This window comes from Loigolactobacillus rennini DSM 20253 (assembly GCF_001436505.1).
Lineage (GTDB): Bacteria > Bacillota > Bacilli > Lactobacillales > Lactobacillaceae > Loigolactobacillus > Loigolactobacillus rennini.
This window is the reverse complement of sequence record NZ_AYYI01000032.1, coordinates 1-57,671: the sequence shown is the minus strand read 5'-3', so window position 1 is coordinate 57,671 and position 57,671 is coordinate 1. Positions and strand designations below refer to the sequence as shown.

Annotated in this window: 67 protein-coding genes (1 of these 67 running past the window's edge); 61 read left to right on the top strand and 6 right to left on the bottom strand. The window is 41.0% G+C overall.

All coding sequences use genetic code 11. From position 1 onward, the window contains the following. The 5 genes from FC24_RS05310 to rpoC all read left to right on the top strand — a co-directional run. Positions 1 to 1,391 carry the 3' portion of an ATP-dependent Clp protease ATP-binding subunit gene (locus FC24_RS05310; RefSeq protein WP_057873846.1) on the top strand. It extends 1,093 nt beyond the left edge of the window, so the window shows 1,391 of its 2,484 coding nt (coding positions 1,094-2,484); its start codon lies off the left edge, out of view; it ends in the stop codon at positions 1,389 to 1,391. A gap of 161 nt (positions 1,392 to 1,552) precedes the next feature. Continuing rightward, positions 1,553 to 2,476, top strand: a complete 924-nt coding sequence (locus tag FC24_RS05305) for a peptidase U32 family protein (RefSeq protein ID WP_057873845.1) — start codon at positions 1,553 to 1,555, stop codon at positions 2,474 to 2,476. Continuing rightward, positions 2,476 to 3,705, top strand: a complete 1,230-nt coding sequence (locus FC24_RS05300) for a peptidase U32 family protein (RefSeq protein ID WP_057873844.1) — start codon at positions 2,476 to 2,478, stop codon at positions 3,703 to 3,705. The genes FC24_RS05305 and FC24_RS05300 overlap by 1 nt, the downstream gene beginning before the upstream one ends. A gap of 300 nt (positions 3,706 to 4,005) precedes the next feature. Next, positions 4,006 to 7,602: a DNA-directed RNA polymerase subunit beta gene (rpoB, locus tag FC24_RS05295; protein WP_338037830.1), complete on the top strand. Its 3,597-nt coding sequence runs from the start codon at positions 4,006 to 4,008 to the stop codon at positions 7,600 to 7,602. Positions 7,603 to 7,614: 12 nt separating this feature from the next. Then, a complete protein-coding gene (gene rpoC, locus FC24_RS05290) occupies positions 7,615 to 11,262 on the top strand; it encodes a DNA-directed RNA polymerase subunit beta' (RefSeq protein WP_057873842.1) in 3,648 nt (1,215 codons plus the stop codon). A 127-nt stretch (positions 11,263 to 11,389) separates the two neighbouring features. Here rpoC and FC24_RS05285 read toward each other — a convergent pair whose 3' ends face one another. Next, a complete protein-coding gene (locus tag FC24_RS05285; RefSeq protein ID WP_057873841.1) occupies positions 11,390 to 12,349 on the bottom strand; it encodes a 2-hydroxyacid dehydrogenase family protein in 960 nt (319 codons plus the stop codon). Positions 12,350 to 12,479: 130 nt separating this feature from the next. Here FC24_RS05285 and FC24_RS05280 point away from each other — a divergent pair, with 130 nt between their 5' ends. Continuing rightward, a complete protein-coding gene (locus FC24_RS05280) occupies positions 12,480 to 13,289 on the top strand; it encodes a Cof-type HAD-IIB family hydrolase (RefSeq protein ID WP_057873840.1) in 810 nt (269 codons plus the stop codon). Between the two features lie 32 nt (positions 13,290 to 13,321). On the opposite strand, the gene FC24_RS05275 is transcribed toward FC24_RS05280, so the two are convergent. Continuing rightward, positions 13,322 to 14,029: a GntR family transcriptional regulator gene (locus FC24_RS05275; RefSeq protein WP_057873839.1), complete on the bottom strand. Its 708-nt coding sequence runs from the start codon at positions 14,027 to 14,029 to the stop codon at positions 13,322 to 13,324. Positions 14,030 to 14,157: 128 nt separating this feature from the next. Here FC24_RS05275 and FC24_RS05270 point away from each other — a divergent pair, with 128 nt between their 5' ends. The 7 genes from FC24_RS05270 to FC24_RS05240 all read left to right on the top strand — a co-directional run bounded on the left by FC24_RS05270 (position 14,158) and on the right by FC24_RS05240 (position 20,445). Next, entirely contained in the window at positions 14,158 to 14,481 is a 324-nt protein-coding gene (locus FC24_RS05270; protein ID WP_057873838.1) for a PTS sugar transporter subunit IIB, read from the top strand. A gap of 20 nt (positions 14,482 to 14,501) precedes the next feature. Continuing rightward, complete coding sequence (locus FC24_RS05265; RefSeq protein WP_057873837.1) at positions 14,502 to 14,837, top strand: PTS lactose/cellobiose transporter subunit IIA; 336 nt, start codon at positions 14,502 to 14,504, stop codon at positions 14,835 to 14,837. Between the two features lie 12 nt (positions 14,838 to 14,849). Next, positions 14,850 to 16,298, top strand: a complete 1,449-nt coding sequence (locus FC24_RS05260; RefSeq protein ID WP_057873836.1) for a 6-phospho-beta-glucosidase — start codon at positions 14,850 to 14,852, stop codon at positions 16,296 to 16,298. Positions 16,299 to 16,475: 177 nt separating this feature from the next. Further along, positions 16,476 to 17,222: a MurR/RpiR family transcriptional regulator gene (locus FC24_RS05255; RefSeq protein ID WP_057873835.1), complete on the top strand. Its 747-nt coding sequence runs from the start codon at positions 16,476 to 16,478 to the stop codon at positions 17,220 to 17,222. Positions 17,223 to 17,442: 220 nt separating this feature from the next. Next, complete coding sequence (gene celB / locus FC24_RS05250; protein ID WP_057873834.1) at positions 17,443 to 18,768, top strand: PTS cellobiose transporter subunit IIC; 1,326 nt, start codon at positions 17,443 to 17,445, stop codon at positions 18,766 to 18,768. Positions 18,769 to 18,857: 89 nt separating this feature from the next. Next, positions 18,858 to 19,325 carry a hypothetical protein gene (locus FC24_RS05245; protein WP_057873833.1) on the top strand — a complete coding sequence of 156 codons (468 nt, stop codon included), beginning with the start codon at positions 18,858 to 18,860 and terminating at the stop codon, positions 19,323 to 19,325. 28 nt (positions 19,326 to 19,353) lie between these two features. Next, entirely contained in the window at positions 19,354 to 20,445 is a 1,092-nt protein-coding gene (locus FC24_RS05240; RefSeq protein ID WP_057873832.1) for a DUF871 domain-containing protein, read from the top strand. 111 nt (positions 20,446 to 20,556) lie between these two features. Here the strand turns inward: FC24_RS05240 and FC24_RS05235 are convergent, their stop codons facing one another. Next, entirely contained in the window at positions 20,557 to 21,738 is a 1,182-nt protein-coding gene (locus tag FC24_RS05235; RefSeq protein ID WP_057873831.1) for a GNAT family N-acetyltransferase, read from the bottom strand. 79 nt (positions 21,739 to 21,817) lie between these two features. Next, entirely contained in the window at positions 21,818 to 22,504 is a 687-nt protein-coding gene (locus FC24_RS05230; RefSeq protein WP_057873830.1) for a prepilin peptidase, read from the bottom strand. A gap of 295 nt (positions 22,505 to 22,799) precedes the next feature. Between FC24_RS05230 and rpsL the strand changes: the two genes are divergently transcribed. The 38 genes from rpsL to rpsI all read left to right on the top strand — a co-directional run bounded on the left by rpsL (position 22,800) and on the right by rpsI (position 45,260). Next, positions 22,800 to 23,213, top strand: coding sequence for a 30S ribosomal protein S12 (rpsL, locus tag FC24_RS05225; RefSeq protein WP_057873829.1), 414 nt, complete (start codon positions 22,800 to 22,802; stop codon positions 23,211 to 23,213). 65 nt (positions 23,214 to 23,278) lie between these two features. Beyond that, entirely contained in the window at positions 23,279 to 23,749 is a 471-nt protein-coding gene (gene rpsG, locus FC24_RS05220; RefSeq protein ID WP_057873828.1) for a 30S ribosomal protein S7, read from the top strand. Between the two features lie 143 nt (positions 23,750 to 23,892). Beyond that, positions 23,893 to 25,989 (top strand): elongation factor G, encoded by a 2,097-nt coding sequence (fusA, locus tag FC24_RS05215; protein ID WP_057873827.1) that lies wholly within the window; start codon positions 23,893 to 23,895, stop codon positions 25,987 to 25,989. A 456-nt stretch (positions 25,990 to 26,445) separates the two neighbouring features. Then, positions 26,446 to 26,754: a 30S ribosomal protein S10 gene (gene rpsJ, locus FC24_RS05210; protein ID WP_057873826.1), complete on the top strand. Its 309-nt coding sequence runs from the start codon at positions 26,446 to 26,448 to the stop codon at positions 26,752 to 26,754. A 30-nt stretch (positions 26,755 to 26,784) separates the two neighbouring features. Continuing rightward, positions 26,785 to 27,417, top strand: coding sequence for a 50S ribosomal protein L3 (rplC, locus tag FC24_RS05205; RefSeq protein ID WP_057873825.1), 633 nt, complete (start codon positions 26,785 to 26,787; stop codon positions 27,415 to 27,417). Positions 27,418 to 27,437: 20 nt separating this feature from the next. Next, complete coding sequence (gene rplD / locus FC24_RS05200) at positions 27,438 to 28,061, top strand: 50S ribosomal protein L4 (RefSeq protein ID WP_057873824.1); 624 nt, start codon at positions 27,438 to 27,440, stop codon at positions 28,059 to 28,061. Continuing rightward, positions 28,061 to 28,345 (top strand): 50S ribosomal protein L23, encoded by a 285-nt coding sequence (rplW, locus tag FC24_RS05195; protein WP_057873823.1) that lies wholly within the window; start codon positions 28,061 to 28,063, stop codon positions 28,343 to 28,345. Before rplD ends, rplW begins: the two co-directional genes overlap by 1 nt. 34 nt (positions 28,346 to 28,379) lie before the next feature. Continuing rightward, entirely contained in the window at positions 28,380 to 29,219 is an 840-nt protein-coding gene (gene rplB, locus FC24_RS05190) for a 50S ribosomal protein L2 (RefSeq protein WP_057873822.1), read from the top strand. A 102-nt stretch (positions 29,220 to 29,321) separates the two neighbouring features. Beyond that, complete coding sequence (gene rpsS / locus FC24_RS05185; protein WP_057873821.1) at positions 29,322 to 29,603, top strand: 30S ribosomal protein S19; 282 nt, start codon at positions 29,322 to 29,324, stop codon at positions 29,601 to 29,603. Between the two features lie 20 nt (positions 29,604 to 29,623). Beyond that, a complete protein-coding gene (gene rplV, locus FC24_RS05180) occupies positions 29,624 to 29,980 on the top strand; it encodes a 50S ribosomal protein L22 (RefSeq protein WP_057873820.1) in 357 nt (118 codons plus the stop codon). A 3-nt stretch (positions 29,981 to 29,983) separates the two neighbouring features. Continuing rightward, positions 29,984 to 30,745: a 30S ribosomal protein S3 gene (gene rpsC, locus FC24_RS05175; RefSeq protein WP_057873819.1), complete on the top strand. Its 762-nt coding sequence runs from the start codon at positions 29,984 to 29,986 to the stop codon at positions 30,743 to 30,745. A gap of 2 nt (positions 30,746 to 30,747) precedes the next feature. Then, a complete protein-coding gene (rplP, locus tag FC24_RS05170) occupies positions 30,748 to 31,182 on the top strand; it encodes a 50S ribosomal protein L16 (protein WP_057873818.1) in 435 nt (144 codons plus the stop codon). Continuing rightward, entirely contained in the window at positions 31,172 to 31,369 is a 198-nt protein-coding gene (gene rpmC / locus FC24_RS05165; RefSeq protein ID WP_057873817.1) for a 50S ribosomal protein L29, read from the top strand. The genes rplP and rpmC overlap by 11 nt, the downstream gene beginning before the upstream one ends. A gap of 34 nt (positions 31,370 to 31,403) precedes the next feature. Continuing rightward, complete coding sequence (rpsQ, locus tag FC24_RS05160; RefSeq protein ID WP_083485638.1) at positions 31,404 to 31,676, top strand: 30S ribosomal protein S17; 273 nt, start codon at positions 31,404 to 31,406, stop codon at positions 31,674 to 31,676. Positions 31,677 to 31,707: 31 nt separating this feature from the next. After that, positions 31,708 to 32,076, top strand: a complete 369-nt coding sequence (gene rplN, locus FC24_RS05155) for a 50S ribosomal protein L14 (protein ID WP_057873816.1) — start codon at positions 31,708 to 31,710, stop codon at positions 32,074 to 32,076. Positions 32,077 to 32,105: 29 nt separating this feature from the next. After that, entirely contained in the window at positions 32,106 to 32,417 is a 312-nt protein-coding gene (gene rplX, locus FC24_RS05150; protein WP_057873815.1) for a 50S ribosomal protein L24, read from the top strand. A gap of 27 nt (positions 32,418 to 32,444) precedes the next feature. Beyond that, complete coding sequence (gene rplE, locus FC24_RS05145; RefSeq protein WP_057873814.1) at positions 32,445 to 32,987, top strand: 50S ribosomal protein L5; 543 nt, start codon at positions 32,445 to 32,447, stop codon at positions 32,985 to 32,987. Positions 32,988 to 33,005: 18 nt separating this feature from the next. Beyond that, a complete protein-coding gene (locus FC24_RS05140; RefSeq protein WP_057873813.1) occupies positions 33,006 to 33,191 on the top strand; it encodes a type Z 30S ribosomal protein S14 in 186 nt (61 codons plus the stop codon). Between the two features lie 27 nt (positions 33,192 to 33,218). Further along, positions 33,219 to 33,617 (top strand): 30S ribosomal protein S8, encoded by a 399-nt coding sequence (gene rpsH, locus FC24_RS05135; protein WP_057873812.1) that lies wholly within the window; start codon positions 33,219 to 33,221, stop codon positions 33,615 to 33,617. A 28-nt stretch (positions 33,618 to 33,645) separates the two neighbouring features. Next, positions 33,646 to 34,182, top strand: a complete 537-nt coding sequence (rplF, locus tag FC24_RS05130) for a 50S ribosomal protein L6 (protein WP_057873811.1) — start codon at positions 33,646 to 33,648, stop codon at positions 34,180 to 34,182. An 84-nt stretch (positions 34,183 to 34,266) separates the two neighbouring features. Continuing rightward, on the top strand, positions 34,267 to 34,632 hold the full coding sequence (gene rplR, locus FC24_RS05125; protein ID WP_057873810.1) for a 50S ribosomal protein L18: 366 nt from the start codon (positions 34,267 to 34,269) through the stop codon (positions 34,630 to 34,632). Positions 34,633 to 34,653: 21 nt separating this feature from the next. Beyond that, positions 34,654 to 35,160, top strand: a complete 507-nt coding sequence (gene rpsE / locus FC24_RS05120) for a 30S ribosomal protein S5 (RefSeq protein ID WP_057873809.1) — start codon at positions 34,654 to 34,656, stop codon at positions 35,158 to 35,160. 13 nt (positions 35,161 to 35,173) lie between these two features. After that, entirely contained in the window at positions 35,174 to 35,356 is a 183-nt protein-coding gene (rpmD, locus tag FC24_RS05115; protein ID WP_057873808.1) for a 50S ribosomal protein L30, read from the top strand. 30 nt (positions 35,357 to 35,386) lie between these two features. Next, the gene (rplO, locus tag FC24_RS05110; RefSeq protein ID WP_057873807.1) at positions 35,387 to 35,821 is read left to right on the top strand and encodes a 50S ribosomal protein L15; all 435 of its coding nucleotides are present in this window, start codon (positions 35,387 to 35,389) and stop codon (positions 35,819 to 35,821) included. After that, complete coding sequence (gene secY, locus FC24_RS05105) at positions 35,821 to 37,119, top strand: preprotein translocase subunit SecY (protein ID WP_057873806.1); 1,299 nt, start codon at positions 35,821 to 35,823, stop codon at positions 37,117 to 37,119. Before rplO ends, secY begins: the two co-directional genes overlap by 1 nt. Before the next feature lie 80 nt (positions 37,120 to 37,199). Then, positions 37,200 to 37,859 carry an adenylate kinase gene (locus FC24_RS05100; RefSeq protein WP_057873805.1) on the top strand — a complete coding sequence of 220 codons (660 nt, stop codon included), beginning with the start codon at positions 37,200 to 37,202 and terminating at the stop codon, positions 37,857 to 37,859. Positions 37,860 to 38,092: 233 nt separating this feature from the next. Continuing rightward, positions 38,093 to 38,311 carry a translation initiation factor IF-1 gene (infA, locus tag FC24_RS05095; RefSeq protein WP_057873804.1) on the top strand — a complete coding sequence of 73 codons (219 nt, stop codon included), beginning with the start codon at positions 38,093 to 38,095 and terminating at the stop codon, positions 38,309 to 38,311. Positions 38,312 to 38,359: 48 nt separating this feature from the next. Then, positions 38,360 to 38,476 (top strand): 50S ribosomal protein L36, encoded by a 117-nt coding sequence (gene rpmJ / locus FC24_RS05090; RefSeq protein WP_057873803.1) that lies wholly within the window; start codon positions 38,360 to 38,362, stop codon positions 38,474 to 38,476. A 28-nt stretch (positions 38,477 to 38,504) separates the two neighbouring features. Continuing rightward, the gene (gene rpsM / locus FC24_RS05085) at positions 38,505 to 38,870 is read left to right on the top strand and encodes a 30S ribosomal protein S13 (protein ID WP_057873802.1); all 366 of its coding nucleotides are present in this window, start codon (positions 38,505 to 38,507) and stop codon (positions 38,868 to 38,870) included. Between the two features lie 24 nt (positions 38,871 to 38,894). Beyond that, positions 38,895 to 39,284 carry a 30S ribosomal protein S11 gene (rpsK, locus tag FC24_RS05080; protein ID WP_057873801.1) on the top strand — a complete coding sequence of 130 codons (390 nt, stop codon included), beginning with the start codon at positions 38,895 to 38,897 and terminating at the stop codon, positions 39,282 to 39,284. Between the two features lie 81 nt (positions 39,285 to 39,365). Next, on the top strand, positions 39,366 to 40,304 hold the full coding sequence (locus tag FC24_RS05075; RefSeq protein ID WP_057873800.1) for a DNA-directed RNA polymerase subunit alpha: 939 nt from the start codon (positions 39,366 to 39,368) through the stop codon (positions 40,302 to 40,304). A 33-nt stretch (positions 40,305 to 40,337) separates the two neighbouring features. Further along, positions 40,338 to 40,721: a 50S ribosomal protein L17 gene (gene rplQ, locus FC24_RS05070; RefSeq protein ID WP_057873799.1), complete on the top strand. Its 384-nt coding sequence runs from the start codon at positions 40,338 to 40,340 to the stop codon at positions 40,719 to 40,721. Positions 40,722 to 40,991: 270 nt separating this feature from the next. Further along, positions 40,992 to 41,837, top strand: coding sequence for an energy-coupling factor ABC transporter ATP-binding protein (locus FC24_RS05065; RefSeq protein WP_057873850.1), 846 nt, complete (start codon positions 40,992 to 40,994; stop codon positions 41,835 to 41,837). Then, complete coding sequence (locus FC24_RS05060) at positions 41,813 to 42,694, top strand: energy-coupling factor ABC transporter ATP-binding protein (protein WP_057873849.1); 882 nt, start codon at positions 41,813 to 41,815, stop codon at positions 42,692 to 42,694. The genes FC24_RS05065 and FC24_RS05060 overlap by 25 nt, the downstream gene beginning before the upstream one ends. Then, complete coding sequence (locus FC24_RS05055; protein WP_057873798.1) at positions 42,684 to 43,481, top strand: energy-coupling factor transporter transmembrane component T family protein; 798 nt, start codon at positions 42,684 to 42,686, stop codon at positions 43,479 to 43,481. Before FC24_RS05060 ends, FC24_RS05055 begins: the two co-directional genes overlap by 11 nt. 38 nt (positions 43,482 to 43,519) lie before the next feature. Continuing rightward, positions 43,520 to 44,299 (top strand): tRNA pseudouridine(38-40) synthase TruA, encoded by a 780-nt coding sequence (gene truA, locus FC24_RS05050; protein WP_057873797.1) that lies wholly within the window; start codon positions 43,520 to 43,522, stop codon positions 44,297 to 44,299. A gap of 108 nt (positions 44,300 to 44,407) precedes the next feature. Continuing rightward, positions 44,408 to 44,851 carry a 50S ribosomal protein L13 gene (gene rplM, locus FC24_RS05045; protein WP_057873796.1) on the top strand — a complete coding sequence of 148 codons (444 nt, stop codon included), beginning with the start codon at positions 44,408 to 44,410 and terminating at the stop codon, positions 44,849 to 44,851. Positions 44,852 to 44,864: 13 nt separating this feature from the next. Next, positions 44,865 to 45,260 carry a 30S ribosomal protein S9 gene (gene rpsI / locus FC24_RS05040; protein ID WP_057873795.1) on the top strand — a complete coding sequence of 132 codons (396 nt, stop codon included), beginning with the start codon at positions 44,865 to 44,867 and terminating at the stop codon, positions 45,258 to 45,260. 144 nt (positions 45,261 to 45,404) lie between these two features. Here the strand turns inward: rpsI and FC24_RS05035 are convergent, their stop codons facing one another. Next, positions 45,405 to 46,385 carry a choloylglycine hydrolase family protein gene (locus FC24_RS05035; RefSeq protein WP_057873794.1) on the bottom strand — a complete coding sequence of 327 codons (981 nt, stop codon included), beginning with the start codon at positions 46,383 to 46,385 and terminating at the stop codon, positions 45,405 to 45,407. 200 nt (positions 46,386 to 46,585) lie between these two features. Between FC24_RS05035 and codA the strand changes: the two genes are divergently transcribed. Together codA and FC24_RS05025 are read left to right on the top strand one after the other, a co-directional pair. Beyond that, positions 46,586 to 47,824 (top strand): cytosine deaminase, encoded by a 1,239-nt coding sequence (gene codA / locus FC24_RS05030; RefSeq protein WP_057873793.1) that lies wholly within the window; start codon positions 46,586 to 46,588, stop codon positions 47,822 to 47,824. A gap of 25 nt (positions 47,825 to 47,849) precedes the next feature. Beyond that, positions 47,850 to 48,755, top strand: coding sequence for a magnesium transporter CorA family protein (locus FC24_RS05025; RefSeq protein ID WP_057873792.1), 906 nt, complete (start codon positions 47,850 to 47,852; stop codon positions 48,753 to 48,755). A gap of 140 nt (positions 48,756 to 48,895) precedes the next feature. On the opposite strand, the gene FC24_RS05020 is transcribed toward FC24_RS05025, so the two are convergent. Beyond that, positions 48,896 to 49,450, bottom strand: coding sequence for a nitroreductase family protein (locus FC24_RS05020; protein WP_057873791.1), 555 nt, complete (start codon positions 49,448 to 49,450; stop codon positions 48,896 to 48,898). A 146-nt stretch (positions 49,451 to 49,596) separates the two neighbouring features. Between FC24_RS05020 and FC24_RS05015 the strand changes: the two genes are divergently transcribed. From FC24_RS05015 to trmL, 8 genes are all read left to right on the top strand, one after another. Continuing rightward, positions 49,597 to 50,574 (top strand): quinone oxidoreductase family protein, encoded by a 978-nt coding sequence (locus FC24_RS05015; protein ID WP_057873790.1) that lies wholly within the window; start codon positions 49,597 to 49,599, stop codon positions 50,572 to 50,574. A gap of 183 nt (positions 50,575 to 50,757) precedes the next feature. Continuing rightward, positions 50,758 to 52,140, top strand: a complete 1,383-nt coding sequence (locus FC24_RS05010) for a glycoside hydrolase family 1 protein (protein WP_057873789.1) — start codon at positions 50,758 to 50,760, stop codon at positions 52,138 to 52,140. Then, positions 52,140 to 53,582: a PTS sugar transporter subunit IIC gene (locus FC24_RS05005; RefSeq protein ID WP_057873788.1), complete on the top strand. Its 1,443-nt coding sequence runs from the start codon at positions 52,140 to 52,142 to the stop codon at positions 53,580 to 53,582. The genes FC24_RS05010 and FC24_RS05005 overlap by 1 nt, the downstream gene beginning before the upstream one ends. Positions 53,583 to 53,601: 19 nt before the next feature. Continuing rightward, a complete protein-coding gene (locus tag FC24_RS05000; protein WP_057873787.1) occupies positions 53,602 to 53,922 on the top strand; it encodes a PTS sugar transporter subunit IIB in 321 nt (106 codons plus the stop codon). A 98-nt stretch (positions 53,923 to 54,020) separates the two neighbouring features. Further along, positions 54,021 to 54,740: a GntR family transcriptional regulator gene (locus FC24_RS04995; RefSeq protein WP_057873786.1), complete on the top strand. Its 720-nt coding sequence runs from the start codon at positions 54,021 to 54,023 to the stop codon at positions 54,738 to 54,740. Positions 54,741 to 54,762: 22 nt separating this feature from the next. After that, positions 54,763 to 55,626, top strand: coding sequence for an ROK family protein (locus FC24_RS04990; protein ID WP_057873785.1), 864 nt, complete (start codon positions 54,763 to 54,765; stop codon positions 55,624 to 55,626). Between the two features lie 194 nt (positions 55,627 to 55,820). Then, complete coding sequence (locus FC24_RS04985; RefSeq protein ID WP_057873784.1) at positions 55,821 to 56,924, top strand: SLC13 family permease; 1,104 nt, start codon at positions 55,821 to 55,823, stop codon at positions 56,922 to 56,924. 167 nt (positions 56,925 to 57,091) lie between these two features. After that, on the top strand, positions 57,092 to 57,601 hold the full coding sequence (gene trmL / locus FC24_RS04980; RefSeq protein WP_057873783.1) for a tRNA (uridine(34)/cytosine(34)/5-carboxymethylaminomethyluridine(34)-2'-O)-methyltransferase TrmL: 510 nt from the start codon (positions 57,092 to 57,094) through the stop codon (positions 57,599 to 57,601). Positions 57,602 to 57,671 lie beyond the last annotated feature (70 nt).

Genomic DNA, 57,671 nt, shown 5'->3' with positions numbered 1-57,671 from the left:
GCCGGTATGAAGAGCATCATGGTTTGACAATTACCGATGCTGCCATTCATGAGGCGGTTGTTTTATCGTCACGTTATATCAGTGATCGTTTTCTACCGGATAAGGCAATTGATTTAGTGGATGAATCAGCTGCTTCTGTGCGTTTAGATGCTGCTAGCGTCAAAACACCGGAAACAAAGATGGAAACTGAATTAAAACAACTGACTAAACAAAAAGAACAAGCAATTGATGCGCAAGACTTCGAAAAAGCTGCAAAATTGCGTGAAGATGAAATGAAAGTTAAGGATAAATTAGCTGCTAAAGCTGCTAAAGCACCTGCTAATGGTATCCGCAAAGATGTTAAGGTAACACCAGAAGACATTGCTGACGTTGTTTCGCAATGGACCGGGGTGCCTTTGACCCAATTACGTAAAAGTGAAACTGATCGGCTAGTTAATTTGGAAAAAGTGTTGCACCATCGAGTTGTAGGACAAAAAGAAGCTGTCTCGGCGGTTTCACGTGCAATTCGGCGGGCTCGTAGCGGCTTAAAAGATCCGCAACGTCCAATTGGTTCTTTTATGTTCTTGGGACCGACTGGTGTTGGGAAAACAGAATTGGCAAAAGCTTTAGCTGAAGCAATGTTTGGCTCCGAGGATAATATGATTCGGGTTGATATGTCCGAATACATGGAGAAATATTCTACCTCGCGGCTGGTGGGAGCACCGCCTGGCTATGTCGGCTACGACGAAGGTGGTCAGCTGACAGAAAAAGTGCGGCAAAAACCTTATTCAGTGGTTTTACTGGATGAAGTTGAAAAAGCACACCCAGATGTCTTTAACATTTTATTGCAGGTTTTGGATGACGGTTATTTAACTGATTCAAAGGGACGGCGTGTAGATTTCCGTAATACAATTTTAATTATGACCTCTAACTTAGGGGCAACAGCCTTGCGGGATGAAAAATCAGTCGGCTTTGGTGCTCAAGATGTTCAACAAGATTATACAACGATGCGCAGTCGCATTTTAGAAGAACTAAAGAAATCGTTCCGGCCTGAGTTTATTAACCGGATTGATGAAATTGTTGTTTTCCATTCTTTGACTAAACCGGAATTACATGAAATTGTTAAAATTATGTCCAAGAATGTATTGCAACGGCTTAAGGCGCAAAAAATCAACGTTAAAATTACGCCAGCAGCAGTTGATGTGATCGCTAAAGTTGGATTTGATCCTGAGTACGGGGCGCGACCGATTCGGCGAGCTTTACAACAAGAAGTTGAAGATCGGTTGAGTGAAGAATTGCTGACAGGCCACATTAAAATTGGGGATTCTGTCACGATTGGCGCACGTAAAGGTGAAATTACAGTTAAAGTACGTGAACCAAAACAAAATCCACATTCACCCGTTAAAGCTTAACGCAACGGTATAAGATTAAAATCGAGTAAGCAAATGAAATTTTGCTTACTCGATTTTCTTATTTTTAGCTGAAAGTGCCGTGCTAAAATGACATCACATTCATTTTTACCTAAAATTATGGTATTCTAAAATCACATTATGGTGAGAAAGAAGCGAATGTTTTGATTAACCTGATTGCAACTGCTGCGTCTTATCAGCAAGTAAAAGCACTGCTTGCTGCTGGTGCAGATACGATATATTTAGGGGAAGATCAGTTTGGTCTGCGTCTACCCCATAGTTTTAAGCCAGAAGCGCTGGCGCAGGTAGTTAAGCTGGTTCACCGCGCAGGGAAAAAAGTAACTGTTGCAGTTAATGCGCTAATGCACAATGATCGGATTAACTTAGTTGGAGATTATTTGAAATTTCTATCTAAGTTGAAAGTTGATCACATTATGGTCGGTGATCCTGGTGTGGTGTATATTTTGCACCAGTTAAAATTGCCATTAGCTTATATCTACGATAGTGAAGTATTGATGACTAGTGCCCGCCAGATTAATTTTTGGGCACAACAGGGTGCTAGCGGTGCTGTATTAGCCCGGGAGATTCCTTATGCGGAACTGGTTCAATTAGCGCCGGAGTTGCGGATTCCAGCAGAAGTGCAAGTATATGGTGCAACTTGCATTCATCAATCAGGGCGTCCGCTTGTGCATAATTATTTTGATTTTGTCAAGCAGCATCAAAATCGCTCTGATCGTAAACGTGGTCTATTTATTTCCGCACCACATAAGCCACAGACTCATTATTCAATTTATGAAGATATTAATGGCACCCATATTTTTGCAAACAATGATCTTAATTTAATCACTAAATTAGCACAGCTACAGGCATTAGGTTTAAACGATTGGAAACTAGATGGTTTATTTGCAGACGAAGCTGGTTTTGTTAAAATTGTTAGTCAGTTTGCACAGGCAAAAAAAGCACTGTTAACTGATCAATGGTCTTCTGAATTAGCTGCCACATTGTCTGAACAGGTTAATGCTCATCAGCCAGCTAACCGAGGTTTAGATACTGGTTTTTATACAATAGAACCAAGTGAGGTGCGATAATGAGAACAATTAAAAATAAACCAGAAATTTTAGCGCCAGCGGGAACCTTGGAAAAATTAAAAGTTGCCATTAATTATGGTGCTGATGCTGTTTATATTGGTGGGGAAGCTTACGGTTTACGCTCCCGTGCGGGTAATTTTTCTTTTGACCAAATGAAACAAGGCGTGGCTTATGCGAATGCGCACCATGCTAAAATTTACGTTGCAGCTAACATTGTTGCACACGAAGGCGATGTTGCTGGCGCTGGTGCATTTTTCCGTAAGTTACGTGACATCGGTATCAGTGCAGTGATTGTCTCTGATCCATCCTTAATTGAAATTGCCATTACGCAAGCGCCAGGGTTACCAGTGCATCTATCAACACAAGCATCAACCACTAATTACGCAGCCCTTAATTTTTGGCAGCAGGTTGGCTTAGAACGTGTTGTTTTAGCGCGAGAGGTTGGTATTGCTGAAATTAAAGAGATGCGGCGGCACACCAATGTTCAATTGGAAGCATTCATTCATGGTGCGATGTGTATCGGCTATTCAGGTCGCTGTGTTTTGTCCAATCATTTGTCTTTACGCGATGCTAATCGGGGCGGTTGCGCACAGAACTGCCGTTGGAAATACGACTTATTCGAAATGCCGCACCCAGGAGTTAAGCAATCTCAATTGAAAAATGGTGAAGCTTTTTCAATGAGTGCAGTGGATTTAGCGATGATTCAGCATATTCCCGATTTGGTCGAAGCTGGCGTCAATAGTTTTAAAATTGAAGGACGGATGAAATCGATTCACTATGTGTCAACGGTTGCTAATGTTTACCGGCAGGCGGTGGATAGTTACTGCGCTGATCCAGATCATTATGTATTGAAGCCTGAATGGGTGGATGAATTGTGGAAAGTCGCTCAGCGGGAAATGTCCACTGGCTTTTATTATGGGACACCGACGGCAGATGATGAATTGTTTGGCAAGCGTCGTAAACGGCCGCATTACAGCTTTGTAGGTGAAGTGCTCGGTTATGATGAACAGCGTCATTTAGCAATTATCCAGCAGCGGAATAATTTTGGCGTGGGTGACCAGATTGAATTTTATGGGCCGCACTTCACTCATAGTCAACAGAAAGTCACCCGCTTGTGGGATCGAGACAACGATATCTTGTACCGAGCACCGGATGCCATGATGATTTGTAAAGTCCCAGTCACTCACCCGGTTAAAGCTGGTGACATGATAAGAAAGCAACGTGTTTAGAACTAACAACAGTTGGGTTGACAAAAATCGTTGTGGCGTGTAGTATTAGAAGTTGCTAAAAACTGTGAAATAGTCTAGCCTGCGATCTATTGTCCGTAGGCGGCATGAATAGAAAAACAAAAGTAGTCGACAAAATTTTGCGAGATGGCGTCCTATTTTTGGTTTTTTTTTGCCGCAAAACAGTTCAAATCAGCAAATGTTATCTAAACTTAATTTTTGTAATCAAATTGTAATATTGCTTAGTTTAGATGTCATTGTTATTTGCAGAGTTTGCTAGACACTGCAGAATTTATAGAAGGAGTGAACAAATTGGCAGGCCATTTGGTTAAATACGGTAAACACCGTACTCGTCGCAGTTATTCACGAATTAAAGAAGTATTGGATCTTCCAAATTTAATTGAGATTCAAACTAATTCGTATAACTGGTTTTTAGATGAAGGCTTAAAAGAAATGTTCAACGATATCATGCCAATTGATGATTTCGCTGGTAATTTGTCCTTAGAATTTGTTGATTATGAATTGTTAGAGCCTAAGTATACGGTTGAAGAGGCGCGGCAACACGATGCTAACTATTCTGCCCCATTACACGTTACGTTACGGTTGACCAATCATCAAACAGGCGAAATCAAATCACAAAATGTCTTTTTCGGTGATTTCCCGCTGATGACTGACCAAGGGACATTTATTATCAATGGTGCAGAACGGGTGATTGTTTCGCAGTTAGTTCGTTCTCCTGGCGTTTATTACAACAGCCAGTTAGATAAAAATGGTCGGACAATTTACGGCGCAACAGTTATTCCTAACCGTGGTGCTTGGTTAGAGCTTGAAACAGATGCGAAAAATATTTCTTATGTTCGGATTGATCGGACCCGTAAAATTCCGTTGACGGAGTTAATCCGTGCTTTAGGGTTTGGCTCTGATGATGACATTATCGGGATGTTAGGTCATAACGAAAGCTTGATGCTGACTTTAGAAAAAGATGTGCATAAAAATGCGGATGATTCCCGAGTTGAAGAATCATTAAAGGATATTTATGAACGGTTGCGGCCTGGTGAACCTAAAACAGCAGATAGTTCACGTAGCTTATTAAACGCACGTTTCTTTGATCCTAAGCGCTATGATTTAGCACCAGTTGGTCGTTATAAGATGAACAAGAAATTATCGTTGAAGACCCGTTTACTCAACCAAACGTTAGCTGAAACATTAGCTGACCCAGATACTGGCGAAGTGATTGCACAAAAAGGTGACGTTGTTGACCGGCAAATCATGGAAAAATTAAGTCCTTATTTGGATCGTGAAGATTTCATGACTACCACTTATACACCGTCTGATGAAGCAGCAGTTACAGAACCGATGATTTTACAGACGATTAAAGTACAGTCTAAGAAGAACCCAGAAGAAATTGTCCCAATTATCGGTAACGGCCACATCGAATTAAGTTGGAAGCACATTCGGCCAGCGGACATCATTGCATCGATGAATTACTTCTTGAACTTACAAGATGGCATTGGTTCAACTGATGATATCGACCATTTAGGTAACCGGCGGATTCGTTCGGTTGGTGAATTGTTGCAAAACCAATTTCGAATTGGCTTGTCCCGGATGGAACGGGTTGTCCGCGAACGGATGTCCATTCAAGATACTAGTACGGTGACACCACAACAATTGATCAATATTCGGCCAGTGGTTGCCTCAATTAAAGAATTCTTTGGTTCTTCGCAGTTATCACAATTTATGGACCAAACTAATCCACTGGGTGAATTAACGCATAAACGGCGTTTATCAGCCTTAGGGCCAGGCGGTTTAACTCGTGATCGAGCAAGTTATGAAGTTCGGGATGTGCACTATACGCATTATGGCCGGATGTGCCCGATTGAAACACCTGAAGGACCTAACATTGGGTTGATTAACAGTTTGGCAACTTATGCGGTGGTCAATAAATATGGTTTTATCGAAACACCTTACCGGCGGGTTGATTGGAATACCCACAAAGTAACGGATAAGATTGATTATTTAACTGCCGATGAAGAAGATAATTACGTTGTTGCCCAAGCTAACTCACCATTAAATGAAGATGGTTCTTTTGTTGATGATACCGTTTTGGCGCGGCGTGAAGAAGATAACATGGAAATTTCAACTGACCGGGTTGACTACATGGACGTTTCACCTAAACAGGTTGTTTCAGTTGCGACAGCTTGCATTCCGTTCTTGGAAAATGATGACTCTAACCGGGCATTGATGGGGGCCAACATGCAGCGGCAGGCAGTGCCGTTGATTAACCCACATGCGCCTTTAGTTGGAACTGGGATGGAGTACAAAGCTGCTCATGACTCTGGTTCTGCGTTAGTTGCTAAGCATGCGGGAACAGTTGACTATGTCGATGCAAAACAAATTCGTATCCGGCGTGAAGATGGCACATTAGACAAGTATCAATTGATGAAATTTCAACGTTCTAATTCAGGTAAAAGCTATAACCAGCGGCCGATCGTTAAATTAGGCGATCAAGTTGATGCTAACGAAATCTTAGCGGATGGACCAGCGATGGAAAATGGCGAATTAGCTTTAGGTCAAAATCCAATTATCGCTTTTATGACTTGGAATATGTATAACTATGAAGATGCGATTGTGTTATCTGAAAAATTAGTTCGTGATGATGCGTACACTTCAATTCACATTGAAGAATATGAATCAGAAGCACGAGATACTAAATTAGGACCGGAAGAAATCACCCGTGAAATTCCAAATGTCGGGGAAGATGCATTAAAAGACCTTGATGAATTTGGTATTGTCCGGATCGGCGCTGAAGTTCGTGACGGCGATTTATTAGTCGGCAAAGTAACGCCTAAAGGGGTCACTGAATTGTCGGCAGAAGAACGACTACTGCACGCTATCTTTGGTGAAAAAGCACGTGAAGTCCGGGATACATCTTTACGCGTACCGCATGGTGGCGGTGGTATCATCCAAGACGTCAAAATCTTCACTCGTGAAGACGGTGATGAACTGTCACCTGGTGTTAACATGATGGTTCGGGTTTACATTGCTCAGAAACGTAAAATCCAAGTCGGTGATAAAATGGCCGGCCGTCACGGTAACAAAGGGACAGTTTCCATTGTGGTACCTGAAGAAGACATGCCTTACTTGCCGGATGGCACACCAGTTGATATCTGCTTGAGTCCGATGGGTGTTCCTTCCCGGATGAATATTGGTCAGGTGATCGAATTACACTTAGGGATGGCTGCCCGTAACTTAGGTATTCATGTTGCCACACCTGTTTTTGATGGGGCACAAGACCAAGATATCTGGCATGCCGTTAAGGAAGCCAACATGGACGATGACGCAAAGTCAATTCTTTATGACGGGCGTACCGGAGAGCCGTTTGCAAACCGGATTTCCGTTGGTGTTATGTATTACATGAAATTAGCCCACATGGTTGATGATAAGATGCATGCACGGGCAATTGGACCGTATTCATTAGTCACTCAGCAGCCGCTAGGTGGTAAAGCACAGTTTGGTGGCCAGCGTTTTGGTGAAATGGAAGTTTGGGCCCTTGAAGCTTATGGTGCAGCGTACACCTTGCAAGAAATTTTGACTTATAAATCTGATGATGTGGTTGGCCGGGTTAAAACCTACGAATCAATCGTTAAAGGTGAGTCGATTCCAAAACCAGGTGTTCCTGAATCTTTCCGTGTACTGGTTAAAGAATTGCAATCGCTAGGCTTAGACATGAAAGTACTAGATGCTGACAAAAAAGAAATTGAATTACGTGATATGGATGACGAAGACGATGATGGCATGAATGTTGATGCTTTAAGTAAATTCGCCAAAGAGCAAGAAGAACAAAAGGCTAAAAAGGCAGCCGAAGAAGCAGCAAATGCCAGTAACGACGAAAATAAATAGGAGGTCAGCTAAGTGATAGATGTCAATAAATTTGAGAGCATGCAAATTGGACTTGCATCTCCTGATAAAATACGTAGTTGGTCGTATGGTGAAGTTAAAAAGCCAGAAACGATTAACTACCGGACATTAAAGCCTGAACGCGATGGCTTATTCGATGAGCGGATCTTTGGGCCGACCAAAGATTGGGAATGTGCCTGCGGTAAATATAAACGGATTCGTTATAAAGGCATTGTCTGTGACCGGTGTGGCGTTGAAGTTACTCGTTCAAAAGTACGGCGTGAACGGATGGGTCACATTGAATTAGCAGCTCCTGTTTCTCATATCTGGTACTTTAAAGGGATTCCAAGCCGGATGGGTTTGGTATTAGACATGAGTCCCCGTGCGTTAGAAGAAATCATTTATTTTGCTTCTTACGTTGTCATCGATCCTGGTGATACAGTACTAGAAAGAAAACAGTTATTAACTGAACGTGAATATCGTGAAAAGTATGAACAGTACGGTCATAAATTTAAGGCTAAGATGGGTGCTGAAGCAATCAAAGAATTGCTCGATGATGTTGATCTCGATAAAGAAGTTAGTGAACTGAAAGAAACATTGAAGAGCGCACAAGGCCAAAAACGGACACGTGCTATCCGGCGATTAGATATTCTGGATGCTTTCCGGCAATCTGGTAACCAACCTAGTTGGATGGTAATGGATGCTATTCCGGTTATCCCACCGGATTTGCGGCCTATGGTTCAATTGGAAGGTGGCCGTTTTGCCACATCTGATCTAAACGACTTATATCGCCGGGTTATCAACCGGAACAATCGGTTGAAACGGCTATTAGACCTTAATGCACCAAATATTATTGTGCAAAACGAAAAACGGATGTTACAAGAAGCTGTCGATGCACTGATCGATAATGGCCGGCGGGGCCGTCCTGTAACTGGACCCGGAAATCGACCACTAAAGTCACTTTCCCACATGTTAAAGGGGAAGCAAGGTCGTTTCCGGCAGAACTTACTGGGTAAACGAGTGGACTACTCTGGTCGTTCAGTTATCGATGTTGGCCCAACTTTGAAATTTTATCAGTGTGGTTTACCGCGTGATATGGCCCTTGAATTGTTCAAGCCTTTCGTAATGCATGAATTAGTTAAGCGCGAGTTAGCGTCTAATGTTAAAAATGCCAAACGTAAAATTGACCGGCGTGATGAAGACATCTGGGATGTTTTAGAAGATGTTATCAAAGAACACCCTGTTTTATTGAACCGGGCGCCAACATTGCACCGTTTAGGGATTCAAGCTTTTGAACCTGTTTTAGTTGATGGCAAATCCATTCGACTACATCCATTAGCTTGCGAAGCCTACAACGCCGACTTTGATGGGGACCAGATGGCCATTCATGTTCCGCTATCAGATGAAGCACAAGCAGAAGCACGGATGTTGATGCTTGCTGCCCACCATATCTTAGCGCCTAAAGATGGTAAGCCAATTGCAACTCCTTCACAGGATGTGGTTTTAGGTAATTACTTCTTGACCACAGAAGAAAAAGGCGCTATTGGTGAAGGTATGATCTTTAAGGACAGTAATGAAGTGCTAATGGCTTTGCAAAATGGTTATGTTCAGCGGCACACACGGATTGGCTTAGCTACTGATTCGTTATCTGACAAGCCATTTACAGATGCACAACGGCATAAAATTATGTTAACTTCTGTTGGTAAAGTGATGTTTAATGAGATTTTGCCAAAGAACTTTGTCTATTTGAATGAACCAACCAATGGAAACTTAATGTCTGGTATTGATGATCAATTCTTTGCTGATCCGGCAACGGATATTAAAGCATTGTTCAAAGATCGTGATTTGATTAAGCCTTTTGATAAAGGTTTCTTAGCGGACATTATCGCGCAAGTCTTCAATATTTACCGGGTAACGGAAACGTCAGAGTTACTAGACCGGATGAAGACATTAGGCTACACGCAAGCCACATTGTCTGGTATTACAGTTGGTGTTGCCGACGTTAAAGACTTACCAGAAAAACCAGCGTTAGTTGCTGATGCGCATAAGCAAGTTGCAACAATTACAAAACAATTCCGGCGTGGGCTGATTACGGATGATGAACGTTATCAACGTGTTATCGGTGTTTGGAACGGTGTTAAGGATCAGATCCAGAAACGGCTGATGGATAACATGCCAGCGAATAACCCAATCTTCATGATGAGTGATTCCGGTGCTCGTGGTAATGTATCTAACTTTACGCAGTTAGCCGGAATGCGTGGCTTGATGGCTGCGCCGAACGGCCAAATCATGGAATTACCTGTTATCTCTAACTTCCGGGAAGGCTTATCTGTCATGGAAATGTTTATTTCGACCCATGGTGCCCGGAAAGGGATGACCGATACAGCTTTGAAGACTGCTAACTCTGGCTACCTTACACGGCGTTTAGTCGATGTTGCCCAAGATGTTATTGTTCGGGAAGAAGACTGTGGCACTGATCGTGGCTTGACCATTTCCGCAATTACTGAAGGCAATGAGGTCATTGAACCATTGTATGATCGCCTATTAGGTCGGTACACCATGAAATCAGTGGTTAATCCGAAAACCGGTAAAGAAATTGTGGGTAAGAACGTGATGATTGATGATGCCATTGCACAGCAAATTGTTGATGCTGGGATTAAATCAGTGACGATCCGCTCTGTCTTTACTTGCAACACGCAACATGGGGTCTGCAAATATTGCTATGGCCGTAACTTGGCAACTGGCGAAACTGTCGAAGTTGGTGAAGCAGTTGGAACAGTCGCTGCACAATCAATTGGTGAACCTGGTACTCAGTTAACAATGCGGACTTTCCATACCGGTGGTGTTGCCGGTGGTGATATTACCCAAGGGTTGCCACGTGTCCAAGAAATTATGGAAGCACGTAATCCTAAAGGGTTAGCCACAATTACTGAAGTAACTGGTGAGATTAGTGCGATTGAAGAAAATCCAGCTGACCACACTAAGGACATTACCGTTCAAGGTGAAACAGATACTCGGACTTATAGCGTGCCATTCACTGCGCGGATTAAAGTGCAAGAAGGCGACTACGTTCACCGTGGTGATCCGTTGACTGGTGGTTCTATTGATCCAAAACAATTATTAAAAGTGCGGGATCGCCTGTCTACTGAAACTTACATGTTAAGTGAAATTCAGCGTGTTTACCGGTCGCAAGGGGTTGAAGTGGCAGATAAGCATATGGAAGTCATGGTTCGGCAAATGTTGCGTAAAGTTCGGATCATGGATCCAGGCGATACAGATATCTTGCCAGGAACGTTGTTGGATATTGCCGATTTCAAGCGGCGTAATTATAAGACGCTAATTGCCGGTGGTATTCCAGCAACTTCGCGGCCAGTTCTATTGGGGATCACAAAGGCAGCGTTGGAGACTAATAGTTTCTTATCTGCTGCATCTTTCCAAGAAACCACACGTGTCTTAACCGATGCTGCAATTCGTGGTAAGAATGATCCATTATTAGGCTTAAAGGAAAATGTCATTATTGGAAAAACAATCCCTGCAGGGACAGGGATGGCGAAGTACCGGCACATGGAACCTAAGAGTGTTGGTGCAGTTTCGAAAAATGTTTATTCAATCAGTGACGTTGAAAAACAAATGGCCAACCATGATCAACAATCGGATGACTAAACGAAGTTGATTCGGATTAGTCAAAAAGCACGGCAGTATTAGCTGCCGTGCTTTTTTTATTTGCTATTCAAACGATTTCATCCGTGATAAAATTGAATTTTGCCTCTAAATTGTGATTGGTGTATGCTTAATTAATAATGTGCAGTGCTGTTTGGCCATTTAATACTTTTACAGCATTGTCAGCGACAATTTTGGCCATTGCATCTCGTGCTTCAAACGAAGCGTTACCAATGTGTGGCGTTAAAATGACATTGCTTAGTGTTTTGAATTCTGGGGCAACCTTAGGTTCGGCTTCATAAACATCTAATGCCGCACCAGCGATTTCTTTATTTTGCAATGCTGTTAGTAAAGCAGCTTCGTTGATGACCGGTCCCCGGGCACAGTTAATCAAAAAAGCGCTGTGTTTCATTTTAGCTAATTCGGCCGCGTCAATTAAATGATGGGTTGCTGGTGTTAAAGGGCAATGTAAGGTGATCACGTCGGATTGAGTCAGTAACTCGTCCAATGATTTGTACTCAGCAGCATACTGCGCTTCTACTGCAGGCGCAGCTTGGTGCCGTTGGGTGTAAATGATTTTCATGTTGAACGCATGTAACCGCTGCGCAACACCCTTACCAATACTGCCTAAACCGACAATTCCTAAAGTTTTGCCAGCTAGCTCATGGCCTAAAAAGAACAGGGGTGCCCAGCCATCAAAACCGACAGTGTGCATTGTCCGATCGCCTTCAACAATGCGGCGCAACAAAGCGATGACCAAACCACTGGCAATTTCAGCCGTGGCAGTTGAGGACACCGCTGGTGTATTGGTGACGTCAATGTTGTGCTGCCGTGCATATTTCACGTCAATGTTGTTAAAACCAGCACCAAAATTTGCAATGAGCTTTAAATTTGGCGCCGCAGCGATCACTTCTTGGTCAACTTGTGTGGACAGTGGTGTAATCAAAACTTGACAGTTCTGCATGTGTGCAATTAATTGTGCTTTAGTGATGAGTCCAGTGCCTGAAAAAACGTCATAATCGATATTGGCTACTTCGAGTAACTGGCCAGCAATTTGCGGTAATTTTGCAGAGAGATAAACTTTTGCCATGTTATGGCCTCCTTATCGTGGGTTACTGCAAGTCTATAAGCTCATTATAATGAAGCCGCTTACTGAGTGCAATAACCAGCACGATAAAGTGATGACAGAAAATGATACTTGTAATAAAGGAGTACGCGAAATGATTTCTCTAATTGGAACTGATTTGGACGGGACGTTATTTAACGACCATAGTCAAATTTCATTGGCAAATCAGCAGGCATTACGCCAAGCCAGTGCACAAGGAATTCAACTGGCTATTTGTTCCGGGCGGACGTTGCCAACTGTTGCCGCTTTATTTGAGCAAACATTAAAAGTCCCTGGATACCGTGTTTGTTTAAATGGTGCCGTTATCTATGATCCACAAAATCAGTTATTGCAAAAAACGGCATTGCCACCACAACAATTACTTGTTGCTTTTCAACTTGCAAAACGCTGGCGAGTACGTTTATGTATTTGTGGCTTAGAAAAAATTTGGGTTTACCAGCCAGATCTATTATCTGGGAAAGCGGCTGCTATTAAAGCTCCGCGGCTAACTTTACACTCTGAGGCACAGTTGAAAACATTAATTGAGCAAGGCAATAAATTTTATAAATTCACGTTTAACTTGATTCACTTTAATTTCACTGGTATTAGACAAGCTGTTAAAGCAGCAGGTCAGCTACCATTGCATTTTGTACGTTCTGGACGTTATTTTTATGAAGCGACAGCGCCTGGTGTACACAAAAGTGCTGCCTTAGCGTTGATTGCAGCGCACGCAAATCTTGATATGGCTAACTTTATGTGTTTTGGCGACTATGAAAATGATTATGAAATGATTCGCGATGTCGGCTATGGCGTCGCGATGGGGAATGCTTTACCCCGAATTAAACAAGTTGCGTGGCGACAGACAATTGACCATGATCAAGATGGGGTGGCCAAAATTTTACGGAAGACAGCAATTGCAAATTAATGTAAACAGTTATGCTAGTCTATTTTTGCTAGCTAGTTACTAGTCAAATTGGCAGAATGAAAATAAAAGTTAAGTCCCGGATAGACATAATGGGTGGTTGAAAAATTAAATAAAATGTTATTGCCGTAAAAGTTCATTTGGCTCATGGTTAAAACCGGCGTTTCAGTAGGTAATTTTAATAAGTCAGCTTGATCAGCGGCTAATTTTTCAAGAGAAATGTAGTCTTCACTATTATTGGCACTGATGCCGTAATTTTCCCTTAAAAAAGAAAAAATTGAGTGGCGGACACTATCAGCTGATAAAAATGGCACTTCAGAACGTAGATAATGAGCGTGTTCTAAACAGTAGGGAATGCCGTTTAGGTAACGTAATCGGATCACGCGATAAAGTTCGCTATCAGTGGCGATTCCTACCCGTTTTGCCATTGCGGCATCAGCTTTAATTTTATCGAAAGTGACCACTTTTGACACTAGCTGGCTATCTTCTGAATGTAAAGGCTGGCCAGCGCCGACAGATAAATTGATGACGGTTTTATGGGTCAAACTAATGTCGTTAACGAAATAGCCACTACCTTGAACTCGGCGTAATAATCCTTTTTGGTAGACTAAATCGATTGCTTTACGGATGGTATTGCGACTTACATTGTAGCGCGCCATCAGTTGCACTTCAGTCGGTAATTTTTTAGTAAAGGTGCCATCGTTGATCGCCTTAGTAATATCATCAGCAATATCATGGTACACTAAAAATTCCCCCTTTAATTAATTGAATGGTACTTGTCAAATTGGTACCTACGAGTTATACTTTCATTGTAATGAAAGCGGTTAAGATGTCAACCGCAACTTCTATTATAACCTAAAGGAGAATGAATATGGCTGAAAAAACAATTATGTTAGTTTGTGCAGCGGGGATGTCAACTAGTTTATTAGTTTCAAAAATGCAAAAGGCGGCAGCAGCAGATAAAATTGACATTGAAATCTTTGCAACTTCAGCTTCTGATGCAGATAACGAATTAGATAAAAAACATCCTGATGTTTTAATGCTTGGCCCGCAAGTCCGTTATATGTTAAAAAACTTTCAGGATCGTTTAGAGATTCCAGTGGAAGTCATTAACATGCAGGACTATGGCATGATGAATGGTGAAAAAGTTTTGCAAGCGGCATTAGCGTTAATTAAAAAAACTGATGCAGATTAGTTGTTAAAAGGAGATTGATTATGGCAGAGACCGAAAAAGACGATAATTTACAAACTGTAATGGGCTTAATTGTAAACGGTGGCAATGCGAAAAGTTCAGCATTTGAAGCGATTGATGCGGCTAAAAAAGGTGATTTTAAAACTGCAGATGCAAAATTAGCGGAAGCAGATCAATTTTTAGTTGATGCGCATAATGCACAAACGGATATGCTAACAGCTGAAGCAAATGGGAAGCATGCTAAGGTTACATTACTGATGGTCCATTCACAAGATCACATTATGAATGCGATTACGTTTCGTGACCTAGCTGGTGAAATTGTTGCTTTGTATAAACGATTGGACCAAACAAAAGATTAATGGAGGGTTAATATGACGGATGGAATTGCAATGCCTAAAGGTTTTCTTTGGGGCGGTGCCGTTGCGGCTCATCAGCTTGAAGGTGGCTGGCAAGAAGGTGGTAAAGGCGTTAGCATCGCTGACGTGATGACTGCTGGTGCCAATGGCGTGGCACGCCGCGTCACGGATGGCATTAAGCAAGGTGAGATCTACCCTAATCATTGGGGAATTGATTTTTACCACCGCTATCCAGAAGATATCAAATTATTTGCTGAAATGGGTATGACTTGTTTCCGGACTTCCATTGCGTGGACGCGAATTTTTCCAAATGGTGATGAAACGGAGCCTAATGAAGCTGGCCTAAAATTTTATGATGACTTATTTGCCGAATGTTTGAAGAATGGAATTCAGCCAGTTGTAACATTATCCCATTTTGAAATGCCCTATCATTTAGTGAAAGCTTATGGTGGCTGGCGCAATCGTAAGCTAATTGATTTCTTTTTACGGTTTGCTAAAGTTTGCTTTAAACGTTACCGGCATCAAGTTAAATATTGGATGACATTTAATGAAATTAACAACCAAGCAAATTGGCGCGATCCCCATCCCCTACTGCAAAATTCTGGTTTGCAGTTAACTGACGCAGATGATTGGGAAAGTGCAATGTATCAAGCAGCTCACTATGAGATGGTGGCTAGTGCTTTAGCGGTTAAACTTGGCCATGAAATTAACCCAGATTTTCAGATTGGCGCCATGATTGCGATGTGTCCAGTCTATCCGCTGACAGCTAAGCCCGCTGATGTTATGATGGCTGAACGTGCAATGCAAACACGCTACTATTATGGTGATGTACAAGCTTTAGGCCATTATCCAGCTTGGTTATTGAATTATTGGCAACGTAAGGGTTTTGACATCGACATTACAACGGCTGATAAAGCAATTTTACAAGCAGGAACAGTTGATTATGTCGGTTTTAGTTATTACATGTCTTTTGCAACTAAAGCCCGTGCTGATAATCCAAATTATGTTTACGATGAGCAACACGCTTTAGTCAATAATCCATATGTTGAAAAATCTGACTGGGGCTGGCAAATTGACCCTATTGGACTACGTTATAGTATGAACTGGATGACTGACCGGTGGCACAAACCATTATTCATCGTTGAAAATGGGTTTGGTGCTCATGATAAAGTTACGGCAGATGGCCATATTCATGATGATTATCGGATTAAATATTTCCATGACCACATTTTGCAAATGGAAAAAGCCGTGGCTTTAGATGGTGTCGATTTAATTGGTTATACACCATGGGGGCACATCGATTTAATTTCAGCTAGTACTGGTGAAATGGCTAAACGCTATGGCTTTATTTATGTCGATCAAGATGATCAAGGTCATGGCACTTTAGCGCGTTCTCGCAAGGATTCTTTCTATTGGTTTAAACAGGTAATTGCCTCAAATGGGGCTGATCTAAAAATGAACTAGGTCACTGAAAACGTATATTAAATGGTTTAGTGCGCTAAGCGGGGCGGTGAACTGTTTGGTATGCGTTTTTTTAAAAATTGGCACCAATATGTGGAATTTGTTCCTACCTATTAAAAAATATGATAAACTTAATTTAACCTGATTTGTTTAGCCTTTTATGTGGGAAAGGGTGCTGACATGTTTTCTTACCAACAAATTCGTTCGTTAAATCAATTAGAAATGACTGTTTATAAATTTATTATCAGTCATCCTAATGACATTGAAAATTTGACCATCCGACAAATGGCCCAACAAAGTCATGTGTCGGCTACCACAATTTTACGCTTCTTAAAAAAAGTAGGTTACAGTGGGTTTTCAGAATTTAAATTTGCCGTCAAGCAAGAACATAAGCAAGAAGCACAACAACCTGTAGCACAAAATTTAACACCCATAAAACAGTTCTTTGCCCAGCTTAGTGACCAACATTTCAATGAGCAAATTGAGCGTGCATCAGCAATGGCAGCAGCTGCTGAAACGACCATCTTTTTTGGCTTGGGAATTAGTGGTAGCTTGGCGCAATATGGTGGTCGTTTATTTTCAAATTATGGGATCTACTCTTTGGCTTTAGCGGATCCTTTTCGCACCATTCCAGTAGTCAATCGGGATTTTCATGACATTTTATTGGTTTTGTTGTCAGTGTCTGGAGAAACTGAAGGTGTCTTGCGGCAAGCACGTTTTTATAAAGAGCACGGTGCTAGTACATTGGCAATTACGGCTGATGCTTATTCGACAGTGGCCCAATTAGTTGATTTTGATATTGCCTATAACATTCCTCAGTCACATAATAAAGTAGATCGTTTTACTACACAGTTACCAGTTGTCTTTTTACTTGAACAAATTGCGGGGTTAACTTATCAAAAAATCACCGCACACCCTGCGACTTAGCTTTGGAATATGTTCCAGTTATAAAACATATTTTTTTGTACAGTACATTTTCTTATTCATGTGAAAACGATATACAAGCTTAATCTTTGGTGGTACATTTATCTTTGTTGAAAGCGTATCCATATTTGCTTCAACAAATACTTGGTTTGTAGTCATTCATTATGTTTTAGGTAAACTGCTATTTATTAAAACTACAAGCCAAAATATAGGGGGCTTTGTTGTGAGTGAGAAAAAGTCGAGCTTTGTAAATGATAAGTTGATTCCGCTGACTGGTAAGATTGCGGCATCTCGTCATTTAGTGGCTTTGCGTGATGGTTTTGCACTAGTTATGCCACTGATCATCATTGGTTCTGTTTTTATGATCATTTCTCAATTTCCGATTCCAGCTTATTTGGATTGGATGACATCTATTTTTGGACCTAATTGGGCAACCATTGTCAGTTGGGCAACTAATGCGACCTTTGCCATCATTGGCATGGTGGCAGTAGTGGGGATTTCATACCGGTTAGCACAATCGTACCGGGATGTAGATCCGTTATCTGCTAGCATTATCTCCTTAGGTGCATTTATGTTAACGATTCCGTTAAAAGTGGATAGTGCTGGTGCCGCTTGGGTTCCTTTAACACAATTAGGGGCACAAGGTTTGTTTGAAGCATTGCTGATTGGCTTGTTTATCACTGATTTATATGTTTGGATGATCCACAAAAATTGGCAATTTCACATGCCAGATACTGTTCCACCAGCGGTTGGTAATGCATTTTCTGCTTTAATTCCAGGCTTTTTGATTATCTTATTGGTTTGGGCAATCCGTTTAGGTATCAGCTTTACTTTCTTTAAAACCATCCCGAATGTCATTACGGTGATTTTAACTAAGCCGCTGACAGCAGTTGGTGGTTCCATCTGGGGTGCATTAGTTGCCGAGTTCTTTGTTTCTTTCTTGTGGCTATTTGGTATTCATGGGGCTAATGTTGTTGGTGGTATTATGGCACCAATTTGGTTAGGTCAAATGGGTGAAAATGCGGCAGCTGTTAAAGCACATAAAGAAATTCCTAACATTGTTAACCAACAATTTGTTGATAACTTCGTTCATGCGGGGGCTTCTGGCCAGACGATTTCGCTAGCTTTAATGATGATGTTTTTAGCTAAATCAGCTAACTTGAAAGCCATTGGTAAACTATCTGGGGTACCTGCACTATTTAACATTAACGAACCAATCATGTTTGGGTTGCCAATTGTATTAAACCCGATTATGGCGATTCCGTTCATCATCGTACCGTTAATTTCAGTGGTTGTAACGTATTATTCCATGAAATTTGGTTTGGTTGCTAAAACGATTGGGGTTGCCGTGCCTTGGACAACACCGCCGATTATTTCTGGTTATCTGGCAACTGGACATATTTCGGGTTCAATTGTTCAAGTGGTTAACTTCTTTGTGGGTGCTGCTATCTATTATCCATTCTTTAGATTTGCTGATCGGCAAGCTTTGCGGAAAGAAGCAAAAATTGCCGCTGAAGAAGCAGCTGATAGCAAGACAGCAACCGATTAGGAGGTAAAAAATCTGCCGGTTATGGGCAGATTTTTTTATTAAAGTTAGTGATTACAATGATTTGAAATGGTCAACAAGGAGGTGTTGTTATGAGTAAGCACAAAAAGAATAAAGCAAACAGTCCTCGAGTAGAAGCTGCGGCGCAGAAGAATGCAGCAAAAATTGTGAACCGGATGCACGAACAGCAAAAATCAATTGCGGCATTACCCAAATGGGCACATGATTTGGCTTATCACCGTTTTGGCTGGAGTGAGTTTATTTCATTTATACCACTAATCATCATTACTTTGACATCACCATTATTATCAGACCGTGTACCACTAGGAGATGGCCTGGTGGTCAATAAAAATGCGCTATACATTATTCCGTTTGCAAGCTTGTTGATTTCAGCTGGCTGTTATTTTAATATCAAAATTAGGCGTAAAGGCGAACATGTCCCTGATATTAAGCATTTTGCAAGCAATGAATTATTTACTTTATTTGCTAATGTATTGGTGGTTGTAATTTGTTCGGCAGTGATTGTTTATCAACTATACCGCGCATTTACCGCGGGGTAATTTTGGCATAGAGAAAGGGAGTTATACTTTGAGACGTCTTGGCATTTCAATTTATCCGGCACGTTCAACTTTTGAGCAAGATCAGGCATATTTAGACTTGGCACACCAGTATGGTTATTCACGTGTGTTCACCTCACTTTTAGAGATTAATGGTGATCAAACTGCTGTCATTAAACGCTTTAAACAGGTGATTGCTTATGCTAACACGCTAGGCTTTAAGGTGATCATCGATATGAACCCGAGATTGTTTAAACAGTTAGGTGTTTCCTATGATGATTTACATTTTTTTGATCAGCTAGGCGTTTGGGGAATTCGTCTGGATGAAGGCTTTACTGGCATGGAAGAGGCACGGATGACGCGTAATCCTTACGGGTTAAAAATCGAGATCAATATGAGTGCTGGTACTCATTATTTAGATAATATCATGACTTATTCACCGCAAAGAGACAACTTGTTAGGGTGCCACAATTTTTATCCGCAACGTTATACTGGCTTAGGTACACCGTTTTTAATAAAATGGTCGCGATTGTTTAGAAAATATGGCTTGCATACCGCTGCATTTGTCAATGCACCAACGGCTACTTTTGGCCCTTGGCCAGTCCAAGATGGTTTACCAACCTTAGAACAGGATCGTGACTTGCCAATTGCCGCGCAAGTCAAACATCTGCTATTAACCGATTTAATTGATGATGTTATTATTGGGAATGCTTACGCAAAGGAAGAAGATTTAAAGGCTGCGGCAGAAGCTTTCTTTGCTAAGCGACCTAGTTTAAATGTAATTTTAAATCAGGAAACAACCGTTTTAGAACGGCAAGCTATCCTTGAAAATGTGCATTTATACCGGGGTGATTATTCAGAATATGTTTTGCGTGATACACAAACACGTGTAAAATACCGGGATGAAGATTTTAGTGCACACGATAATCATGGCACGATTAAAGCAGGTGATCTTATTATTGTCAATAATGATTACGGTCAATATAAAGGCGAACTGCAAATTGCACGTTGTGAATTTGCTAATGACGGGCGGCGTAACGTTGTGGGTCATTTAGCACCAGCAGAAGCCTTTTTGCTGGCTTATTTGCAACCTTGGAGTACCTTTGAATTAAAACGGGCGTAATTGTCCATTTAGAAAATGAACAGACTGCTTATAAAAGCCGACGCAATTCAAGTGAATTGCGTCGGCTTTTATTAGTTGAGCATTTAAGAGTTTGATTTATACTAAAACGATTTAAAAATAATCCCACAATTGTGGCCGTGTATGTGGTAAAACAGCATCTAATGCTGTTAATGCTTCGATGGTACCCGTTAATTGGCCATAGTGTGCCAAAGTGGCGCCCGTTTGAACGCCGAATAAGAGTTTGGTTAAAGTTTGAATGTCCGTTTGAATTTGTCTTGCTTTTTGAACATTAGCAGAGTCAATTTTAGCAAATGTGACTTGCCCCTCAGTGAGTTGTAGTTGCCAAGTACCATTATTTGCGGCTAAAATTGGGTCTGTTACAGTCAAAGTTAGCGGTGCTAAGTGTTTTTGTGTAAAAGGATAAGCTTGAATAAATTGCTTTAAATTAACAATACGTGCCATCATGTAAGGTTGGAGCTGAGTGGTGGCCAAACTTGGCTCTGGTAGTAAGTCCAATAAATTATGGTCGTCGGCACTAACAAATAAGAAGCGTTGATAACTACTTTGATGGCGACGAATAAATTGCATTAAGGTTTGATAGCCGGTGGCATCAGAAACTTGGCATTCATGGCTGGTAAAGGTGGTCGCCTGCCGGGAATAAATTAAGTAACCGATTAGCTGTTTTTGTTGATTGTAAGCACGCGCAACTTCCCAATCGGGATGCTTTTGGGTTAGATAATCCCACCACCATGTTGGACGTACTAGAGCACCAGAGCGTGATTGTGCTTTTTGCTGATAATAAGGCATTATTTCTGGCAATGCTGCTGCCAAGCTGCTGCGCTTCACCTGAAAGTTAGCGCTTTTAATTTTTGGCAGATCACGGCCGGGTAGTGAATATTGCAGATGGTTAAAAGTATGTTCATAGCCAAAACGCCGGTAATAACGGTAGGCAAAAGGTGCTAAATAAGACAATGTAATTTGTTGTTGATACATGTTTTCTAATGCAGTTGTCAATAACTTACCAGCATTACCGTGACCGCGACTTTCTGGTGCACTCATGACATCGCCAATACCGTTCATTTGGTAGCTAGTACCATGGAAATAGACTTGTAATGGGATGCTTAGCAAACCGCTGGTCAATTGCTTTGCTTGATAAATCCCATAGGCTTGGGCATGCTTGAATCTAGTGGTGAAAAATTGGCGCCGGTAAGGTGAATCTTGTTTGTTAAATGCATATAAATAAAGCTGATAGAAATCAGTTAAATTTGCTTGTGTTAAACGGTCGACTACCATGGAAAAACTCCTAACTTTGGAATGCTTTAACTATTTTCATTGTAGCATAGCAGTCTGCAGTAGCTAGTCTTTAGTTTGACTAAAAGCACAGTTTGCTGCCGATTTCCCACCACCAAACGGCTAAGCTTAAATAAGGGATGAAAGCAATTTTGTGCTGCTGAAAGATGGGAAAGCTTACAAGTGCTAACAGACAAGCTATTAATAGGTAGTTAATGACGTCAACATTAGCTAATAAAGCTAAACCAGCTAATAATTCCACATCGCCACTGCCCAGGCCTTTAGAGCAATAGGCAAAAGCAGCAAAAATCAATCCCGTTACAATGGCAGTGATGTAATACAACTGTGGTGCTTTTAAACTAGCTAATAGTAATAACCATGGCCAAAACAAAATTGGTAGTAACACTTGATGCTGGATATCAATTAAACTAAATAAAAACAATCCGCTGAATAGGCAACTCGTAAAAATCAACTGTTCCGCAGATTTAGCAGCGGCCCAAAGCGAAACGCTGATCAATCCACCACTGATTTCAGCAAAAAAACAAATGCGCGGAATTGCGCTTTGACAATAGTAACAACGTCCTTTTAGGCTGGGATAACTCAGTAATGGTAATAATTGCCACCACGATAAGGGATGGTGACAGTTTGCACACCGAGAACGTGGTGCTAAAATGGATTGCCGCTCAGGCAGGCGTTGCGCACAAACTAATAAGCCAGAAGCCAAACTAGCACCGAATAAAAAAATGAGTAGATAACTTAGTAATAGCATATTTTCCTCCTAAGAAAATTAATGGTCACTAATTTAAATTTACGCAACTCGCTTACTTTATTTTTAATCCTGTGTTGACACTCATAAAATAGCATGGTATTCTAACAAAGGTGCTTTTTGTCGAACAGTTTACCATCTAAATGATGGTCATGCTGGCTGTGAGCGATAGCACATTGATTTCTAGATGTGTTTTCACTCTTTTTTTATTGCGTATATTTTTTTATAGCTAAAAAAGAGACACCTGGAAGTGTGGACTTATATTTTTGGATTTAACAAGGAAGGGAGAATGCTTTAGATGCCTACGATTAACCAATTGGTACGTAAAGGTCGTAAATCTAGAACCAGTAGTTCTGATTCACCTGCATTGAACTACGGGTATAATAGTATGAAGAGAAAGTCAGTTAAGAATCCTGCGCCACAAAAACGTGGGGTCGCAACACGTGTTGGGACAATGACGCCAAAGAAGCCTAACTCTGCTTTGCGTAAGTATGCACGTGTCCGTTTGTCTAACTTAATTGAAGTAACTGCCTATATTCCTGGGATTGGCCATAATTTGCAAGAACATAGTGTTGTTTTGATCCGTGGTGGCCGTGTCAAGGACTTGCCTGGTGTTCGTTACCATATTGTCCGTGGTGCTTTGGATACTGCCGGTGTTACAGACCGTAAACAAAGCCGTTCCAAATATGGGACAAAACGGCCTAAGAAATAAAACAGTCAATTTAACACATAAGGAATTAGCAAGCTGAAACTTGCGATTATAGGAGGTTACGTAATATGCCAAGAAAAGGCGCTGTTGCAAAACGTGACGTATTACCAGATCCAATTTATAATTCTAAATTGGTTACACGTTTGGTTAATCGGATAATGGTTGATGGCAAACGTGGTACTGCGTCCACAATCATGTATAAAGCATTTGATATTATTAAGGAATCAACTGGTAATGATCCTTTAGAAGTTTTTGAACAAGCAATGAAGAACATCATGCCAGTGCTTGAAGTTAAAGCTCGTCGTGTTGGTGGTTCTAACTATCAGGTTCCCGTTGAAGTACGTCCTGATCGGCGGACAACACTCGGTCTACGCTGGTTAGTTCTTTACGCACGGCAACGTGGCGAACACACTATGGACGAACGCTTAGCGCGTGAAATTATGGATGCTGCTAATAACACTGGTGCAGCAGTTAGAAAGCGCGAAGATACGCATAAAATGGCTGACGCTAACCGTGCCTTTGCGCACTACCGTTGGTAATCTAAGTTATTTGTTTGAAGTGGGCTATTATATGTGTTTCCATATAGTAGCCCCTTTTGCTGAAACAGCTTCTAATTAATTTGAAGCGCTGAATCAGGCTCAACTTGGTTGAGCTTTTGAATGAGAGGAGAAACATTCTTACAATGGCAAATACTCGTGAATTTCCGTTAGAAAAAACGCGTAATATTGGGATTGTTGCCCATATTGATGCCGGCAAGACAACCACGACGGAACGTATTTTGTATTACACCGGTAAAATCCATAAAATCGGTGAAACCCATGAAGGGGCTTCACAGATGGACTGGATGGAGCAAGAACAAGAACGTGGCATTACCATCACATCTGCCGCAACAACAGCACAATGGAAAGACCACCGAATCAACATCATCGATACTCCAGGACACGTTGACTTTACAATTGAAGTTGAACGTTCTCTCCGTGTTTTAGACGGCGCGGTAGTTGTATTGGATGCACAAGCCGGGGTCGAGCCACAAACTGAAAACGTTTGGCGGCAGTCAACGACTTATGGTGTACCGCGGATTGTTTTTGTCAATAAAATGGATAAAATCGGGGCTAACTTTGATTACTCTGTTTCTACCATTAAAGATCGTTTACAAGCAAATGCATTACCGATTCAAATGCCAATTGGTGCCGAAGATAAATTCGAAGGTGTCATTGATTTGATCGAAATGAAAGCTGATCTTTATGACGAAGATGAATTAGGAACAAAGTGGGATACCGTTGATGTTCCTGAAGAATATAAAGCTGAAGCCCAAAAGCGCCGTGAACAACTCATCGAATCTTTAGCAGATGTTGATGATGGCATCATGGAAAAATACCTTGAAGGCGAAGAAATTCCTAAGGAAGAAATCAAAGCAGCAATTCGTAAGGCAACTTTGAATTTAGATGCTTACCCAGTATTAGCTGGTTCAGCGTTTAAAAACAAAGGGGTTCAAATGATGTTGGATGCAGTTAATGACTACTTACCATCACCACTTGATGTTCGTCCTTACAAAGCAACAGATCCTGCAACTGGTGAAGATGTTGAATTATCTGCTGGTGACGATAAAGATTTCGCTGCCTTAGCTTTTAAGATTGCTACTGATCCATTTGTTGGCCGGTTGACCTTTATTCGGGTTTACTCAGGTACTTTGGAATCTGGCTCTTACATCTTGAATGCAACAAAGGATTCTCGTGAACGTGTTGGTCGTTTGCTACAAATGCATTCTAATCACCGTAAAGAAATTCCAGAAGTTTTCTCAGGTGATATTGCAGCTGCAATTGGCTTGAAGAACACTGCTACTGGTGATTCACTAACGGATACAAAGCACCCATTAATTCTTGAATCAATGGAATTCCCTGACCCAGTTATTCAGGTTTCTATTGAGCCTAAGACCAAAGCTGACCAAGATAAAATGGATGTTGCGTTGCAAAAACTGGCTGAAGAAGATCCAAGTTTTAAGGCTGAAACCAACCCTGAAACTGGTGAAACTTTAATTGCTGGTATGGGTGAATTACATTTGGACATCATTGTTGACCGGATGCGCCGTGAATTCCACGTTGAAGCTAAAGTGGGTGAACCACAAGTTGCTTACCGTGAGACCTTTACTAAACAGGCTTCTGCGCAAGGTAAATTTATTCGCCAGTCTGGTGGTAAAGGACAATATGGTGATGTTTGGATTGAATTTACGCCAAACGATGAAGGTGCCGGTTTTGAATTTAAGAACGACATTGTTGGTGGTGTTGTGCCGCGTGAATACGTGCCAGCAGTTGAACAAGGATTGAAAGAATCCATGGCTAATGGTGTATTAGCAGGTTATCCACTAGTTGACGTTAAGGCACGTCTGTATGATGGGTCTTACCATGATGTCGATTCTAGTGAAGCGGCTTTTAAGATCGCGGCTTCGATGTCATTACGTGCAGCAGCGAAAAAAGCTGGTGCGGTTATCCTTGAACCGATCATGAAGGTTGAAATTGTTGCACCGGAAGACAACTTAGGTGATGTCATGGGTCATGTCACAGCACGGCGTGGTCGTGTTGAAGGTATGGAAGCACGTGGCAATACACAATTAGTTAAATCCATGGTGCCGTTATCTGAAATGTTTGGTTATGCGACAACCTTACGTTCAGCAACACAAGGTCGTGGCACTTTCACCATGACTTTTGATCATTATGAAGCCGTTCCAAAATCGATTCAGGCTGAAATCATTAAGAAAAATGGTGGGACACCGGCTGAATAAAGTCTGTTCGTGCCATAAGCTGTTTGGGAATTTTCCCAAACAGCTTTTTATTATCTAATTAAATGTATTGCTAGATACTTTTTCTACCATAATAAAGTAAGAAACATTTACTTGTTTTTAATGATCACCAGTGAATTTTTTAAGGACCATTGATTCTTAAGCTGATTTTGCGTACAATACTACCTGTGTCGGTTTAAAAATTGAGCTGCTCAATGCTGTTTATAAAAGTCAGTATTAACTTCTGTTTTTCTGCAAAAAAAGCTTGAAGTACATGCCGACTTCTCTTATAATGGACAAGGTGCTGCTTTTTAGGAGAAGGTGGCCCGCTAGATTATTCTAGCTTTTTAGCATTGATGTGAAAGGTTGCGACACACCCGGCCGCTTTGCCATGGCACAGTGTGTTGGGAATTTTCACGGAGCTAGTTTATTTTTAAAATGAACGAAGGAGGGAAAAACATGGCAAAACAAAAGATTCGTATTCGTTTAAAAGCTTATGAACACCGTATTTTAGATCAATCTGCAACTAAGATTGTTGAAACGGCTAAACGGACAGGGGCAACAATCTCTGGCCCAATTCCTTTGCCAACGGAACGGACGATTTATACCGTTATCCGGGCAACACATAAGTTTAAAGATTCGCGTGAACAATTTGAAATGCGCACACACAAACGGTTAGTCGACATCATTAACCCAACCCCTAAGACGGTTGACGCATTAATGAAACTAGACTTGCCAAGTGGTGTGGATATCGAAATCAAACTATAGTTCAAATACATTAAAATTGGAGGTGTACTCATGACCAGAAAAGGAATCTTAGGAACAAAAGTAGGTATGACACAAATCTTCACTGATAAAGGTGAACTGATCCCTGTCACAGTTGTTCAAGCTGAGCCAAACGTTGTCTTACAAGTTAAGAACAATGAAAGTGATGGTTACGAAGCTGTTCAGGTTGGTTTACAAGATATGCGTGAAGTATTAGCCAATAAACCTGCTAAAGGTCATGTTGCAAAAGCAAAAACGGCTCCTAAGCGCTTCATTCGGGAATTTCGCGATGTAGACTTAGGAGATATCAAAGTTGGCGATGAAATCAAAGTTGATACATTCAAGGCTGGCGAAATTGTCGACGTCACGGGTACAACAAAAGGCCATGGTTTTCAAGGCGCTATTAAAAAGAATAACCAACACCGTGGGCCTATGGGACATGGTTCTCGTTACCACCGTCGCCCAGGATCACTAGGTTCTATTATTAACCGTGTATTCGCTGGCCGGAAATTACCAGGCCGGATGGGTAACAATCGTGTGACAATCCAAAACCTTGAAGTTGTTCGTGTTGATACTGACCGTAATGTCATTTTGATCAAAGGTAATGTTCCTGGTGCAAAGAAATCATTAGTTACGATCAAAAATGCCGTTAAGGCAGCGAAATAATTTAGAAGGGAGGATTACAAATGCCTAACGTAGCATTATATAAACAAGATGGCAGTCAAAATGGCGATGTGCAATTAAATGACAACGTCTTTGGCATTGCCCCTAACGAAAACGTTGTGTTTGATGCAGTTATCATGCAACGTGCATCGATGCGTCAAGGAACGCATGCTGTTAAAAACCGCAGTGCTGTTAGCGGTGGTGGTCGTAAGCCTTGGCGGCAAAAGGGTACTGGCCGTGCTCGGCAAGGTTCAATTCGTGCACCACAATGGCGTGGCGGTGGTACAGTCTTTGGCCCGACACCACGTTCGTACAGCTATAAATTACCAAAGAAGGTACGTCGCTTAGCAATTAAATCAGTGCTTTCGCAAAAAGTGGCAGATGGCAACATCATCGTAGTTGATAAATTCGATTTTGATCAGCCAAAAACCAAATTATTTGCTGAAGCCCTTAAGAGCTTAGATGTACACACTAAAGCATTAGTAGTTCTTGAAGAAGGTAATGATCAAGTTGCACGTGCTGCACGGAATATTGAAAATGTTTCGGTAGTCGCTGCAGATGGTATCAATGTATTAAACGTTGTTGCTAATGATAAATTAATCCTGACTCAAGCTGCTCTTTCTCAAGTAGAGGAGGCTCTTGCATAATGGAAGCTCGCGATATTATTTTACGTCCTTGGATCACTGAACAATCAATGGCAATTATGGACGACAAGAAATACACGTTTGAAGTGAACGTTAACGCTACTAAAACAGCGGTTAAACATGCAGTTGAAGAAATTTTTGATGTAAAAGTTAAAAATGTTAACATTGCAAACGTTCGTGGAAAGTTAAAGCGTCAGGGCCGCTATGCTGGTATGACTAAGAAACGGCGTAAAGCAGTCGTTGCTTTAACAGATGATTCAAAAGAAATTACAATTTTTGAAAAATAAACTCATTTAAATTAATTTTTAGGAGGGGAAAAGCTTGGCGATTAGAAAATATAAACCGACGACAAACGCGCGCCGGAATATGACTGGCTCTGATTTTGCTGAAATCACCAAAACAAAGCCTGAAAAGTCATTGACTGAATACATGACTAAGACAGCCGGCCGTAATGTACACGGTAAAATCACTGTACGGCATCACGCTGGTGGTCATAAACGCCAATATCGTTTGATTGACTTTAAACGTCAAAAGGACGATGTACCTGCAACGGTAAAAGCGATTGAATATGATCCAAACCGTTCAGCTAACATTGCATTATTACAATATGCAGACGGAACTAAAGCTTACATCATCGCGCCTAAAGGGTTGGAAGTAGGTACTAAAGTTCAATCTGGTTCAGACGCTGATATTAAAACTGGTAATGCTTTACCGTTAGCAGACATTCCTGTTGGGACAGTTGTTCACAACATTGAATTGAAACCTGGTTATGGTGGTCAGTTAGTTCGTTCTGCTGGTGCTTCTGCACAGGTTCTAGGTAAAGAAGGAAAATACGCCTTGGTTCGCCTGAGTTCTGGCGAAGTCCGGATGGTATTGCAAACTTGCCGTGCAACAATTGGTGCTGTTGGTAATGAACAGCATGAATTGATTAGCATTGGTAAGGCCGGACGTAAACGTTGGTTAGGTTTCCGTCCAGTTGTTCGTGGTTCTGTTATGAACCCTAACGATCACCCTCATGGTGGTGGTGAAGGTAAAGCACCAATTGGTCATCCGTCACCATTATCACCTTGGGGTAAGAAAACCTTGGGTAAGAAAACGCGTAATACACGTAAACAGTCCACTAAACTTATTGTGCGTGACCGTAAACGGGGCAAACATTAAGTTTAATTTGATGCAATCTAACGGTTTTAAAACGAGACCGGATTTGGCTGCCAGGCTGTGCAATTTTGTTGTTAGCCTAGATATCGAAAAGGAGGTTTCATAATGAGCCGAAGCTTAAAAAAGGGACCATTTGCTGATGATCATTTATTGAAAAAAATTGCTGCGCAAGCAGATCAAGAAAAAAAGTCCGTTATTAAGACTTGGTCACGTCGTTCAACGATTTTCCCAAGTTTTATTGGATATACCATTGCTGTTTATGATGGACGGAAGCATGTCCCAGTTTTTATTCAAGAAGACATGGTTGGTCACAAATTAGGTGAATTTGCACCAACACGTACATTCCACGGTCATTCTACTGATGATCGCAAGACTAAAGTAGATTAAGCGAGAGGAGGATTATTTAAATGCCAGAACAAATCACATCAGCACGTGCGATTGCTAAAACAGTTCGAATCGCTCCTCGGAAAGCTCGCTTAGTTATTGACTTAATCCGTGGTAAAAGCGTAGCTGAAGCTAATGCAATTCTTAAATTCACACCACGTTCCGCTTCGCCAATTGTAGCGAAGGTATTAAATTCAGCAATTGCAAATGCTGAAAACAACTTTGACTTAGATGCACAAAGTTTGGTTGTTAGCGAAGCCTTTGTAGACGAAGGACCAACTTTGAAACGGTTCCGTCCTCGTGCCAAAGGTTCAGCTTCTCCAATCAATAAACGGACAAGTCACATTACAGTCGTTGTATCTGAAAATAAGGAGGGATAACGCGTGGGTCAAAAAATTAATCCAAATGGGTTACGAATTGGTGTTTCTCGTGATTGGGAAGCCAAATGGTATGCCGAAAAAGATTTCGCGACTCTTTTAAATGAAGATTTAAAAGTTCGTCGTTTCATTGCTAAACGTTTGGCAGACGCTTCTGTTTCTAAAGTAGAGATTGAACGTGCTGCCAATCGGGTTAACATTTCTATTCACACTGCCAAACCAGGGATGGTTATCGGTAAAGGCGGTTCTGAAGTTGAAAATCTACGTAAACAGTTAAATCATTTAACTGGCAGACGTGTACACATCAATATTGTTGAAATTAAACAACCTGACCTGGATGCTAAGTTAGTCGGTGAAAGTATCGCGCAACAACTTGAAGCACGTGTTGCTTTCCGCCGGGCTATGAAGCAAGCAATTCAACGGACAATGCGCGCAGGCGCACATGGGGTTAAAACCATGGTATCTGGCCGTTTAAACGGGGCAGACATGTCACGTAAAGAAATGTATGCTGATGGGACTGTACCATTACACACCTTACGTGCCGATATTGATTATGCTTGGAATGAAGCCAGAACCACTTATGGTAAATTAGGCGTTAAGACTTGGGTTTACCGGGGCGACATTTTACCAGGTGAAACTCATGGTGATTCAATTAAAGATAATATCCAGACTAAGAATAACCGGTCAAACCGGGGACGTGGCAACCGTAATGCTAACCGTACCGGTAACCGGAACAACCGAAATACTGGAGCGAAAGGAGGAAACTAGACATGTTAGTACCAAAACGTGTAAAACATCGTCGTGAATTTCGTGGTAAAATGCGTGGCGAAGCCAAAGGCGGCAAAAACGTTGATTTTGGCGACTATGGCTTGAAAGCATTAGATTCCGCATGGATTTCTAACCGCCAAATTGAAGCTGCGCGTGTCGCGATCACACGTTATATGAGACGTGGTGGGAAAGTATGGATTCGGATCTTCCCACATAAATCATATACTGAAAAAGGTATCGGTACTCGTATGGGTGCTGGTAAAGGTGCACCAGCTGGCTGGGTTGCTGTTGTTAAGCGGCAAAAAGTAATGTTTGAAGTTGCTGGTGTTCCTAAAGAAGTTGCACATGAAGCATTACGTTTAGCTGCGAACAAGTTACCTGTCCGGACTAAAGTAATAGCGCGTGAGGAAGTAGGTGGCGAATCAAATGAAGGCTAAAGAAATTAGAGACTTAACCACTGCTGAAATGCTTGACCGTGAACGGGAATACAAAGAAGAGTTATTTAATCTTCATTTCCAATTAGCTACTGGACAATTAGAAAATACTGCACGTTTAAAACAAGTACGTAAAAATATTGCCCGCATTAAAACTGTATTGCGGCAGCAAGAGTTAAACGAAGGTTAGTAGCAGATTCTTAAGTTAAGGGAGGTCAAACATTTTGAGCGAAAAAGAAACACGTAACAAACGTAAAGTCGTCCAAGGCCGCGTCGTATCAGATAAAATGGATAAAACCATCAATGTGGCGGTAGAAACAATGAACCAACACAGTCGGTATGGCAAGCGGATTCGTTACACGAAGAAATACTTCGCGCATGATGAAAATAATGAGGCAAAAACTGGCGATATCGTCCAGATTATGGAAACACGCCCACTTTCTGCTAATAAGCATTTTCGTCTGATTAAAATCGTAGAAAAAGCAGTTAAATTATAAACTGAGCTATTAACGAGAGGAGGGCTTTTCGGTGATCCAACAAGAAAGTCGTTTAAAAGTCGCGGATAATTCTGGTGCCCGTGAGATTCTAACCATCAAGATCCTAGGTGGTTCGCGTGTTAAAACAGCTAATATCGGTGATATTATTGTTGCGTCTGTTAAACAAGCAACACCAGGTGGCGTTGTCAAAAAAGGCGATGTTGTCAAGGCAGTTATTGTCCGTACAAAATCAGGTGCACACCGCCCAGATGGTTCTTACATCAAATTTGATGAAAATGCAGCAGTTATCATCAATGCTGATAAGAGCCCAAGAGGAACACGTATCTTTGGACCTGTTGCCCGTGAATTACGTGACAACAACTTCATGAAGATTGTTTCTTTGGCACCAGAAGTATTGTAAGCAAACAATCTTGCAAAGGAGGTTCAACTATGTTCGTGAAAACTGGCGATAAAGTTCGCGTTATCAGTGGTAAAGATAAAGGCAAGGAAGGCAAAATTACCAAAGCTTTGCCAAAAACAGATCAAGTTATCGTTGAAGGTGTTCATGCGATCAAAAAACACCAAAAGGCTAGCAACACTAACCCACAAGGTGGCATTGTCGATGTCAATGCACCGATCCATGTCTCCAACGTAATGTTGATCGACCCATCAACTAATGAACCAACACGTATTGGTTATAAAGTTGTTGATGGTAAAAAAGTACGTTATGCGAAAAAATCTGGAGAAGTTATCGATAAATAATTTATTTGAAAGGAGGAAAACCATTCAATGACTAATCGTTTAAAAGAAAGATACACGAAAGAAATCACACCTGCATTGATGAAGAAGTTTGATTATTCTTCAGTTATGCAAACACCAAAAGTTGACAAAATTGTCTTGAACATGGGTGTTGGTGATGCTGTTTCCAATGCAAAAAACTTGGATAATGCAGTTGCTGAATTGCGCTTAATTGCCGGTCAACAACCAGTCATTACTAAAGCTAAGAAATCAATTGCCGGTTTCCGTTTGCGGGAAGGTATGCCAATTGGTGCTAAGGTCACTTTACGTGGTGAACGGATGTATGACTTCTTAGATAAGTTAATCAACGTTTCACTACCGCGTGTCCGTGACTTTCATGGTGTCAGCACACGTTCATTTGATGGTCGTGGCAACTATACATTAGGCATTCGTGAACAATTGATTTTCCCAGAAATCGATTATGATAAAGTTGATAAAGTTCGTGGTATGGATATCGTTGTGGTAACGACTGCTAACACTGACGAAGAAGCACACGAATTATTGGCTGAAATTGGAATGCCATTTGCAAAATAATTAGGGAGGTAAGATATCTTGGCTAAAAAATCAATGATTGCTAAACAACAGCGTCCTGCTAAATTTTCTACTCGGGCTTATACACGCTGTGAGCGTTGTGGCCGTCCGCATTCAGTTTATCGTAAATTCCATTTATGCCGGATTTGCCTTCGCGAATTAGCACATGCTGGTCAAATTCCTGGCTTGAAAAAAGCTAGCTGGTAAATCTAACTAAAAGGGAGGTTAAACTAAATGGTCATGACTGATCCAATTGCAGACTATTTGACTCGAATTCGCAATGCCAACATGGTACGCCACGAGTCTTTAGAAGTTCCTGCATCTAATATGCTCCGCAGCATTTCAGAAATCTTAAAACGCGAAGGCTTCATCCGTGATTTTGAATCTATTGATGATGACAAACAAGGCGTTTTGCGGATTTTCTTGAAATATAGTAAAAATAATGAGCGCGTTATTTCCGGCCTAAAGCGCATTTCAAAGCCAGGTTTACGTACTTACGTCAAAGCTGATGCCGTTCCTAAAGTTTTAAATGGCTTAGGAATTGCCATCATGTCAACATCTAATGGTGTTATGACGGATAAAGAAGCACGGGCCAAAAACATTGGCGGCGAAGTACTCGCTTATGTTTGGTAATTCGTTAAAATTCAAGGAGGTGTAACACGTGAGTCGTATTGGTTATAAAATTATCAAAGTACCTGACAAAGTGACAATTACTAAAAAGGGTGACCAAGTTACTGTTAAGGGCCCTAAAGGTGAATTGACACGTGAGTTTAGTCCTTTGATTACAATTACGCAAAAAGATGGTGTGCTTAGTTTTGAGCGTGCCGATCATGGTAAAAAAAGCCGGCAGTTACACGGCACCGTACGTGCTAACTTAGCAAACATGGTTACTGGTGTAACGGAAGGCTTCACTAAAAAATTGAAGTTAGTTGGTGTTGGGTACCGTGCCCAATTAAAAGGAAAGAAATTAGTCTTGAACGTTGGCTATTCTAATCCTGTTGAAATGGATGCACCTGAAGGGATCACAATTGAAGTACCTTCCAACACTGAAATCAACGTTTCTGGTGCTAGCAAGCAAGAAGTAGGCCAATTTGCTGCTACTGTTCGCGCAGTTCGCTCACCAGAACCTTACAAAGGAAAAGGTATTCGTTACGTTGATGAATACGTTCGGCGTAAAGAAGGTAAAACTGGTAAATAATCTTTACCAAGTCATTCAAGCTTTATACAATCATTTTGCGGTGACTAGTTTTAATTAGTCATTGGCAACTAATCTATATAAGAGGTGAACATTGTGATTTCGAAACCAGATAAAAATAAAACACGTCAAAAACGTCATTTACGTGTTCGTGGTAAAATCTCTGGTACTGCTGAGCGCCCACGCTTAAACGTTTTTCGTTCTAATAAACACATCTACGCGCAATTAATTGATGACGTAGCGGGTGTGACGCTAGCAAGTGCCTCTACATTGGACAAAGAAGTTAAATCAGGTACTAAGACTGAACAAGCAACTGCTGTTGGTAAGTTAATTGCACAACGTGCCAGTGCTGCTGGACATAAAGTTGTTGTCTTCGATCGTGGCGGCTATTTATATCATGGCCGTGTCCAAGCTTTAGCTGAAGCTGCACGCGAAAATGGCTTAGAGTTTTAGGAAAAGGAGGAAAACTAATTTATGGCTAAAGCATTTATTGATCCAAACAAGTTAGAACTCGAAGACAACGTTGTTGCCATTAACCGAGTTACAAAGGTTGTAAAAGGTGGCCGGCGCTTACGTTTTGCAGCAATCGTGATTGTTGGCGATCATAATGGACATGTTGGCTTTGGTACTGGTAAAGCCCAAGAAGTTCCAGAATCAATCCGTAAAGCTGTTGAAGATGCTAAAAAGAACTTAATCGAAGTACCGATTGTTGGAACAACAATTCCGCATGAAGTTATCGGCCGGTTTGGCGGTGGTCGCGTCATGCTAAAACCTGCTATTGCTGGTTCTGGTGTTGCCGCTGGTGGTGCCGTTCGTGCCATGATGGATTTGGCTGGTGTTCAAGATGTTACCAGCAAGTTTTTAGGCTCACATACGCCAATCAACGTAGTTCGTGCGACAATTGAAGGCTTAAAAGCTTTGCATCCAGCTTCAAAAGTGGCTGAACTTCGCGGTATTCCAGTCGATCAATTAGAAAACTAGGAGGGCGAAAGTCATGTCACAATTAAAAATTACGTTAAAACGCAGTGCGTTGCACCGTAATCCCAATCACCGGGCTATTATTAAGTCAATGGGACTGACTAAAGTCAATAGTACAGTTACTTTGCCAGATAATGATGCAACCCGGGGCAATTTATTTAAAATTGGTTATTTGGTCAACGTTGAAGAAGTTAAATAACTAGTATTAATTAAGGAGGTGCCAAACTTAATGAAATTACACGAATTAAAAGCTAGCGAAGGCGCACGTCGTAATCGCAGCCGTGTGGGCCGTGGAACTTCCGCAGGCAACGGTAAGACAGCTGGTCGTGGCCAAAAAGGTCAAAAAGCGCGGGGTAAAGTGCGTTTAGGCTTTGAAGGTGGCCAGATGCCATTATTCCGGCGGATGCCAAAACGCGGTTTTACCAACATTAACCGCAAGGAATATGCTATTGTCAGTTTGAATGACTTGAATAGTTTTAAAGATGGTGCAGAAATTACACCGACAACATTAGCTAAATCTGGTTTAATCAAAAGTGATAAAGCTGCGGTTAAATTATTAGCAAACGGTGAAATCACCAAAAAAGTAACAGTTAAAGTTAGCAAAGCCTCTGCTGCTGCTAAAAAAGCTGTTGAAGCTGCTGGCGGTAAAATTGAGGTGATTTAATGCTGTCGACCATCAAAAATGCTTGGCATGTAAAGGATATTCGAAATCGAATCTTCTTTACGCTAGGTGTTTTGTTAATTTTCCGATTAGGAACTTTTATTACCGTTCCCGGTGTTGACGCGAAAGCATTGACATCGATTGCTTCTTCCGGATTAGTTAGCATGTTGAATATGTTCGGTGGTGGCGGTTTGACGAATTACTCTATTTTTGCAATGGGGGTTTCGCCGTATATCACTGCGCAAATTGTCATCCAACTTTTACAGATGGATATTGTGCCCAAATTTGTCGAGTGGAGCAAACAAGGGGAAGTTGGTCGACGTAAATTAAATCAGGTTACACGTTATTTAACAATTGTATTAGCTTTTCTGCAATCGATTGGGATTACGGCTGGCTTTAATGCTTTAAGCGGCTTAGGCTTAGTCAAAAATCCGAATTGGCAGACTTTTGTCATGATCGGGATTATTTTAACTGGGGGCACAATGCTGGTAACTTGGTTAGGGGAACAGATTACTGATAAAGGAATTGGTAATGGGATTTCGATGATCATCTTTGCTGGGATTATCGCCCGGTTGCCCGAAGGTGTCACACAAGTTTACCAACAATGGTTTATGACTAATCCTAGTCAAAGCCAATTTTGGCAGTATGTTTTATATGCTGTTTTGTTGGTTATTGCTGTTTTTCTGGTTGTTGTTGGTGTTACCTACGTACAACAAGCAGAACGGCGGATCCCAATTCGCTATACACGGCGCGTGACAGATGCTGGTGACAATAGTTACTTACCATTAAAAGTCAACGTTGCAGGCGTGATTCCGGTTATCTTTGCAAGTTCATTTATTGCAACCCCCGGAACGATTTTGCAGTACTTCAATAACACACATTCGGAAGATCAATGGTTTAAAGTGATGTCACAATTATTTAGTATGACCACCATTCCTGGATCGGTTTTATATACTTTATTGATCATTGTTTTCACCTTCTTTTATGCGTTTGTCCAGGTAAATCCTGAAAAAGTTGCCGAAAATCTGCAGAAACAAGGTAGTTATATTCCGAGTGTTTGGCCTGGTAAGGAGACTCAGAAATATATTTCTGGAACGTTGATGCGTTTGTCAACGGTTGGTTCAGTCTTCTTAGGGCTAGTTGCATTATTACCGATTTTGGCACAAAACATTTGGAGTCTACCAGAGTCAATCGGGCTAGGTGGTACTAGTTTGCTGATCGTTGTCGGTGTTGCGCTAGAAGCGGCACGGCAGATCGAAGGATTGATGATGAAACGCCATTATGTTGGTTTTATCCGCTAGGAACGTGTTAAAGTGCAGGCTTTGGCACGTTTCTTATCAATTAGACGCTTTGTCTTATTAGGAAAAGGAGCGAGCTATTAATGAATTTGATTTTAATGGGTCTACCTGGTGCAGGTAAAGGGACCCAAGCTGAACAAATCGTTGATACTTATAAAATTCCACACATCTCAACCGGCGATATGTTTCGGGCAGCAATACAGGCAAAAACAGAATTAGGTGTTAAAGCTAAAGCTTATACGGACAAAGGCAATTTAGTCCCTGATGAAATCACTAACGGTATCGTGAAAGAGCGATTGGCTCAGTCTGATACAGAAGTTGGTTATTTATTGGACGGTTTTCCGCGTAATTTAGCGCAAGCGGAAGCCTTAGAAAAAATAACAGCTGAATTAGATAAACCATTAGACGGTGTGATTAACATTCAAGTTGATCCGGCTTCTTTGATGGCGCGGTTAACTGGTCGCTTTATTTGTAAAAATTGTGGTGCGACCTACCACAAGCTTTATAATCCACCTAAGGTAGCGGGAACTTGTGACCGTTGTGGTGGCCATGAATTTTACCAACGTGAAGATGACAAACCAGCAACGGTGAAGAATCGTTTGGCGGTTAATGAAAAAATGAATGCACCGTTACTTGATTTTTATAAGCAGCGGCATTTACTGTTCAATGTTGATGGCAACGCTGAAATTCAGGATGTTTTCCAAAATATCCAGAAAATTTTAGTGCCATTAGCGAAACGTTAAGCCACGTTAATTTGCTGGATTAATGCCGGTTTGCTATAATTAGCACAGTTATCTTTTCAAACCAATCAAATTATGTTATAATTTGCGGGTTGAAACTCGAAAAGGTGAGTGCTGAGTGCTCTCACCATTTTTATGTGTGATCGGTTGAGTAAAGTGACGTTTAGTTTTGGTTGTTAGACACAGGTTGATCGGGTGACCGAATCAGCTGTTATCAATTAAGGAGGTACTTCTGCGTGGCGAAAGATGATGTCATTGAAGTCGAGGGGAAGGTTATCGATACATTGCCAAACGCAATGTTTAAGGTAAAGCTTGAAAATGAGGCAACGATTCTCGCGACTGTTTCTGGTAAAATCAGAATGCACTATATTCGGATTCTGCCGGGTGATCGGGTTACTGTTGAATTATCACCATATGATTTAACACGCGGCCGCATTACCTATCGCTTTAAATAGCATTTTGTATAGGACCGGAAGTTTAGCCTTTTATTAGGAGGTTTTTTCATGAAAGTAAGACCATCAGTAAAAAAGATGTGCGAACATTGCCGGATTATCAAGCGTAAAGGCCGGGTTATGGTAATTTGTTCCGCAAATCCAAAGCATAAACAACGCCAAGGATAATAATTCAAATTAATGGAGGTGTCATTGAATGGCTCGTTTAGCAGGTATTGATTTACCCCGTGGCAAGCGGATTGTCATCGGTTTAACTTATATTTATGGTGTCGGGAACACGACTGCTAAAAAAGTTTTAGCTGCTGCCGGTGTTTCTGAAGATGTCCGTGTTGAAGATTTAACACCAGACCAAGAAGATAAAATTCGTGCAGAATTAGACAAATTCCCTGTTGAAGGTGATTTGCGCCGTGAAAGAAATATGAACATCAAACGGCTTCAAGAAATCGGCTCATACCGTGGTATGCGGCATCGCCGGGGATTACCAGTTCGTGGCCAGCACACTAAAAACAATGCGCGGACACGTAAAGGCAAAAAAGTTTCGATTGCCGGAAGAAAGAAATAACAAGTTAAGGGAGGTATGGCATTAATGGCAAAGAGAAAAACAACGCGCCGTCGTCGGATCAAAAAGAATATTGAATCTGGCGTGGCTCACATTCATTCTACTTTTAATAACACCTTGGTTATGATCACTGATCCGCAAGGTAATGCGGTAGCATGGTCTTCTGCAGGTGCTTTAGGTTTTAAAGGTAGTCGTAAATCTACACCGTTTGCTGCACAAATGGCAGCTGAAACTGCTGCTAAAACTTCAATGGAGTATGGCATGAAGACTGTTGAAGTTGCAGTTAAAGGTCCTGGTTCAGGTCGTGAAGCAGCTATTCGTTCATTGCAAGCAACTGGGTTGGAAATTACTGCAATTCGTGATGTAACACCAGTTCCTCATAATGGATCTCGTCCCCCGAAGCGCCGTCGTGTTTAGTGAGTACGCTTCATTTTGAGCTTAAAACTGGAACGTACAACATCAAAGGCACTTCTCGTTTTGAAAGGGGTAAGAAACTAAATGATCGAATTTGAAAAACCAAATATTGCCAAAGTTGATGAGAGCACAAACTACGGTAAGTTTGTCGTTGAACCGTTAGAGCGTGGTTATGGGACGACTTTAGGTAATTCATTGCGGCGAATTCTACTGGCTTCATTACCAGGTGCAGCCGTGACGAGTATTCAAATCGATGGTGTTTTACATGAATTTTCGTCTATTGATGGGGTAACGGAAGACGTTACGCGGATTATTTTAAACATCAAGAAAATTGCTTTAAAAATAAACTCTGACGAGGATAAAACACTAGAAATCGACGTTAAAGGACCAGCAACGGTTACTGCTGGCGATATTGAAGCTGACGGGGACGTTGAGATCTTAAATCCCGATCTGTATATTTGCACGATTGCCGAGGGCGGCCATTTCCACGTTCGCATGACTGCGAATAAGGGTCGTGGTTACGTTGCTGCCAACGAAAATAAAGTGGATGATATGCCGATCGGCGTTTTACCAATCGATTCGATTTATACCCCAATCAGTCGTGTTAATTATCAAGTTGAAAGTACTCGTGTTGGTCACCGTAATGACTTTGATAAATTAACCTTGGATGTTTGGACGGATGGTTCAATTAATCCACGAGAAGCGATTAGTTTAGCCGCTAAAATTTTAACGGAGCATTTAGAAATCTTTGTTAACCTGACTGATGAAGCAAAGAATGCTGAAATCATGGTTGAAAAAGAAGAAACTCACAAAGAAAAAATGCTTGAGATGACAATTGAAGAACTTGACTTATCCGTTCGTTCATACAACTGTCTAAAACGAGCTGGTATTAATACAGTTCAAGAACTGACTAATAAGACTGAGGCGGACATGATGAAAGTTCGTAATCTCGGTCGTAAATCTCTAGAAGAGGTTAAGGCTAAATTAGCTGATTTAGGCCTTTCACTACGAGAAGAAGATTAGTCAATATAATTCATCAAAGGAGGGAACACGTTAATGAGTTACCGTAAACTGGGGCGTACAAGCTCACAACGTAAAGCATTATTACGCGATTTAACAACTGATTTAATCATGAATGAATCGATTACGACAACGGAAGCCCGTGCTAAGGAAATCCGCTCAACAGCTGATAAAATGATCACTTTGGGTAAAAAAGGAACATTATCTGCTCGGCGGCAAGCAGCACGCTTTATCCGGGATGAGGTCGCTGATGTTCGTGAAGAAGACGAAAAAGTTGTTGTACAGACGGCTTTGCAAAAATTATTCAGCGATATTGCACCGCGTTATAAAGAACGCCAAGGTGGTTACACACGTATCTATAAGACAATGCCACGGCGTGGTGATGGTGCAGCAATGGTCATCTTAAAATTGGTTGATTAGTTGCGGCATTTAGTAACTAGGATTTAAAACGGATCACTTCTAAAATGTAGGACCAGAGTGTTACGATGTTGGTTAGTTGTTTTTCCAAGTCTAGCTCGACGGTTGGCGAATGTTAAATTCGATCACATTTTGGAATGTGATTTTTTTTTGGATTTTTTTAATCATTTTACCGGAGCAATGATGAATCATTTGAAAAAAATATACGCTGGTAGCTGAATATGATATTATGGAAGCACTGATAAAAGTAATGAGGACGTTAAGGTGACTGCGTTGACAAAAATAATTGAAGTTGAACATTTAAATTTCCGTTATCCCCAAACTGAAGGTCGTCCAGCTTTAAGTGATGTTAACTTAGCGATTGAACAAGGTGAATGGGTAGCGATTATCGGCCATAACGGTAGCGGTAAATCCACCCTCGCCAAAGCAATTGATGGTTTGCTTCCTTTGGATAAAGACAGCGGCACCATACGAGTTGCTGGCATTACACTGACTGAAGATCATGTCTGGGATATTCGCAGCAAAATTGGCATGGTGTTCCAAAATCCAGATAACCAATTTGTTGGGGCAACAGTAGAAGATGATGTGGCGTTTGGATTAGAAAATATTGGGCTACCAAGGGCTGAAATGCAGGTGCGTGTCCATAAAGCATTAGACCGGGTACGGATGACGAAATTTGCACAGCGTGAACCAGCACGTTTATCCGGTGGGCAAAAACAACGGGTAGCGATTGCTGGCATCATTGCGCTGCAACCACAGATTATCATTTTAGATGAATCGACTAGTATGCTGGATCCGAATGGTCGGATTGAAGTTTTACAAACGGTAAGACAGCTAAAAGACCAAGAAAATTTGACGGTACTTTCCATTACTCATGATATTGATGAAGCAGCCAGTGCTAACCGGATCATTGTGTTAGATGATGGCGAGATTAAGGAATCTGGACGGCCAGCGCATATTTTTCAATATGGCGAACGGCTAATTGAAATGGGCTTAGATGTTCCTTATGCACAACGGTTAACAGCTGCTTTACGTCGTCAGGGAGTCACAGTTCCACAGCAATATTTTACCGAAAAGGAGCTAGTGGATTGGTTATGGACATTACATTCCAAAATGTAGCTTATACTTATCAAGCAGATACGCCGTTTGAAAGTCAAGCGCTACATGATATTAATTTAACAATTAAAAGTCACAGTTTTACAGCAATTATCGGCCATACTGGCAGCGGCAAATCAACACTCGTGCAGCATTTAAATGCCTTATTAAAGCCAACTAGTGGTCAAGTTAAAATTGGTCAGCGAGTGATTACTCCTGAAACCAGTAATAAGAATTTAAAACCGTTACGCCGAAAAGTTGGGATGGTGTTTCAGTTTCCAGAAAATCAATTGTTTGAGGAAACTGTGGTAAAAGACATTGCGTTTGGTCCGATGAATTTTGGTGTTAGTGCGGCTGATGCGCAGCAGACAGCTTTAGCCATGCTGGATTTAGTTGGTTTGCCACAGAATTTAGCACAACGGTCGCCGTTTGATCTTTCTGGTGGCCAGATGCGTCGGGTGGCAATCGCCGGGGTTCTAGCAATGGAGCCTGAGGTTTTAATTCTCGATGAGCCAACTGCAGGTCTTGATCCTGCTGGCCGGCGAGAGATTATGGGAATGGTGGCTAAATTACACCAGCAGCAACATTTAACGGTAGTTTTGATTACGCATCATATGGAAGATGTTGCGAATTATGCGGATTGTGTGGTCGTGATGGAAAATGGCACAATTGCTAAAGTCGGGAAGCCTAGTGTTGTTTTTCAAGATGTTGCTTGGCTGCAAAAGCAACAGTTAGGGGTGCCTGAAACCACTGCATTTGCATTGCGTCTGCAAAAACATGGTTTTAAATTTGCGCAATTGCCGTTAACAGAAACAGAATTAGCACAGGCGCTTTTACCACAATTACCACAAGGGATGGTGGCACGCACACATGATGAATAAATTACTTTTTGGGCGCTTCATTCCCGGTGAGTCGTTCGTTCACCATCTTGATCCCCGAAATAAATTGTTAATGAGTTTTTATTACATTGGGATTATCTTTTTAGCCAATAATTGGTCCACTTACTTATGTTTATTTTTGTTTACACTTTTAGCCGTGTACTTGTCTAGCATTAAAATGGGTTTCTTTATCCGTGGTGTGCGCCCATTAATTTGGTTAATTTTATTTACTGTATTACTTCAAGTTTTCTTTACACGTGGTGGTAAGGTTTTTTGGTCGTGGGGGCCCATTGTGCTTTCACAATATGGCTTAGTTAATGGTGTTTACATTTTTATGCGGTTTGTTCTAATTATTTTCATGTCCACCTTACTGACACTGACTACGCCGCCTTTATCGTTAGCAGATGCGATTGAAGCCATTTTAAAACCGTTACGGGTCGTTCGTTTTCCAGTCTATGAAGTGGCATTGATGTTGTCCATTGCCTTGCGATTTGTGCCGACGCTGATGGATGAAACAGAAAAAATTATGAACGCGCAGCGAGCTAGGGGCGTTGATTTTGGTGAAGGTAATTTATTTCAACAAATGCGTGCCGTGGTGCCATTATTGATTCCACTGTTTGTCAGTTCCTTTAACCGTGCAGAGGATTTAGCGATTGCGATGGAGGCGCGCGGGTATCAAGGTGGTGAAGGTAGGAGCAAATATCGGATTTTAACTTGGCATTATCGCGATACATTTGTGGTATTAGCGTTTATTGCTTTAACCGGCATATTGATATGGTTACGTGCTTAACTGATTAAATCTTAAGTACGAAATAGGGAGCAGTGAAAGTGGTAAGATATAAAGCAACGTTAGCGTATGATGGTACTAAATTTGCTGGCTTTCAAGTCCAGCGACAACAACGGACCGTTCAAGGTGTGGTAGAAAAAGCCATTAAAACAATTGCAAAATCTAAGCAGCGGATTCCGGTGAATGGTTCAGGACGTACAGATTCTGGCGTTCATGCGTTGGGACAAGTCATTCATTTTGATTTTCCCTTTTCGTTACCAGCAGCGGCAATGTTAAAGGCGTTAAATAGTTTGTTACCTTTAGATGTTTTAGTGACAGATTGTCAAATTGCACCACCAAATTTTCATGCCCGCTATGACACCACAGGTAAACAATATTTGTACCGTGTTAGTCAAGGGCGTTATACAGACCCTTTCCGACGCTTTTATACTGGTCATTGGCGGTACGGCTTAGACTTGGCTCGAATAAAGCTAGCCCTACCTGATTTTATTGGTCAACATGATTTTAGTAGTTTTGCGGCCTCAGGTGGTAGTATTACTAACAAGGTACGGACTATCTTTACCGCTTCGGTCTCCGAAGCGGCTAACCACGAATTGGTTTTCCAATTTTACGGCGATGGTTTTTTGTATAACATGGTACGGATCATGATGGGCGTGGTTTTAGAAATTGGTAATGGACGCCGTCCCCAACACGATATTTTAAGGCTATATCAAGTACGTGATCGAACGCAAGCACGCTATACGGCACCGGCAAGCGGTTTGTATTTACAAAAGGTTTATTACGGGGATGGACCCGCTGATAAATCCAGCAAAAGTGATTGACAGCTAACCTAAAAATAGGTATGATGATAGCTGGTACTGTTTACCCCACGATAAGCCCCGGAAACTTACTTGGTGTTTAAACAGACACAGAAATTGGAGGAAATACACGTGCGTTCAACATATTTAGCAAAACCAGGTGAAGTAGAGCATAAATGGTATGTCGTTGATGCAACTGATATTGCACTAGGCCGTTTATCTGCAGCTGTTGCCGCTATTTTACGTGGTAAAAATAAACCAACCTTCACCCCTAACGTTGATACTGGTGATTATGTCATTATTGTTAATGCGGGCAAGGTTCGGTTGACTGGTCGTAAAGCGGATAGAAAGATTTATTATCATCATACCCTTCATCCAGGTGGTTTGAAGCAGATTTCTGCTGGCGAATTACGGGAAAAGAACCCAGTTCGGTTATTAAAACTTTCGATTAAGGGAATGTTACCGAAAAACTCGCTAGGCCATGATCAATTCATGAAATTACATGTTTATGCAGGCCCAGAACACAAAAATGCTGCCCAAAAACCAGAAAACTTGGACATTACAAAGTTAATTTAAGGAGGGAAATAAATTGGCAGAAGCAGTTCAATATATCGGTACTGGTCGCCGGAAAGATTCAGTTGCGCGTGTACGTTTAGTTCCTGGTACAGGTAAAGTAACGATTAACGGGCGTGACCAAGCAGATTACACACCATTTGCTAATTTACGTGAAATGATGATCCAACCATTTGGCGTAACTGACACAAACGGTAGTTATGATGTTTACGTTAACGTTAATGGCGGTGGCTTTTCTGGCCAAGCCGGTGCAATCCGTCATGGTATTGCACGTGCGTTGTTAAACGTTGATCCTGATTTTCGTGGCCCACTTAAGCGTGCTGGTTTATTAACACGTGACCCACGGATGAAAGAACGTAAGAAATACGGTCTTAAAAAAGCGCGTAAAGCAGCGCAGTTCTCAAAACGTTAATTTGTTTGGTTTATTGACTACCTACTGTAAAAGTGTCGTAGTCGGTAATACTAAATGACTTAATTAATTAAGCGGCGGAATAGTTTTAACTATTTCGCCGCTTTTTAAATACATGAAAAAAGTATAAAAGCTAGTAACAGGTGTTTAATTCAACTGGTTAAATTGTAATTCATCGCTAACCGCGTAAATCTTAGGTTGTGTCCAAGTCAGCATGTCAGCAGTGAGTTGCAGTTTAGTAATGTCAGCGCGGTGATAAGGTTGGTAGTAATAGCTTCTGCTATCCGCTGTGGTTGCTGCACGGTAAACAGAGAAAGTAGGCTGATGCTTTAAGCTGCGGGGAACGGTGACACTATTTAAAAGGTGCCAGCTAGAGACAATTGCGGCTGCTTCATCAGCAGGTAGATCAGCGCGCTCTTTAAGATAGGCCGCACGGATAAATCTTGCACCTGGGGAATATGACCCAGGGGGAATAATTTTCCCTGCTGGATTGCCAGTGGTGACTTTAGCCGTATTTAAGGGGACTTTGCCGGCTTCAAATTCAGGTGTGAAATCAACATATTTCGTTAACTTTTGTAATTGGCGTTCAAAGTTGGGACTGTTGGTGACGACGCCTAATGGATTGTCAATTAGGCGCATCGGATTTTGGGTGGGTTCGACAACAACAGTACGACCAGTGGGATCAATTAAAGCAAAGTGCAATTCGCTTTCAGCGCCATACTGACTATCACTGTACTTTTCAGACATAAGTTCGATTTCTGATAAATGCGCCGCAACATCCGCGATGGATTTAAAATGACCTAGTAACCAGAAAACAAATTCATAAGGTGCCAATTGGATCTTATTACTGTGGCGATTTTCGACTAACTTTGAGCCATTGGTGAAAGTTAATTTTTGTGCACAAAGTCCGTATTCATTAACGCCGTCTGCAACATCGATGCGCCCCTTTTTCATGCTACCACCACCAATTAAAGCGTAAGGATTTTGATAGTGCCGGTGATCGTAGGCAGATTCCCAGTCATAGTGGCGTGGTACAAATAAAGGTGTATTTTCTAATGTGGGCCAGTCCATGGTACGCGCTAAAACATGGCTACCATCTTTTGCAATTTGCAGGATACTTGTACACATAATAACGCTCTTTTCTTTAAAGTCAGTTTCTAGAATAAACTTAGCATAGTTCCAAGGAAACTGCAGTAAATTTGTTTATGGTTAGCTTAAATTCAATTTTGGATAATAAGTTAAGTGGACAAAAGATTCTTCAGGTTATACGATATTGGTTAGAATCATTTTCGTCACAGCTATTGTTAATAATGGAAGGGGATTTCACAGTGTTAATTAAAAATGTCCATGTGGATAATCAGGCGGAGTTAGTGTCCGTTCAAATTCAAGCTGGTAAATTTAAAGCGATTGCGCCGAATCTAACTGCACAACCGGGAGAAAAAGTAATTGACGGAAAACAAAAATTGTTGCTGCCGCCATTTATTGATTCCCATGTTCATTTAGATGCGACGTTGACGGCGGGTCAGCCTGAATGGAATCAATCAGGGACATTATTTGATGGTATTCGGATTTGGCATACACGGAAGCAAAGCTTAACTAAAGCTGACATCAAACAGCGGGCACGGCAAACGATTAAAAATATGATTGGACATGGCATTCAGCATGTTCGTAGTCACGTTGATGTGACTGATCCGCATTTAACTGGTGTTGAAGCGTTGCTGGAATTAAAGCACGAGCTAGCAGATGTGATTGATTTACAATTAGTTGCTTTTCCACAAGACGGCATTTTAAGTTCGCCTAAGGGTAAAGAATTAATGACCCAAGCGATTAAAGAAGGCTTAGATGTTGTCGGTGGCATTCCCCATTATGAATTTACAACAGAATACGGTTGGAATAGTATTCATTTTTTGATGGCATTGGCGGATAAGTACCAACGTCTGGTTGATGTTCACTGTGACGAAATTGATGACCCCGCAGCACGTAATTTGGAGGTTTTAGCAGCGGAGGCATATTTTCGAGGCCTAAACGACCGCGTGACTGCCAGTCATACCACCGCGATGGGGTCTTATAATGATGCCTATACTTACAAACTATTTAATCTGCTGAAACAAAGCCAGATTAATTTTGTGGCCAATCCCTTAGTGAATGTCCATTTGGGTGGCAGATTTGATACTTATCCAAAGCGGCGTGGTGTGACCCGAATCAAGGAGTTGACGGCAGCTGGACTGAACGTTTCATTTGGCGAAGATGATGTACAGGATCCTTGGAACCCGTTAGGTGATGGTAATATGCTGGATGCAGTGACGATGGGTGTTTACATTGCCCATTTAATGGGTTACCAGCAAATTCAACACGCATTTAATTATGTGACCTATAATGGCGCAAAAACACTGCATATTAGTGATCAGTATGGTATAACCGTAGGCAAACCGGCAGATTGTATTTTGTTAAATGCGCCAGATTTTTATCATGCTTTGAACCAGCACGTTGAGGTACTGTATAATATTCGTCATGGCAAAATTCTGGCACAGACGCAACCTGCTGAAACTAAATTAAATTTAGATTGATGATGTAATTTAAGGCGGGATGGGCATGATCGATAGAGTAAGCTATATTTCAAAGAATAAATGGGTTAAAACGCAAGCTTTGACAACGGAGGAGTACCAAACACTACGGCAAAATTATGGTTTACCGGCAGATTTATTAACTTATGTGACAGATCAAGATGAAGGACCAAATTACGTTTATGACGATAAATCAAAAGATGAACTGTTAATTATTCATGTCCCTAATCTAATTGATCAAGCACATCTGCAATACATGACAACACCAGTTAGTTTTCTCCGCCATCAAGGGATGTTATTCACTTTTAATGAAAGTGGCTTATCCCAAGTTGAAGGCCTTTTTGCACAAGCACAACAAGCTGGTGTCAAAACGATTGATCAATTTATTTTGCACGTGTTATTTGCGATGATGGACAGTTATATTCCTTTAGTTAAAGCAATTACTAAAAAGCGCAATCAGTTAGACAAATTCTTAAATCAACAGGCTAAGAATCGTGATTTAGTCGCGCTGTCTTATTTGCAACAAACACTCACCTTTTTTTCTAGTGCGGGCCAATCCAATTTAGATCTGTTGCAACATTTGCCGGCAACACATTTTGGTGAAGCCAGTAATCGGGAGAAACAGGAACGCTTGGAAGACGTGATTATTGAAGCACGGCAGGTTCAACGGATGATTGTGATTGAAAACAGGGTGGTTGATCGCATATCAGCTACTTTTGACAGTATCATTAATAATAATTTAAACGATACCATGAAGGTTTTAACCATCTGGTCATTATCAATGGCGGTACCTACTATTATCACTGGTTTTTATGGTATGAACATGCACTTGCCATTAGCTAAACAACCACTGGCATGGTTATTGGTGATTGGGTTATCAGTGATTTTAATTGGTGCGATGCTGATCACCTTACGATTACATCATAAAATGTAAATAAAGACTAAAATAGCGGACAAACACTCAGTGCACTGCTGAACTAAAGCATCATGTCAAAAAGTTGATCCTTTAGTTTCAGCGCTGTACCAAGCGATTTGTTCGCTATTTTTGTGTAATGACTTATTAAGCTGACAAAATTAACGGTGCAATAAAATTTTGTTTAGCGATTTGTGTTCAACAGCTTGTCCTTTATCATGACTTTTACCAATGGCAATCAACAAAAATGGGTGGTAGCGTTTCTGATCGAGTTTTAAGGCACTTAAAATATGTTCATGATCAAATCCAGTCATGACATTAGTCACGTAACCCCGGTTTTGTGCTACTAACATCAATTGCATACCTGCTAAACCAGCATCTAGTGCTAAGTTAGTCAGCGTTGTTGGCGCAACCTTTTCTGGTGCGTTACCAGCTGTAAATGCTGGCGCATCATTGTTAACTAAATCAGCTGCAATTAACACTAAACTGCTTGCTGTTTTAATCTGAGTTTGGTTGAAATCTGCTAGTTGCAATAATTGTTGTCGGGCAGCCGGTGTGTCAATGGTTAAATAACGCAATGGTTGTTTATTTAATGCACTAGGAGCAAGTGAAGCTAAAGTAATCATGTCGTCTAATTCTTCTTTAGGAATTGATTGTTGCGGAATAAATTCGCGCACTGTATGCCGCTGCCGCAAAATGTCTTCTAAATCTGCCATCAAAAAAACTTCCTTTCTACTAAACTACACAACTATCTTTAGTATATACTAAATCGTTTTAAATTTAACTTTTTTGACTCGCACTGCAGGCAGGAACAGGTTAAACTGTAATTAACGGATAATGACTTTTAATAAGGAGAATTGAAATGCAAGCTGCTTATATTAAACAAACCGGTGCGCCTGATGTTATTCAAATCGGTCAATTACCATTACCTTACGTTGCTTCCCATGATGTTTTAGTGAAAATTAAAGGAGTAGCTGTCAATCATGTTGACCGTTTCGTTCGTTCAGGTGGCTTTCAGACTAAATTAACTTACCCATTTATTATCGGACGTGACGCCGTTGGCACTGTGATCCAATGTGGCCCAGCAGTCAGCAACTTTCAAGTGGGTGATTTGGTCTGGACTAACAGTATGGGTTATGCAGGGCGTCAAGGTGTAACTAGTGAATATGCTGCAATCCCGGAACCTAGGTTATTTAAAATTCCGGCAGGCTGTCACCCACTAAAAGTAGTGGCTGCTGTGCATTCGGCTGCGACAGCCGCAATTTTATTGACAGATGTTTTAAATGCTAGTTCTGGCGACCAGCTTCTAGTTGAAGGGGGAGCCGGTCATGTTGGCCGTAAATTAGTGCAATTGGCGGCTTTAATGGGCGTACAAGTGACCGCCACTGCCGATCCTGCTGATTTTGCTTCATTAGAAGCATTGGGGGCAACAACGTTACACGATTACCACCAACCTTATGTACCTGCTGATGGCCAAGTGGATCAAATTGTTGATACTTCAGGTAAAGTGCCATTACAGGCCAATTTAGCCTGTCTTAAGCAGCAGGGACGACTTGCGTTGATCACAGCTCCTGCAACAGATCAGGCAACTTTTAAAGTCAGTGATTTTTACATTAACGATAAAAAAATTTTGGGTTTTGTAATTAGTCATGCAACGTTACCACAATTACAACAAGCTGCTAAAATTGTAAATTATGCGTTTTCGCAAGGTCTCTTGTTAGAAGATAAATTAGCGATTAATGCATTCCCATATGCAGCAACAGCTCACCGGCGCTTAGCTGCTGGGGGTGTAAAAGAAAAGATTGTATTGGTACCAGATGCAGCTGAAATTGACTTTTAATCTTGATGTGATTGTTAGAAACGCTGTTGTAAGCAATTAGCTTACAACAGCGTTTTTTTACGACTACCTTTTTGAATAAAGAATGCAATTTTTGATAAAAGTATTGATGTTTTATATGTAAAAGACTATACTTATTTTGTAAATGAGATTGCGCTTTCTTAAATTACATTGTGGAGGTTTGTCATGTCTATTCAACGAAAAATGCCGCAAGATTTCTTTTGGGGGAATTCAGTTTCAAGCATGCAGACAGAAGGTGCCTGGAACCTAGATGGCAAGGGACGTTCCGTGTATGATGTCGCCCAAAAACCAGGTGAATCTAGTATTTGGCAAGATGCAATTGATGATTATCATCGCTATGAAGAAGATTTAGATTTAATGCAGCAGTTGCACATGAATATGTACCGGATCCAAATCTCTTGGTCCCGGGTAAATCCAGAAGGAGACGGTGCTTTTAATTCTGAAGGAATTGCTTTTTATGATCGGCTGATCAATGCAATGCTGCAACGTGGCATTACACCGATGGTTTGTCTTTATCATTTTGATATGCCGTTAGCTTTGGCCAAAAAAGAAAACGGTTTTATGTCGCGCCGGACAGTGGATGCGTTTGTTCGCTTTGCAGAGAAGATGATCACTCATTTTGCTGACCGGGTACCTTATTGGTTGACTTTTAATGAGCATAATCTGTACTTTACCAATCAAGCATTTACCATCTCAGGTTATTTAAAAGGCGATCGCAGTTTAGCTGATATCTACACAATTTTTCACCATACCATGTTGGCACATGCGCGAGTCTCCAGTTTTATTCACAAAAACTATCCAAATTTAAAGATTGGCGGCATGCTGGCTTACACACCAACTTACCCAGCAACAGCTAAGCCTAATGACGTTTTTTATGCGTGTCAAGCGGATGAATTTTTGAATCAGAATTTAAATCAATTATTGACAACTGGGCGTTATTCGCCGGAAGTTTGGCATTATATTCAACAACAAGGTATTCAGACGGATATCTTACCAGAAGATCAAGCGGTTTTAGCCCAGATAAAAACAGACTTTTTGGCATTTAGTTATTATCGCTCAGATACTTTAAATGCCGATAAGATTCCAGTAGGAACAGCACCAAATGATTATTTAGTTTATGGTAATGAAGCCAATCGCTTTTTAGAACAGACAGCTTGGAATTGGTCGATTGATCCTTTAGGTTTCCGCTATGCGCTAACCGATCTTTATAATCGTTATCAATTACCAGTTTTTCCAATTGAAAATGGGATTGGACTACGGGAAAACTGGGATGGACAAACGTTGATTCAAGACGATCGGCGTATTGCTTATCTTAAACAGCACATTCAGGCTCTAAAGGATGCCATGTTTAAAGATGGTGCTAAAATACTGGGCTATTTAGGCTGGGGACTGATTGATATCCCTAGTTCTCAAGGAAATATGGCTAAGCGTTACGGTGTGGTTTATGTTAATCGAACTAATCAGGAACTTAAAGATTTAAAACGGGTTCCGAAAAAATCTTTTTATTGGTTACAATCAGTTTTAGCAAAAAACGGAGATGACTTGTAATGGAAAAAGGCACTTTTAGTCAGTGGGTTAATCAAAAAGTGTTGCCACCGATTATGAAATTTGTCAATACTAAGGCAGTAGTTGCTTTAAAAGACGGAATGGTTTATGCATTACCTTTTATTATTATCGGGTCAGTTTTTTTGATTTTATCAAATGTACCAATACCAGCGGTTGCAGCAGCGATTAAAGCTTCCGGTTGGGCAGACGTTTTTACGCAGGCTTACACGACAACTTTTGGACTCATTGCGATTTGGGCAGCGGTTGGTATTGCTTATGTTTACGTGCGTAATGAAAATTACGAAGCTTTACCAGCAGGATTGACTTCCTTATCTGTTTTTATGTTATTGCAATTTTTACAGATTGATAATCCATTAGTAGCTGCCATGGGAAAAGCGGGTACTGGAATTACAAATAGCGCGGGTAATGTTGTCATGACAGGGACTCGATTATCTGCCAATATCGATAAACTGCCAGACACGATCCAAAATTTTCTCACATCACCGGTAACTGGTGTCATTAACGTTACCTGGTTAGGTGGGCAGGGTATGATTGCGGCCATTTTAATCGGCTTACTTGTTGGCTGGGCCTATTCTGCCATGATGCGGGCAGGCTGGAAAATCACTTTGCCTGAACAAGTACCGGCCAATGTAGCTAACCAGTTTTCAGCGATGATCCCAGCTGGTGTGATTTTAACAGCATCCATGTTACTTTATGCAGGTTTTAAGTTCTTCTTAAATACTGATATGTTGCAATTAATTTATAAAATTTTGCAAACACCGCTACAAGGATTATCCGATTCATTAGGTGGAGCATTGATTATTGCGTTTTTAGTTTCTTTTTTCTGGTTCTTCGGTGTCCATGGTGGATTAATTATGGGCGCTATTACCAGTGGACTTTTAATTCCTAATACTGCTGATAATGCTGCACTTTACCATGCTGGTCAATTGAGCCTTGCTAACGGTGCACACATCGTCACCAATGAATTTTATAATAATTTTATTAATTTAACGGGCTCTGGTATTACTATTGGTTTAGTTATTTTCACGTTGTTTGCAGCAAAATCAGTCCAATTTAAGTCGATTGGTAAAGTTGAATTAGTACCTGCAATTTTTAATATCAATGAACCGTTCTTATTTGGTCTGCCGTTAGTGATGAATCCATTCTTAGCATTACCGTTTTTCTTAACGCCGGTTATCGTCGCTTTGTCTACTTACGCAGTGATTGCGTTTGGTATCGTGCCACCACTAAATGGTGTTGCTGCACCTTGGACAACGCCAGCAATTGTTTCCGGTTTCTTTATTGGTGGCTGGAAGATGGCACTTTGGCAAGCGGTAACTTTATTGATTTCAACAGCGGTATATTTTCCGTTTGCAAAAAAATATGATCAATATTTATATAACCAAGAACAAGAAAAAGCAGCACAAGAAACTAGTGAAGCTTAACTGAAAGAGGGAAATTAAAATGGCTGAAAAAACAATTATGTTAGCTTGCTCAGCAGGAATGTCTACGTCGTTATTGGTGACTAAAATGCAAAAAGCAGCGGAAAAAGCAGGTAAGGATTATAAAATTTTTGCCACAGCTTCATCTGATATTGACAATCAACTAGCAACTGCGCATCCAGATGTATTATTGCTAGGACCGCAAGTCCGCTATATGGAGGCTGACGTAAAGAAAAAAACGGATCAAGCTGGGATTCCATTAGCCATTATCAACATGCAAGATTATGGTATGATGAATGGTGAACACGTCTTACAAGCAGCCGAAAAATTGCTGGCAGATTGAGTTAAGTACTCACTTTAACGGTGGGGTATAATCTGGATTACGGGCTGAAAACATTAAAACGTGATCGATAAATACACAATTAAAGTGAGATGATTTCCTTGCCCAAGGCAAAATATCAGTTGGTTGCAGATGAAATTCGTCAGCGAATTATAAAACAAGTTTATCCGGCGAAAACCTTGATTCCTGATCAAAACGCATTGGCCAAAGAGTTTAAGGTTAGCCGTATGACGGTGAAAAAAGCGCTGGATGGTTTAGCCCGGGAAGGTTTAATTTATAAACGCTCAGGTTTGGGTACTTATGTTTTAGGCAATATTCCCTTAAAAGCAGCGAATGATTCACCTGCAGATGCGTTTAATGGTTTAACTAAGCAACAAGGGGCTAAACGGGTTTCTAGTGATGTGATTCAATTTGATGTCACTTTTCCCACTGCAGACATTCAAGAAAAATTGCATTTGGATGCTAATGAACCAGTTTATGAGATTCTGCGTTTACGGCGTTTAGAAGGGTCTCCCTTCATTTTAGAGCATACATTTATGCCAGTTACCTTAGTGCCAAATCTATCGCAAGCTATTCTGAAAAAATCAATTTATGACTACATCCACCAAAGCTTACATTTAAAGTTTGGCGGTGCTTATCGTAAAATTCATGCAGCATTACCCACTAAAAATGACATTAAGTATTTACAAGCGGCACATAATGAGCCTATCTTAGAAGTTGAACAGATTGTGTGGTTAAATACGGGTGAAAACATTGAATATTCAACTAGCCGTAATCTGTTTAATAAACGCTCATATACAATCTTAGATATTAATGAGTAATTTAATTGGGGGAGATTATTAGATGCTAGGTGCCATAGAAGCAGGCGGTACAAAGTTTGTTTGTGCTGTCAGCGATGAACAAATCAACATTGTGGATACAGTGAAGTTTGCAACGACCACGCCTGCTGAAACTTTACAAAAAGTAATCGCATTTTTTAAGCGTTACCCGGTAACTGCAATTGGCATTGGTTCTTTTGGTCCAATTGGAGTCAAAGCAGGGCAAGCGGATTTTGGTCATATTTTGAACACACCTAAATTAGCTTGGCAAAATTTTGATTTTTTAGGTGTTTTGAAGGCTCAGTTACAAGTACCGTGTTATTGGACTACTGATGTCAATATTGCAGCGTACGGTGAATTACAAGCTGGCGCTGCCCAAGGATTGTCCAATGTCGTTTATTTAACCATAGGGACAGGGATTGGTGCAGGTGTTATTGTGGCAAAGAAGTTTTACTATGGGTTGTCACATACAGAAGTGGGGCACGTTTTGTTGCAGCAACAGCCATCAGATCATTTTTCTGGTAGCTGTCCGTACCACCAAGGTTGTGCTGAAGGATTGGCATCTGGACCAGCTATTGAGCAACGGTGCCATAAAAAAGCTGCTCAAATACCGGCAGATAATCCGTTATGGCAATTGGAGGCAGATTATTTAGCACAATTGTGTCATAATATTACGTTAATGTTTGTACCGGAGCGGATTATTTTTGGTGGTGGCGTGATGCATCAAAAACAGCTTTTCCCATTAATTCGGAAACAGCTTACAGCTAAAATGAATCACTACGTTAGTTTACCACCGCTTGATCAATACATTGTTCCTGTTGGATTAGGTGATCAAGCCGGTATTATTGGTGGCTTGTATTTGGCTAAAAAGTTAGTGAACGCAGAATAAGTGCAGTTAATGAATGTGTTTTGATGTCATAGTAAAAATAGGGCAGCTTACTGACGTAAGTTGCTCTATTTTTAAGCAGATTGTCACGACTTTTGACAGAAGGTGGGAATAAGTTCATTTTTTAGGATGCATATTTCTGGTTTTTGCTGCTAAGCTTCCGCTAAACTAAACGAAAAATCAATGGGAGCCAGTGGATGAGACTGATCAATTACCTTAAACAAGATAAAATTTTATTGGTCACATTGGGCATTACGTTACCATTAATGCTAGTTGGGCCGCCGCACTTAGCAGATGTTAATTGGCCAGTTTTGTTAAATTTATTTAGTTTGTTGCTTTTACTTAAACTTTTTGAAAGTGGTCAGTTTATCCATTATTTAGCGCAAAGGCTGGTTATGCGCAGCCGGACACAACGGCAGTTAATGCGTTGGCTAATGACATTAAGCTTTTTTGGCGCGATGATACTGACTAATGACGTTGTCATTTTGACTTGTGTGCCGTTAATTTTAAAAATTAATAAAAAAGTAACTTTTAATTTGCTACTAGCAATCAGTTTGTTGTGTGTTGCTGCTAATTTAGGTAGTAGTGTAACGCCATTTGGTAACCCGCAAAATCTTTATTTATTCAATCACTATCAATTGAGTTTGCAGCAATTATTGCTGATGGCTTGGCCGTTGGCATTAGCTAGCGGTGGTTTATTGTGGTTAAGCTGTTGCTGTTTCTCTAAAGCACCATTACATTATCAACCGCATCAAATCCAGTTGCCATGTTGGCAATGGTTGTGGGTACTGGTACCGGTGGCAATAATCGTGTTGGTTGTCGTCAATAATTTTTTGGCGCCAATTTGGGGTGTGATTGCCGTTATTTTAGCAGCGTTAATATTAAATCGACAACAGTTGTATCAAGTTGATTACGGGCTATTAGCCACTTTTTTCTGTTTCTTTATTGTGACTGGTATTTTGAGTCGATTACCTTTTTTAGTAGAAATTTTAACGCCGTTAACACAGACAAAAAGCGGTGTTTTTTTAAGTGGCATTTTAGTTAGCCAAGTGCTTAGCAATGTTCCTGCTGTGATGCTATTAGCACAATTTACCTCTCAGGTCATGCCTTTATATTTAGGGGTGAATATCGGTGGGCTAGGAACTTTACTCGCATCGTTAGCCAATTTGTTAGCCTTTAAGCAATATTTGAAATTGGCGCCGCATCCGCAAGCTGGCCGTTTTTTAAAACTATTTTCAGTGATTAATGTCGTGTTATTGGCTGTATTAATTATTTTTAGCAGCCTGTTTCTTTTAAAATAAGTGGGGAGTCATTGCTGCTACCTAAACTTGGCATTGATTAACGTTAAATGGTGTTTAATCTACGGTGCTATTTAAATAAAAATAATGCGGTGAAGTTTGCTAATCAGCTTGGGTTATCGTTATAATAGAGCTTATAAATTTGATTATACTTTAAGGAAGTAACGAAATTGACTAATCACATTGCATTATATGAACCCTTAATGCCAGCAAATACTGGTAACATTGCGCGTACTTGTGCGGCAACTAACGCTCATTTACATTTGATTGAACCATTGGGATTTTCAACTGATGATAAACATATGAAACGGGCTGGCCTTGATTACTGGAATAAAGTGAACATCACTTATCACGAAAGCTTAACGGCTTTTATCCAGTCGTTACCCCGAGAAGCGCATCTATATTTAATCAGTAAATTTGCAACAAAAACCTATAGTGATATTGATTATACAGATACTACTACTGATCATTATTTTCTATTTGGCAAGGAAACGACGGGATTGCCAGAAAAATTTATGCGCGCAAATCCGGAAAAAGCGTTACGGATGCCGATGTCAGATAATGTTCGGGCGCTGAATTTATCGAATTCTGTGGCCATTGTGATCTATGAAGCCTTACGACAACAAAATTTTGTTGGCCTCGAACGGGTCCATCGGTACCCACACGATAAGTTAAAATAATGTGGCTTTAAAAATGGTAACGTCAAAAGTTCTATGAAAACCGTGGTTCAGGAAGGGGTGTGACTGCTAC

Excerpts from the sequence above, each read along its gene's own strand:
- rplD (WP_057873824.1), top strand. The coding sequence starts at position 27,438 with ATGCCTAACGTAGCATTATATAAACAAGATGGCAGTCAAAATGGCGAT.
- FC24_RS05010 (WP_057873789.1), top strand. The coding sequence starts at position 50,758 with ATGTCTATTCAACGAAAAATGCCGCAAGATTTCTTTTGGGGGAATTCA.
- rplW (WP_057873823.1), top strand. The coding sequence starts at position 28,061 with ATGGAAGCTCGCGATATTATTTTACGTCCTTGGATCACTGAACAATCA.
- FC24_RS05005 (WP_057873788.1), top strand. The coding sequence starts at position 52,140 with ATGGAAAAAGGCACTTTTAGTCAGTGGGTTAATCAAAAAGTGTTGCCA.
- rpsL (WP_057873829.1), top strand. The coding sequence starts at position 22,800 with ATGCCTACGATTAACCAATTGGTACGTAAAGGTCGTAAATCTAGAACC.
- FC24_RS05235 (WP_057873831.1), bottom strand. The coding sequence starts at position 21,738 with ATGGTAGTCGACCGTTTAACACAAGCAAATTTAACTGATTTCTATCAG.
- FC24_RS05055 (WP_057873798.1), top strand. The coding sequence starts at position 42,684 with ATGATGAATAAATTACTTTTTGGGCGCTTCATTCCCGGTGAGTCGTTC.
- rpsG (WP_057873828.1), top strand. The coding sequence starts at position 23,279 with ATGCCAAGAAAAGGCGCTGTTGCAAAACGTGACGTATTACCAGATCCA.
- secY (WP_057873806.1), top strand. The coding sequence starts at position 35,821 with ATGCTGTCGACCATCAAAAATGCTTGGCATGTAAAGGATATTCGAAAT.
- rpmJ (WP_057873803.1), top strand. The coding sequence starts at position 38,360 with ATGAAAGTAAGACCATCAGTAAAAAAGATGTGCGAACATTGCCGGATT.
- FC24_RS05245 (WP_057873833.1), top strand. The coding sequence starts at position 18,858 with ATGAGTAAGCACAAAAAGAATAAAGCAAACAGTCCTCGAGTAGAAGCT.
- FC24_RS05020 (WP_057873791.1), bottom strand. The coding sequence starts at position 49,450 with ATGGCAGATTTAGAAGACATTTTGCGGCAGCGGCATACAGTGCGCGAA.
- FC24_RS05230 (WP_057873830.1), bottom strand. The coding sequence starts at position 22,504 with ATGCTATTACTAAGTTATCTACTCATTTTTTTATTCGGTGCTAGTTTG.
- FC24_RS05025 (WP_057873792.1), top strand. The coding sequence starts at position 47,850 with ATGATCGATAGAGTAAGCTATATTTCAAAGAATAAATGGGTTAAAACG.
- rplQ (WP_057873799.1), top strand. The coding sequence starts at position 40,338 with ATGAGTTACCGTAAACTGGGGCGTACAAGCTCACAACGTAAAGCATTA.
- FC24_RS05265 (WP_057873837.1), top strand. The coding sequence starts at position 14,502 with ATGGCAGAGACCGAAAAAGACGATAATTTACAAACTGTAATGGGCTTA.
- rplV (WP_057873820.1), top strand. The coding sequence starts at position 29,624 with ATGCCAGAACAAATCACATCAGCACGTGCGATTGCTAAAACAGTTCGA.
- rplE (WP_057873814.1), top strand. The coding sequence starts at position 32,445 with ATGACTAATCGTTTAAAAGAAAGATACACGAAAGAAATCACACCTGCA.
- FC24_RS05270 (WP_057873838.1), top strand. The coding sequence starts at position 14,158 with ATGGCTGAAAAAACAATTATGTTAGTTTGTGCAGCGGGGATGTCAACT.
- rpsE (WP_057873809.1), top strand. The coding sequence starts at position 34,654 with ATGGCTAAAGCATTTATTGATCCAAACAAGTTAGAACTCGAAGACAAC.
- FC24_RS05280 (WP_057873840.1), top strand. The coding sequence starts at position 12,480 with ATGATTTCTCTAATTGGAACTGATTTGGACGGGACGTTATTTAACGAC.
- rpmC (WP_057873817.1), top strand. The coding sequence starts at position 31,172 with ATGAAGGCTAAAGAAATTAGAGACTTAACCACTGCTGAAATGCTTGAC.
- FC24_RS05000 (WP_057873787.1), top strand. The coding sequence starts at position 53,602 with ATGGCTGAAAAAACAATTATGTTAGCTTGCTCAGCAGGAATGTCTACG.
- rpsS (WP_057873821.1), top strand. The coding sequence starts at position 29,322 with ATGAGCCGAAGCTTAAAAAAGGGACCATTTGCTGATGATCATTTATTG.
- FC24_RS05300 (WP_057873844.1), top strand. The coding sequence starts at position 2,476 with ATGAGAACAATTAAAAATAAACCAGAAATTTTAGCGCCAGCGGGAACC.
- FC24_RS05035 (WP_057873794.1), bottom strand. The coding sequence starts at position 46,385 with ATGTGTACAAGTATCCTGCAAATTGCAAAAGATGGTAGCCATGTTTTA.
- fusA (WP_057873827.1), top strand. The coding sequence starts at position 23,893 with ATGGCAAATACTCGTGAATTTCCGTTAGAAAAAACGCGTAATATTGGG.
- rpmD (WP_057873808.1), top strand. The coding sequence starts at position 35,174 with ATGTCACAATTAAAAATTACGTTAAAACGCAGTGCGTTGCACCGTAAT.
- FC24_RS05255 (WP_057873835.1), top strand. The coding sequence starts at position 16,476 with ATGTTTTCTTACCAACAAATTCGTTCGTTAAATCAATTAGAAATGACT.
- rpsJ (WP_057873826.1), top strand. The coding sequence starts at position 26,446 with ATGGCAAAACAAAAGATTCGTATTCGTTTAAAAGCTTATGAACACCGT.
- FC24_RS05060 (WP_057873849.1), top strand. The coding sequence starts at position 41,813 with ATGGACATTACATTCCAAAATGTAGCTTATACTTATCAAGCAGATACG.
- rpsK (WP_057873801.1), top strand. The coding sequence starts at position 38,895 with ATGGCAAAGAGAAAAACAACGCGCCGTCGTCGGATCAAAAAGAATATT.
- rpsH (WP_057873812.1), top strand. The coding sequence starts at position 33,219 with ATGGTCATGACTGATCCAATTGCAGACTATTTGACTCGAATTCGCAAT.
- FC24_RS05285 (WP_057873841.1), bottom strand. The coding sequence starts at position 12,349 with ATGGCAAAAGTTTATCTCTCTGCAAAATTACCGCAAATTGCTGGCCAG.
- rplX (WP_057873815.1), top strand. The coding sequence starts at position 32,106 with ATGTTCGTGAAAACTGGCGATAAAGTTCGCGTTATCAGTGGTAAAGAT.
- FC24_RS04990 (WP_057873785.1), top strand. The coding sequence starts at position 54,763 with ATGCTAGGTGCCATAGAAGCAGGCGGTACAAAGTTTGTTTGTGCTGTC.
- FC24_RS05075 (WP_057873800.1), top strand. The coding sequence starts at position 39,366 with ATGATCGAATTTGAAAAACCAAATATTGCCAAAGTTGATGAGAGCACA.
- rplO (WP_057873807.1), top strand. The coding sequence starts at position 35,387 with ATGAAATTACACGAATTAAAAGCTAGCGAAGGCGCACGTCGTAATCGC.
- rplP (WP_057873818.1), top strand. The coding sequence starts at position 30,748 with ATGTTAGTACCAAAACGTGTAAAACATCGTCGTGAATTTCGTGGTAAA.
- FC24_RS05260 (WP_057873836.1), top strand. The coding sequence starts at position 14,850 with ATGACGGATGGAATTGCAATGCCTAAAGGTTTTCTTTGGGGCGGTGCC.
- rplC (WP_057873825.1), top strand. The coding sequence starts at position 26,785 with ATGACCAGAAAAGGAATCTTAGGAACAAAAGTAGGTATGACACAAATC.
- rpsM (WP_057873802.1), top strand. The coding sequence starts at position 38,505 with ATGGCTCGTTTAGCAGGTATTGATTTACCCCGTGGCAAGCGGATTGTC.
- FC24_RS05100 (WP_057873805.1), top strand. The coding sequence starts at position 37,200 with ATGAATTTGATTTTAATGGGTCTACCTGGTGCAGGTAAAGGGACCCAA.
- FC24_RS05015 (WP_057873790.1), top strand. The coding sequence starts at position 49,597 with ATGCAAGCTGCTTATATTAAACAAACCGGTGCGCCTGATGTTATTCAA.
- FC24_RS04985 (WP_057873784.1), top strand. The coding sequence starts at position 55,821 with ATGAGACTGATCAATTACCTTAAACAAGATAAAATTTTATTGGTCACA.